The organism is Sphingopyxis sp. MWB1 (assembly GCF_000763945.1).
Lineage (GTDB): Bacteria > Pseudomonadota > Alphaproteobacteria > Sphingomonadales > Sphingomonadaceae > Sphingopyxis.
On the sequence record NZ_JQFJ01000002.1, the window covers coordinates 847,959 to 905,629 of the forward strand.

49 protein-coding genes and 1 tRNA gene (2 of these 50 cut by a window edge) are annotated in these 57,671 nt (G+C 63.3%); 26 read left to right on the top strand and 24 right to left on the bottom strand.

Features of this window, described 5'->3' with window-relative positions:
* A protein-coding gene (locus JV18_RS0104920; protein WP_033073643.1) for a pyridoxal phosphate-dependent aminotransferase crosses the window boundary here: on the bottom strand, window positions 1-294 show its beginning. 876 nt of this gene lie to the left of the window's left edge; the window shows 294 of its 1,170 coding nt (coding positions 1-294); it begins with the start codon at window positions 292-294; its stop codon lies off the left edge, out of view.
* A 147-nt stretch (window positions 295-441) separates the two neighbouring features.
* Here JV18_RS0104920 and JV18_RS0104925 point away from each other — a divergent pair, with 147 nt between their 5' ends.
* From JV18_RS0104925 to JV18_RS0104960, 8 genes are all read left to right on the top strand, one after another.
* On the top strand, window positions 442-2,748 hold the full coding sequence (locus JV18_RS0104925) for a bifunctional salicylyl-CoA 5-hydroxylase/oxidoreductase (protein WP_033073644.1): 2,307 nt from the start codon (window positions 442-444) through the stop codon (window positions 2,746-2,748).
* Window positions 2,749-2,751: 3 nt separating this feature from the next.
* Window positions 2,752-3,516: an SDR family NAD(P)-dependent oxidoreductase gene (locus JV18_RS0104930; RefSeq protein ID WP_033073645.1), complete on the top strand. Its 765-nt coding sequence runs from the start codon at window positions 2,752-2,754 to the stop codon at window positions 3,514-3,516.
* Window positions 3,513-4,010, top strand: a complete 498-nt coding sequence (locus tag JV18_RS0104935; protein ID WP_033073646.1) for a MarR family winged helix-turn-helix transcriptional regulator — start codon at window positions 3,513-3,515, stop codon at window positions 4,008-4,010. The genes JV18_RS0104930 and JV18_RS0104935 overlap by 4 nt, the downstream gene beginning before the upstream one ends.
* Window positions 4,007-4,816: an enoyl-CoA hydratase family protein gene (locus JV18_RS0104940; protein ID WP_033073647.1), complete on the top strand. Its 810-nt coding sequence runs from the start codon at window positions 4,007-4,009 to the stop codon at window positions 4,814-4,816. Before JV18_RS0104935 ends, JV18_RS0104940 begins: the two co-directional genes overlap by 4 nt.
* Window positions 4,816-5,982: an acyl-CoA dehydrogenase family protein gene (locus tag JV18_RS0104945; protein ID WP_033073648.1), complete on the top strand. Its 1,167-nt coding sequence runs from the start codon at window positions 4,816-4,818 to the stop codon at window positions 5,980-5,982. The genes JV18_RS0104940 and JV18_RS0104945 overlap by 1 nt, the downstream gene beginning before the upstream one ends.
* A gap of 31 nt (window positions 5,983-6,013) precedes the next feature.
* On the top strand, window positions 6,014-6,421 hold the full coding sequence (locus JV18_RS0104950) for a RidA family protein (RefSeq protein ID WP_033073649.1): 408 nt from the start codon (window positions 6,014-6,016) through the stop codon (window positions 6,419-6,421).
* 24 nt (window positions 6,422-6,445) lie between these two features.
* Window positions 6,446-7,621: an acyl-CoA dehydrogenase gene (locus JV18_RS0104955; protein WP_033073650.1), complete on the top strand. Its 1,176-nt coding sequence runs from the start codon at window positions 6,446-6,448 to the stop codon at window positions 7,619-7,621.
* A 91-nt stretch (window positions 7,622-7,712) separates the two neighbouring features.
* Window positions 7,713-7,788: transfer RNA gene (locus JV18_RS0104960), tRNA-Val, on the top strand.
* Window positions 7,789-7,822: 34 nt separating this feature from the next.
* Here JV18_RS0104960 and JV18_RS0104965 read toward each other — a convergent pair.
* Window positions 7,823-8,086: a hypothetical protein gene (locus JV18_RS0104965; RefSeq protein ID WP_033073651.1), complete on the bottom strand. Its 264-nt coding sequence runs from the start codon at window positions 8,084-8,086 to the stop codon at window positions 7,823-7,825.
* A gap of 31 nt (window positions 8,087-8,117) precedes the next feature.
* Complete coding sequence (gene acnA, locus JV18_RS0104970; protein ID WP_033073652.1) at window positions 8,118-10,793, bottom strand: aconitate hydratase AcnA; 2,676 nt, start codon at window positions 10,791-10,793, stop codon at window positions 8,118-8,120.
* Between the two features lie 562 nt (window positions 10,794-11,355).
* Here acnA and JV18_RS0104975 point away from each other — a divergent pair.
* Entirely contained in the window at window positions 11,356-11,835 is a 480-nt protein-coding gene (locus JV18_RS0104975) for a RidA family protein (RefSeq protein WP_081944683.1), read from the top strand.
* A gap of 80 nt (window positions 11,836-11,915) precedes the next feature.
* On the opposite strand, the gene JV18_RS0104980 is transcribed toward JV18_RS0104975, so the two are convergent.
* The 3 genes from JV18_RS0104980 to JV18_RS0104990 all read right to left on the bottom strand — a co-directional run bounded on the left by JV18_RS0104980 (window position 11,916) and on the right by JV18_RS0104990 (window position 15,973).
* On the bottom strand, window positions 11,916-13,049 hold the full coding sequence (locus JV18_RS0104980) for an HWE histidine kinase domain-containing protein (RefSeq protein ID WP_052071743.1): 1,134 nt from the start codon (window positions 13,047-13,049) through the stop codon (window positions 11,916-11,918).
* Between the two features lie 160 nt (window positions 13,050-13,209).
* Window positions 13,210-14,226, bottom strand: a complete 1,017-nt coding sequence (locus tag JV18_RS0104985) for a LacI family DNA-binding transcriptional regulator (protein ID WP_052071744.1) — start codon at window positions 14,224-14,226, stop codon at window positions 13,210-13,212.
* 64 nt (window positions 14,227-14,290) lie between these two features.
* Entirely contained in the window at window positions 14,291-15,973 is a 1,683-nt protein-coding gene (locus tag JV18_RS0104990) for a CHASE domain-containing protein (protein WP_033073654.1), read from the bottom strand.
* A 203-nt stretch (window positions 15,974-16,176) separates the two neighbouring features.
* Between JV18_RS0104990 and JV18_RS0104995 the strand changes: the two genes are divergently transcribed.
* Together JV18_RS0104995 and JV18_RS0105000 are read left to right on the top strand one after the other, a co-directional pair.
* Complete coding sequence (locus JV18_RS0104995; RefSeq protein ID WP_327195754.1) at window positions 16,177-16,839, top strand: glutathione S-transferase family protein; 663 nt, start codon at window positions 16,177-16,179, stop codon at window positions 16,837-16,839.
* Between the two features lie 78 nt (window positions 16,840-16,917).
* Entirely contained in the window at window positions 16,918-17,409 is a 492-nt protein-coding gene (locus JV18_RS0105000) for a hypothetical protein (protein ID WP_033073655.1), read from the top strand.
* Between the two features lie 28 nt (window positions 17,410-17,437).
* Here the strand turns inward: JV18_RS0105000 and JV18_RS0105005 are convergent, their stop codons facing one another.
* The 6 genes from JV18_RS0105005 to JV18_RS0105030 all read right to left on the bottom strand — a co-directional run bounded on the left by JV18_RS0105005 (window position 17,438) and on the right by JV18_RS0105030 (window position 23,699).
* Window positions 17,438-17,974, bottom strand: a complete 537-nt coding sequence (locus tag JV18_RS0105005; protein WP_033073656.1) for a J domain-containing protein — start codon at window positions 17,972-17,974, stop codon at window positions 17,438-17,440.
* A gap of 65 nt (window positions 17,975-18,039) precedes the next feature.
* Complete coding sequence (locus JV18_RS0105010; protein WP_033074964.1) at window positions 18,040-18,828, bottom strand: polyphosphate kinase 2 family protein; 789 nt, start codon at window positions 18,826-18,828, stop codon at window positions 18,040-18,042.
* Window positions 18,829-19,073: 245 nt separating this feature from the next.
* Window positions 19,074-19,967, bottom strand: a complete 894-nt coding sequence (locus JV18_RS0105015; RefSeq protein ID WP_052071745.1) for an alpha/beta fold hydrolase — start codon at window positions 19,965-19,967, stop codon at window positions 19,074-19,076.
* A 2-nt stretch (window positions 19,968-19,969) separates the two neighbouring features.
* Window positions 19,970-21,751, bottom strand: a complete 1,782-nt coding sequence (gene aspS / locus JV18_RS0105020) for an aspartate--tRNA ligase (protein ID WP_033073657.1) — start codon at window positions 21,749-21,751, stop codon at window positions 19,970-19,972.
* Between the two features lie 101 nt (window positions 21,752-21,852).
* Entirely contained in the window at window positions 21,853-23,373 is a 1,521-nt protein-coding gene (locus tag JV18_RS0105025) for an FAD-binding protein (RefSeq protein ID WP_033073658.1), read from the bottom strand.
* The gene (locus JV18_RS0105030; RefSeq protein ID WP_033073659.1) at window positions 23,373-23,699 is read right to left on the bottom strand and encodes a hypothetical protein; all 327 of its coding nucleotides are present in this window, start codon (window positions 23,697-23,699) and stop codon (window positions 23,373-23,375) included. The genes JV18_RS0105025 and JV18_RS0105030 overlap by 1 nt, the downstream gene beginning before the upstream one ends.
* Before the next feature lie 104 nt (window positions 23,700-23,803).
* Between JV18_RS0105030 and rnd the strand changes: the two genes are divergently transcribed.
* On the top strand, window positions 23,804-25,012 hold the full coding sequence (gene rnd, locus JV18_RS0105035) for a ribonuclease D (protein ID WP_033073660.1): 1,209 nt from the start codon (window positions 23,804-23,806) through the stop codon (window positions 25,010-25,012).
* 97 nt (window positions 25,013-25,109) lie between these two features.
* Here rnd and JV18_RS0105040 read toward each other — a convergent pair whose 3' ends face one another.
* Genes JV18_RS0105040 through JV18_RS0105055 form a run of 4 tightly spaced genes read right to left on the bottom strand, consistent with a single transcriptional unit; the run spans window position 25,110 to window position 30,806 of the window.
* Complete coding sequence (locus tag JV18_RS0105040) at window positions 25,110-26,642, bottom strand: Ppx/GppA family phosphatase (RefSeq protein ID WP_033073661.1); 1,533 nt, start codon at window positions 26,640-26,642, stop codon at window positions 25,110-25,112.
* On the bottom strand, window positions 26,605-28,821 hold the full coding sequence (locus JV18_RS0105045; RefSeq protein WP_033073662.1) for an RNA degradosome polyphosphate kinase: 2,217 nt from the start codon (window positions 28,819-28,821) through the stop codon (window positions 26,605-26,607). The genes JV18_RS0105040 and JV18_RS0105045 overlap by 38 nt, the downstream gene beginning before the upstream one ends.
* Before the next feature lie 6 nt (window positions 28,822-28,827).
* Window positions 28,828-29,490, bottom strand: coding sequence for an HdaA/DnaA family protein (locus JV18_RS0105050; protein WP_033073663.1), 663 nt, complete (start codon window positions 29,488-29,490; stop codon window positions 28,828-28,830).
* Window positions 29,490-30,806, bottom strand: coding sequence for a heavy-metal-associated domain-containing protein (locus JV18_RS0105055; protein WP_235302882.1), 1,317 nt, complete (start codon window positions 30,804-30,806; stop codon window positions 29,490-29,492). Before JV18_RS0105055 ends, JV18_RS0105050 begins: the two co-directional genes overlap by 1 nt.
* A gap of 85 nt (window positions 30,807-30,891) precedes the next feature.
* On the opposite strand from JV18_RS0105055, the gene purM reads away from it, so the two are divergent.
* From purM to cls, 3 genes are all read left to right on the top strand, one after another.
* The gene (purM, locus tag JV18_RS0105060; RefSeq protein ID WP_033073664.1) at window positions 30,892-31,998 is read left to right on the top strand and encodes a phosphoribosylformylglycinamidine cyclo-ligase; all 1,107 of its coding nucleotides are present in this window, start codon (window positions 30,892-30,894) and stop codon (window positions 31,996-31,998) included.
* Window positions 31,999-32,121: 123 nt separating this feature from the next.
* The gene (gene purN, locus JV18_RS0105065; protein WP_033074967.1) at window positions 32,122-33,072 is read left to right on the top strand and encodes a phosphoribosylglycinamide formyltransferase; all 951 of its coding nucleotides are present in this window, start codon (window positions 32,122-32,124) and stop codon (window positions 33,070-33,072) included.
* A gap of 54 nt (window positions 33,073-33,126) precedes the next feature.
* Window positions 33,127-34,572, top strand: a complete 1,446-nt coding sequence (cls, locus tag JV18_RS0105070) for a cardiolipin synthase (protein WP_200879070.1) — start codon at window positions 33,127-33,129, stop codon at window positions 34,570-34,572.
* A gap of 145 nt (window positions 34,573-34,717) precedes the next feature.
* Here the strand turns inward: cls and ndk are convergent, their stop codons facing one another.
* The 3 genes from ndk to JV18_RS0105085 all read right to left on the bottom strand — a co-directional run bounded on the left by ndk (window position 34,718) and on the right by JV18_RS0105085 (window position 37,300).
* The gene (ndk, locus tag JV18_RS0105075) at window positions 34,718-35,140 is read right to left on the bottom strand and encodes a nucleoside-diphosphate kinase (protein ID WP_033073665.1); all 423 of its coding nucleotides are present in this window, start codon (window positions 35,138-35,140) and stop codon (window positions 34,718-34,720) included.
* Window positions 35,141-35,246: 106 nt separating this feature from the next.
* Window positions 35,247-35,696, bottom strand: a complete 450-nt coding sequence (locus tag JV18_RS0105080; RefSeq protein WP_033073666.1) for a DNA polymerase III subunit chi — start codon at window positions 35,694-35,696, stop codon at window positions 35,247-35,249.
* Window positions 35,697-35,842: 146 nt separating this feature from the next.
* A complete protein-coding gene (locus tag JV18_RS0105085; protein WP_033073667.1) occupies window positions 35,843-37,300 on the bottom strand; it encodes a leucyl aminopeptidase in 1,458 nt (485 codons plus the stop codon).
* 134 nt (window positions 37,301-37,434) lie between these two features.
* Here JV18_RS0105085 and JV18_RS0105090 point away from each other — a divergent pair, with 134 nt between their 5' ends.
* The 4 genes from JV18_RS0105090 (at window position 37,435) to rsmA (ending at window position 43,084) form a co-directional block, all read left to right on the top strand.
* On the top strand, window positions 37,435-39,738 hold the full coding sequence (locus JV18_RS0105090) for an LPS-assembly protein LptD (protein WP_033073668.1): 2,304 nt from the start codon (window positions 37,435-37,437) through the stop codon (window positions 39,736-39,738).
* Between the two features lie 134 nt (window positions 39,739-39,872).
* A complete protein-coding gene (locus tag JV18_RS0105095; protein ID WP_052072069.1) occupies window positions 39,873-41,213 on the top strand; it encodes a peptidylprolyl isomerase in 1,341 nt (446 codons plus the stop codon).
* A complete protein-coding gene (gene pdxA / locus JV18_RS0105100; protein WP_033073670.1) occupies window positions 41,213-42,223 on the top strand; it encodes a 4-hydroxythreonine-4-phosphate dehydrogenase PdxA in 1,011 nt (336 codons plus the stop codon). Before JV18_RS0105095 ends, pdxA begins: the two co-directional genes overlap by 1 nt.
* Before the next feature lie 12 nt (window positions 42,224-42,235).
* Window positions 42,236-43,084 (top strand): 16S rRNA (adenine(1518)-N(6)/adenine(1519)-N(6))-dimethyltransferase RsmA, encoded by an 849-nt coding sequence (gene rsmA / locus JV18_RS0105105; RefSeq protein ID WP_033073671.1) that lies wholly within the window; start codon window positions 42,236-42,238, stop codon window positions 43,082-43,084.
* 21 nt (window positions 43,085-43,105) lie between these two features.
* Here rsmA and JV18_RS0105110 read toward each other — a convergent pair whose 3' ends face one another.
* The 4 genes from JV18_RS0105110 to JV18_RS0105125 all read right to left on the bottom strand — a co-directional run bounded on the left by JV18_RS0105110 (window position 43,106) and on the right by JV18_RS0105125 (window position 49,723).
* A complete protein-coding gene (locus tag JV18_RS0105110) occupies window positions 43,106-44,944 on the bottom strand; it encodes a DUF885 domain-containing protein (protein WP_235302886.1) in 1,839 nt (612 codons plus the stop codon).
* A 67-nt stretch (window positions 44,945-45,011) separates the two neighbouring features.
* The gene (locus JV18_RS0105115; RefSeq protein WP_033073673.1) at window positions 45,012-47,288 is read right to left on the bottom strand and encodes a TonB-dependent receptor; all 2,277 of its coding nucleotides are present in this window, start codon (window positions 47,286-47,288) and stop codon (window positions 45,012-45,014) included.
* Window positions 47,289-47,365: 77 nt separating this feature from the next.
* Complete coding sequence (locus JV18_RS0105120) at window positions 47,366-47,851, bottom strand: hypothetical protein (protein ID WP_033073674.1); 486 nt, start codon at window positions 47,849-47,851, stop codon at window positions 47,366-47,368.
* Between the two features lie 564 nt (window positions 47,852-48,415).
* Window positions 48,416-49,723 (bottom strand): amidohydrolase family protein, encoded by a 1,308-nt coding sequence (locus JV18_RS0105125; RefSeq protein ID WP_052071746.1) that lies wholly within the window; start codon window positions 49,721-49,723, stop codon window positions 48,416-48,418.
* Between the two features lie 300 nt (window positions 49,724-50,023).
* Between JV18_RS0105125 and JV18_RS0105130 the strand changes: the two genes are divergently transcribed.
* From JV18_RS0105130 to JV18_RS0105140, 3 genes are read left to right on the top strand one after another with little or no spacing between them, the layout of a single operon-like run.
* Complete coding sequence (locus JV18_RS0105130; RefSeq protein ID WP_235302888.1) at window positions 50,024-51,805, top strand: DUF885 domain-containing protein; 1,782 nt, start codon at window positions 50,024-50,026, stop codon at window positions 51,803-51,805.
* A 30-nt stretch (window positions 51,806-51,835) separates the two neighbouring features.
* Entirely contained in the window at window positions 51,836-52,087 is a 252-nt protein-coding gene (locus JV18_RS0105135) for a DUF3311 domain-containing protein (protein WP_052071747.1), read from the top strand.
* A complete protein-coding gene (locus JV18_RS0105140; RefSeq protein ID WP_033073677.1) occupies window positions 52,084-53,538 on the top strand; it encodes a sodium:solute symporter family protein in 1,455 nt (484 codons plus the stop codon). Before JV18_RS0105135 ends, JV18_RS0105140 begins: the two co-directional genes overlap by 4 nt.
* A 6-nt stretch (window positions 53,539-53,544) precedes the next feature.
* On the opposite strand, the gene JV18_RS0105145 is transcribed toward JV18_RS0105140, so the two are convergent.
* Complete coding sequence (locus JV18_RS0105145; RefSeq protein WP_033073678.1) at window positions 53,545-54,441, bottom strand: LysR family transcriptional regulator; 897 nt, start codon at window positions 54,439-54,441, stop codon at window positions 53,545-53,547.
* 151 nt (window positions 54,442-54,592) lie between these two features.
* On the opposite strand from JV18_RS0105145, the gene JV18_RS0105150 reads away from it, so the two are divergent.
* The 4 genes in view from JV18_RS0105150 to JV18_RS0105165 are tightly spaced (at most 5 nt apart) and all read left to right on the top strand, a layout consistent with a single transcriptional unit that may run on beyond the window.
* The gene (locus JV18_RS0105150; RefSeq protein WP_033073679.1) at window positions 54,593-55,513 is read left to right on the top strand and encodes a dihydrodipicolinate synthase family protein; all 921 of its coding nucleotides are present in this window, start codon (window positions 54,593-54,595) and stop codon (window positions 55,511-55,513) included.
* A 5-nt stretch (window positions 55,514-55,518) separates the two neighbouring features.
* Complete coding sequence (locus JV18_RS0105155; RefSeq protein WP_033073680.1) at window positions 55,519-56,694, top strand: NAD(P)/FAD-dependent oxidoreductase; 1,176 nt, start codon at window positions 55,519-55,521, stop codon at window positions 56,692-56,694.
* Window positions 56,691-56,975, top strand: a complete 285-nt coding sequence (locus tag JV18_RS0105160) for a (2Fe-2S)-binding protein (RefSeq protein WP_052071748.1) — start codon at window positions 56,691-56,693, stop codon at window positions 56,973-56,975. Before JV18_RS0105155 ends, JV18_RS0105160 begins: the two co-directional genes overlap by 4 nt.
* Window positions 56,968-57,671, top strand: the 5' portion of a protein-coding gene (locus JV18_RS0105165; protein ID WP_033073681.1) for an FAD/NAD(P)-dependent oxidoreductase. 679 nt of this gene lie beyond the right edge of the window; only the first 704 of its 1,383 coding nucleotides appear in the window; it begins with the start codon at window positions 56,968-56,970; its stop codon lies beyond the right edge, outside the window. The genes JV18_RS0105160 and JV18_RS0105165 overlap by 8 nt, the downstream gene beginning before the upstream one ends.

The following is a 57,671-nucleotide window of genomic DNA, read 5'->3' on the forward strand; positions in this document are numbered from 1 at the left end:
CCCGTTGGTGACGAGTATTTCATCCACGCCATAGTCGAGCCGGTTGAAGGCCGAGAGCTTTTTGGCCAGCGCCTCGCGAAACGAGAGGGTGCCACGAAAATCGCCATAATGAACGATGCCGGCATCGAGCGCCGCCTTGGTCGCGTCCTTGATATGGGCGGGCGTGTCCGCATGGGGGCGCCCGAATTCAAGGTGGATGAGATCGACGCCCTGCGCGTCGAGCTTTGCCGCCTCTTCATACATGCCGAAACTTTTCTTCGATCCGGTTGCCAGGCGGTCAGCGGGCCATTTCATCCATCTTCTCCTCGTCCGAGTCTTTCCTACATGTGAATAATTGCGTGATATACGATATTTCAAGCTTAAAATTTTAGGCTTGAAGCATCTGCTTTCACTCCATAGGATCGCGGGCCATAGAGTCGCAGACAGGATGGAGAGTGCCCCGTGAAGATCGCATGCGTGGGTGGCGGCCCGGCCGGCCTCTATTTCGCCATTTCAATGAAATTGCGCAATGCGGCGCACCAGATCGACGTGTTCGAGCGGAACCGCGCCGATGACACATTTGGCTGGGGCGTCGTCTTTTCCGACCAGACGGTCGAAAATCTGATGGCCAATGATCCGGTAAGCGGCGCGACGATCCGCGAGGAATTCGCCCATTGGGACGATATCGACGTGCATATTCATGGCGAGCGCATCCGCTCATCGGGCCATGGCTTCATCGGCATCGGGCGCAAAAGGCTGCTCGCCATCCTGCAGGAACGGGCGCGCGAATTGGGGATCGGCCTGCATTTCGAACAAGAAGTCAGCGCCAACCCTGCCGACTGGGCCGATTATGATCTGGTTATCGCCGCCGATGGCGCGAACAGCCGCATTCGCACCGCCCATGCCGAACATTTCGATGTCGATATTCAGATGCGGCGCAACAAATTCTTCTGGTTCGGGACGAAGCAGCAGTTCGACGCCTTCACCTTTGCCTTTGAAGAGACGGAAGCCGGCTGGGTGTGGGCCCATGCCTATCGCTTTGACGATGACCTTTCGACCTTCATCGTCGAGATGGAGCCGGAAACATGGGAGAAGCTGGGCCTCGACACGATGGACCAGCCCGAGGCGATTGCGCTGTGCCAGGATATTTTCGCCAAATATCTGAATGGCAATGAGCTTATGTCGAACGCCCGGCACTTGCCGGGGCCGCAGGCGTGGCTGAATTTCCGGCGGATCATCACCGGCCGCTGGTCTTATGACAAATTCATCCTGCTGGGCGATGCCGCGCATACCGCCCATTTTTCGATCGGATCGGGAACCAAGCTGGCGCTGGAAGATGCCATCAAGCTGGCCGAGGTGCTCAATCGTCCCCGGCTGGGCCGGGCGGCGGCGCTGGAGGAATATCAGGCCGAACGCAATATCGAGGTGTTGAAGCTGCAGAATAGCGCGCGCAATTCGACCGAATGGTTTGAGACGCTGCACCGCTACCTGCCCTTCCAGCCGATCCAGTTCGCTTATTCGCTGCTCACCCGGTCGCAGCGGGTCAGCCATGAAAATCTGCGGCTGCGCGACAAGGGCTGGCTCGAGGGGGTCGAGCGCTGGTTTCAGGCGCAGGCGCCCGGCGGGAAGACGCACGACGAGGCCGCGCCGCCCCTGTTCGCCCCCTATAAGCTGCGCGAGATGATGCTTGCCAATCGCATCGTTGTATCGCCCATGGCGATGTATTCGGCGAAGGACGGCACGCCCGATGATTTCCACCTCGTCCATTATGGCGCGCGGGCGCAGGGCGGCGCGGGGCTGGTTTATACCGAAATGACCTGTGTGTCGCCCGAAGCGCGCATCACCCCCGGATGCCCCGGCATGTATGCGCCGGACCATGCCGCGGCTTGGCGAAGGATCACCGATTTCGTTCATACCCACAGCCAGGCGAAAATCTGCCTGCAGCTCGGCCATTCGGGCGCCAAGGGATCGACCAAAATCGGCTGGGAAGGCATGGACGAACCGCTGGATGACGGCAATTGGCCGCTGATCGCCGCCTCTGACGTGCCGTGGAGCGCGAACAATCAGACCCCGCGCCCGATGACGCGGGAGGATATGGATATGGTGCGCGACCAATTTGTCGCCGCCACCCATATGGCGATTTACGCCGGGTTCGACATGATCGAAATGCACGCCGCGCACGGCTATCTCCTCTCCAGCTTTATCACCCCGCTGCTCAACCGCCGCAGCGACGAATATGGCGGAAGCCTCGAAAACCGGCTGCGTTTCCCGCTGGAAGTCTTTCGCGCGATGCGCGCCGCCTGGCCCGCCGACCGGCCGATGTCGGTGCGCATTTCGGCGAATGACTGGATGGGCGAGGCCGGGGTCACCCCCGATGAAGCGGTGCGGATCGCCGAAGCCTTTGAAGCGGCGGGCGCTGACCTGATCGACGTGTCGGCGGGGCAGACCTGGGCCGAGTGCAAGCCTGTTTATGGCCGCATGTTCCAGACGCCTTTTGCCGACCAGATTCGCAATGAAGCGCGGGTTTCGACGATGGCGGTGGGTAATATCTTTGAAACCGACCATGCCAATTCGATCCTCGCCGCGGGACGCGCCGATCTGGTCGCCATTGGCCGCCCGCATATGATCGACCCGATGTGGACGTTGCGCGCGGCGGCACAGCATGATTATCGCGGTGCCAATGTTCCGCCCAATTATCAGGCAGGAATGGCGCAGCTTGGCCGCAATCTGAAGCGCGCGGCCGAACAGGAAGCGGCGTTGAGGGGATAGGCCATGCAGCTCAAAAAATGCCATGCCGTGGTGACGGGGGGCGGATCGGGAATCGGCGCGGCCATTGCCTGTGCTCTGAGCGATGCGGGCGCCTCGGTCACGCTGGTCGGGCGTCGGCGCGCGGCGCTGGAAGCGGTCGCCGCGACGCTGAGCGGCCCCTTTCACCTCGCCCCCGCCGATGTGAGCGATCGCCCCTCGGTCGACGCCGCCTTTGCCGCCGCGCGCGAGGCGATGGGGCCGATCACCATATTGATCAACAATGCCGGGGTCGCCCCCAGCGGCCCTTTTGCCAAGGCGAGCCTCGACGACTGGCGCGCGGCGATGGGGGTCAATCTCGATGCGCTGTTCCATTGCTGTCAGGCGGCGCTGCCCGACCTGCTCGCCGCGGACGCGGGCCGCATCATCACCATTGCCTCGACCGCCGGGGTCAAGGGCTATGCCTATACCGCCCCCTATGTTGCGTCCAAACATGGCGCAGTGGGGCTGATGCGGGCGCTCGCCACCGAATATGCGACCACCGGCCTGACCGCCAACGCCGTCTGCCCCGGCTTTACCGATACCGATATCGTCGCGCACGCCGTCGATAATATTCAGGCGAAGACCGGCCGCAGCGCCCAAGAAGCGCGCGCCGAACTGGCGCGGTTCAACCCGCAGAAGCGGCTGATCGAACCCAAGGAAGTGGCCGAGACCGTGCTGTGGCTGTGTCAGGCATCAAGCCGGTCGATCACCGGACAGGCAATCATGGTCGCGGGCGGAGAAGTGATGTGAGCAAAGCCCCGGCGATACGCGAAAAGCATGACGGTGAACTCGACGAGCGCGGCAGCGTCAAATTATGGCTGCGCCTCCTGACCTGTGCGACGGTGATCGAGAAGCGGCTGAAGCGCGGCTTTGCCGATCAATATGACATCACCCTGCCCCGCTTTGACGTGATGGCGGCGCTCGACCGCAATCCGCAGGGCATGACCATGGGGCAATTGTCGCAGGCGCTGCTGGTTTCGAACGGCAATGTCACCGGCGTCGTCCAGACGCTGATGCGCGATCGCTATGTCAGCATCGCCCCCTCCCCCACCGATGGCCGCTCGTCGATCGTGCGGCTGTCGCAGGAGGGGCGCGAATGTTTCGCCGGGCTGGCCGAGGCGCATCATCGCTGGGTGGAGCAGATGCTGGGCGGGCTTTCCGCCGAAGAGCGCGCCGCGCTCTATGACCTGCTCGGGTCGCTCAAACATTCCCTTGCCACCGATCATCAGGAGGAAAAGATATGAACCCCCAGGATTTTGCTCCGGCACATTTCGGCTGGCATTTCGATGCGGGCGTCGCAACGGTTACGCTGAACCGGCCCGAGCGCAAAAACCCCCTCACCTTTGAAAGCTATGCCGAACTGCGCGACATGTTTCGCGCGCTCGTCTATGCAAAGGATGTGAAGGTGGTGATCGTCACCGGCGCCGGCGGCAATTTCTCCTCCGGCGGCGATGTGCACGAAATTATTGGCCCGCTCACCAAAATGGCGATGCCCGAACTGCTCGATTTCACGCGGATGACCGGCGATCTGGTCAAGGCGATGCGCGCCTGTCCGCAGCCGGTCATTGCCGCCATCGACGGCATTTGCGTCGGCGCGGGCGCGATCATGGCGATGGCGTCGGATCTGCGGATCGCCACCCCTGCGGCCAAGACCGCCTTTCTGTTCACCCGCGTCGGGCTGGCGGGATGCGATATGGGCGCCTGCGCCATCCTGCCGCGCATCATCGGTCAGGGCCGCGCGTCGGACCTTCTTTATACCGGCCGTATGATGAGCGCCGAGGAAGGCGAACGCTGGGGCTTTCACAACCGTATCGTCGAGGGCGATGCGCTGATGGACGAGGCGATCAAGCTGGCACGCACGCTCGCCGCCGGCCCCACTTTCGCCCATGGCATCACCAAAACCCAGCTCAGCACCGAATGGGCCGTAAGCGTAGACACAGCGATAGAAATGGAAGCCCAGGCCCAAGCCATCTGCATGGCGACGCAGGATTTCCGCCGCGCGTTCGAAGCCTTTGCCGCCAAGCGCAATCCGGAATTTGAGGGCAACTGATGACCGACAAAAGCTTTCTCGACTGGCCTTTCCTCGATGATAGCCACCGCCGCCTTGCCGCCGAGCTTGATGATTGGTGCACCGCGTATGTCAGCGACAGCCATTCGGACGATGTCGATGGCGATTGCCGCGCGCTGGTGCGGGCGCTGGGTGAGGCTGGCTGGCTGCGCTATTGCGTTCCTGCGGCTTATGGCGGGGTGCATGAGGCGCTCGATATCCGCTCGCTGGCGCTGATCCGCGAGACGCTGGCGCGCCATTCGGGCCTCGCCGATTTTGCCTTTGCCATGCAGGGGCTGGGATCGGGAACGATCAGCCTGTTCGGCACCGAGGCGCAGAAGCAGGCCTATCTGCCCGAGGTCGCAGCGGGACGGAAAATCGCGGCCTTTGCGCTGACCGAACCTGCATCGGGATCCGACGTCGCGTCGATGGAGACGACCGCCACGCGCACCGCCGGGGGCTTTGTCGTCAATGGCGCCAAAACCTATATCTCCAATGGCGGCATCGCCGATTATTATGTGCTGTTCGCGCGTACCGGCGAAGCGCCGGGGGCCAAGGGCGTTTCCGCCTTCATCGTCGATGCCGACACGCCGGGTCTGACAGTGACCGAGCGCATTGCAGTCATCGCGCCGCATCCGCTCGCGACGCTGGATTTTACCGACATGGCGTTGCCACAAAGCGCGTTGCTGGGTGAGGCGGCGCGGGGGTTCGCGCAGGCGATGGCGACACTCGACATTTTCCGGACCACTGTGGGGGCTGCCGCGCTGGGCTTTGCGCGCCGCGCGCTCGATGAGGCGACAGCGCGGGCAAAAACCCGGCGACTGGGCGATGGCACCCTCGCCGATAATGCGGTCACCCAGTCGAAGCTCGCCGAGATGGTCCTCGACGTCGATACATCGGCGTTGCTCATCTATCGCGCCGGCTGGCTGCGCGATGTGCGCGGGACACGCAACACACGCGAAGCCGCGCTCGCCAAGCTGCATGCGACCGACAGCGCGCAGGCGGTAATCGACAAGGCGGTGCAGATGTTTGGCGGGCTGGGCGTCACCGTCGGCACCCCCGTCGAGGCGCTTTATCGCGAGGTGCGCGCGCTGCGTATCTATGAAGGCGCGTCGGAGGTGCAGAAAATCGTGATCGCGCGCCAGCATCTGGCTGAGGCCGCCCGCTGAATTTTCATCGGCCCTTGAACAAGGAAAAGACATGACCGTTCACCCCGCCCTGCTTCCCCCCGGATGGCCGCGCCCGCGCGGCTATGCCAATGCCATCATGGCGAGCGGCCGCACCATCTATACCGCCGGGGTCGTCGGCTGGGATGCCGAGGAAAAATTCCCCTGCACCGACCTTGCAGGCCAGTTCCGTCAGGTCGTCGAGAATACGCTGGCCATATTGGCCGAAGGCGGCGCAGGGCCAGAACATATTGCGCGCATGACCTGGTATATCACCAGCCGCGCCGAATATCTGGACAGCCTGCCCGAGATTGGCGCCATTTATCGCGAGTTGATCGGCAAGAATTTCCCGGCCATGGCGGTTGTCGAAGTCACCGCGCTGGTCGAAGCCGAAGCCAAGATCGAGATTGAAACCATCGCGGTTGTCCCCGAAGCAGCCTGATAACCGACATAAAGGATTGATCCCATGCAGAGTTTCGACTGGGCCGACCCCTTCCGCCTCGACGCGCAGCTTGAAGATGATGAGCGGATGATCCGCGACACGGCGCGCGCCTATGCCCAGGACAAGCTGGCGCCGCGCGTCATCGACGCCTTTGCCCAGGAACATACCGACCCCGCCATTTTCGCCGAAATGGGCGAGCTTGGCCTGCTCGGCCCCACCATTCCCGAAGCCTATGGCGGCGTGGGCGCTTCCTATGTCGCCTATGGGCTGGTTGCGCGCGAGGTTGAGCGCATCGATTCCGGCTATCGGTCGATGATGAGCGTTCAGTCGAGCCTCGTCATGTATCCCATCCACGCTTTTGGCAGCGAAGAGCAGAAGCAACGCTATCTGCCCAAGCTGGCGCGCGGCGAATGGATCGGCTGTTTCGGGCTGACCGAACCTGATGCGGGGTCCGACCCCGGCGGCATGCGCACGCGGGCGACCAAAACCGACGGCGGCTATCGCCTGAACGGGGCCAAGACCTGGATTTCCAACTCACCCATCGCCGACGTCTTTGTCATCTGGGCCAAGTCCGACGCGCATGACGGCGCGATCCGTGGCTTTGTGCTCGAAAAGGGCATGAAAGGCCTGTCGGCGCCCAAGATCGAAGGCAAGCTGAGCCTGCGCGCCTCCATCACCGGCATGGTGGTAATGGAAGATGTCGAAGTGCCCGAAAGCGCGTTGCTGCCCGACGTGTCGGGACTGAAAGGCCCCTTTTCTTGCCTCAACCGCGCGCGTTACGGGATCAGCTGGGGCGCGATGGGCGCGGCGGAATTCTGCTTTCACGCCGCGCGCCAATATGGGCTGGAGCGCTACCAGTTCGAACGTCCGCTGGCCGCGACACAGTTGTTCCAGAAAAAGCTCGCCGATATGGAAACCGACATCGCCCTGGGGCTGCAGGCGAGCCTGCGCGTCGGGCGCTTGATCGACAGCGGCGAATTTGCGCCCGAGATGATCTCGATCGTCAAGCGTAACAATGTCGGCAAGGCGCTCGATATCGCGCGCATGGCCCGCGACATGCATGGCGGCAATGGCATCAGCGGCGAATATCAGGTGATCCGCCATGCGATGAATCTGGAAACGGTGAACACCTATGAAGGCACGCATGATGTTCATGCGTTGATCCTGGGCCGCGCGATTACGGGGATTGCGGCCTTCTGATCGGATGGGGCGCGGGGGGAATGGCGGGAAGCGCCCTCCCCCCTCTTGCCAGCGCGCTCAAGCTGTGGCAGGGGCGCGCTTCCCCAATCGGGGGCGCTTAGCTCAGTTGGTAGAGCATCTCGTTTACACCGAGAGGGTCGGCGGTTCGAGCCCGTCAGCGCCCACCATCTTTCCCCTCACGATAATGGCGGAGAGCGCGCCTTAGCGTTGCTCGTTGCGTTCGATCGCCTCGAGAACGCGCGCCGCTTCGCTCGGGGTTATCCGCCATTGTTCGCACAGGAGCGCCTGTGCCTCGTCCCATTCACCGCGGCGGAGCATCCCGCGAATAATATCTTCGTCTATTTCCCGGCGCAGCGGAGGCCGGCGAAACGGGGGCAGCATGTCCACCCCCGCCCGTTGCCGCAAATAGCCTGCCAGCAAGAAACCGCATATCAGGCCGAGGACGAAAAAGATTATTGCTCCCATCGTCCCCGTCCCCTTTTCCTATGCTGCTTCCTTATGCAGCGAGTTTGCGCAGCACATAATGCAGAATGCCGCCGTTCATATAATATTCGACCTCGTTCGCCGTGTCGATGCGGCAAAGCGTGTCGAAGCTGAAGGTCGAGCCATCGGGGCGGGTGACCTCGACCGTCACCGTCTGGCGCGGCTTGAGATCGGCGACGCCGCGGATCGTGAACTGGTCGTCGCCGGTGAGGCCCAGCGTTTCGCGCGTGTCGCCGTTCGTGAATTGGAGCGGCAGCACGCCCATGCCGACGAGGTTCGAGCGGTGGATACGCTCGAAGCTCTCGACGATCACCGCGCGGACGCCGAGCAGGTTTGTGCCCTTGGCTGCCCAGTCGCGCGACGAGCCGGTGCCATATTCCTTGCCCGCGACGACTACGAGCGGGGTGCCGTCGGCCTTGTGGCGCATCGCGACGTCGTAGATCGGCAGGACTTCGTCGCCGTAGCGCGACATGCCGCCTTCGATGCCGGGGACCATTTCGTTTTTGATGCGGATGTTGGCGAAGGTGCCGCGCATCATGACTTCGTGGTGGCCGCGGCGGGCGCCGTAGCTGTTGAAGTCGGCCTTGCTAACCTGATGTTCCATAAGCCATTTTCCGGCCGGGCTGTCCGCCTTGATGCTGCCCGCCGGAGAGATGTGGTCGGTCGTGATGCTGTCACCCAGGATCGCGAGCGGTTTCGCGTTCACGATGTCGCCGACCGGCGCGGGGGTCATTTCCATGCCCTCGAAATAGGGCGGGTTCGCGACATAGGTCGAGCCCGCGCGCCACTGATAGGTGTCCGACCCCTCGACATTGATCTTCTGCCAATGCTCGTCGCCCTTGTAGACATGGGCGTAGCGGCCGAGGAACATGTCGCGGTCGACCGCGCCGGCGATGGTGTCGGCCACTTCCTGGTTGGTCGGCCAGATGTCGGCGAGGAACACGTCCTTGCCGTCCTTGTCCTGCCCGATCGGGGTGGTGGTGAAATCCTCGGTCACCGTGCCCTTGAGCGCATAGGCGACGACGAGCGGCGGCGAGGCCAGGAAGTTCGCGCGCACGTCGGGCGACACGCGGCCTTCGAAGTTGCGGTTGCCCGAGAGGACCGAGGCAGCGACGATGTCGTTGCCGTTGATCGCGGCCGAAATCGGCTCGGCAAGCGGCCCCGAATTGCCGATGCAGGTCGTGCAACCATAGCCGACGAGGTTGTAGCCGACGGCGTCGAGATGCGCCTGAAGCCCCGATTTGACGAGATAGTCGGTGACGACCTGCGACCCCGGCGCGAGGCTGGTCTTGACCCACGGCTTGGGCTTCATCCCGCGCTCGTTCGCCTTTTTCGCGACGAGTCCCGCGGCGATCATCACGCCGGGGTTCGAGGTGTTGGTGCAGCTGGTGATCGCGGCGATGACAACGTCGCCGTCGCCAATGTCATGATCCTTGCCCTCGACCGCAACGCGCGCGGGCTTGTCCTTGCCGTACAGTTTCTTGAGGTCGGCGTTGAACACATCGTCGACTTCGGTGAGGACGACCTTGTCCTGCGGCCGCTTCGGCCCCGCAAGGCTGGGCACGACGCTGCCCATGTCGAGCTCGAGCGTGTCGGTGAAGACGGGGTCGGGCATGTCGGCCGACAGCCACAGCCCCTGCGCCTTGGCATAGGCTTCGACCAGCGCGAGATTTTCGTCGCTGCGCCCGGTGAGGCGCATGTAATCGAGCGTCTTGTCGTCGATGCCGAAAAAGCCGCAGGTCGCGCCATATTCGGGCGCCATATTGGCAAGCGTCGCGCGGTCGGCGAGGCTGAGGGTCGAGAGGCCCGGCCCGAAATATTCGACGAAGCGCCCGACGACGCCCTTGGCGCGCAGCATCTGCGTCGCGGTGAGCACGAGGTCGGTCGCGGTGACGCCTTCCTTCAATTGCCCCGTCAGCTTGAAGCCGACAACTTCGGGGATGAGCATCGACACGGGCTGGCCGAGCATCGCGGCCTCTGCCTCGATCCCGCCGACGCCCCAGCCGAGCACGCCCAGCCCGTTGATCATCGTCGTGTGGCTGTCGGTGCCGACGCAGGTGTCGGGATAGACAACCATTTCGCCCGAGCGATCCTCGCTCGACCACACCGCCTGCGCGATATGTTCAAGGTTGACCTGGTGGCAGATGCCGGTGCCCGGGGGGACCGCCTTGAAATTGTCGAGGCTTTTCGACCCCCATTTCAGAAAGTCATAGCGTTCGCCGTTGCGATAATATTCGATCTCGACATTCTGTTCGAACGCCTTGGGATGGCCGAATTCGTCGACCATGACGCTGTGGTCGATGACGAGGTGGACGGGGACGAGCGGGTTGATCTTTGACGTGTCGCCGCCAAGCTTCGCAATCGCATCGCGCATCGCGGCGAGATCGACGACGCAGGGAACGCCGGTGAAATCCTGAAGCAGCACGCGCGCGGGGCGATACTGGATCTCGCGGTTCGAGCGCGGGTCCTTTTGCCAGTCGACAATCGCCTGCACATCGTCGGTCGACACGGTGAAGCCGTCATCTTCGAAACGCAGCAGATTTTCGAGCAGCACTTTCATCGAAAAGGGCAGACGCGAGACATCGCCAAGCTTCGCCGCCGCCTTGTCGAGCGAATAATAGGCATATTTCTTGCCGCCGACGTCGAGCGTCGAACGGGTGCCAAGCGTGTCCTTGCCAGTGGTGGTCATGTGCAGTTCCCTTTTCGGGCGCGGCGGGGAATGACCCTCCTGCCCGATCCGAGAGAGCGGGGCGGCGGAGAGTCGCGCGCGCGGTTAATGTTGGCGACGCCTTACGCCGAGGGGCAGGAAATGCAAGGGGGCGGGGGTGGATTGATCCGTGCGGCGGGCGGGGAATGGCGCGGGGGTGGGTGCGCCGGCGCGGCGTTCGGGGATTGCGTTTATTGTCATACGAGACCACGATAGAGAGCCGCGTCGTTTCAAACCGTCCGCCCGGATGGTGATCCGGCCCGCTGGCGGCCGGCCCCGGATCAAGTCGATAGATATCCCCCGTGTACAGACGGCGTAGCGCTACCCTCTGGCCCCCGGCTTTGCCGGGGCACAAGCAATTCCTCGGAATGGGATAATCGCCGAAGATGTCCAGAGTGACGATGGGAGAGCAGCCGTGAATAACCGAAAGGACCCGGTTTTGCAGGGGAGTTGATTGCATAGCTAATCCTTCCTTGGGGGACGCTTGCGGACCGGTGGCGGCCATGTCACGCCTTGTCGCCGGACAGGTAGAAGGAGATGAGGGATGGACAGGGTCATGGGAGCGGCGAGCATCGCCTTGCTAGTGGGATTGACTGGCGGAGCAGCGAGCGCAACCCAGCCGGGTGACAATAGGTCAAAACAGACGCTGATGGCGGAACACCCCGAGGCGCGCGCCTTTCAGGAGCGGTTGGGCTATTCCGATGCGGTGATTGCGGGCGACACCATCTATCTGTCGGGAGTGGTGGCTGGGCCCGGCCCCGGAGAAGAGACGCTGGAGCCGGGATTTGAACGCGCCTTTGCCCAAATGGGCGCCACGCTGGCGCGGGCGGGGGCAAGCTGGGCCGATGTTGTCGATATCACCAGCTTTCACACTGACTTACCGGGAACGATGGATGCGCTGATCGCGGTGAAGAACCGCCATGTCAAAGCCCCCTTCCCTGCCTGGACCGCCATTGGCGTATCGACGCTTTATGCGCCGACGGCGCTGGTCGAAATAAAGCTGGTGGCGCGGCGGGCCAAATGAGGAGCTGAATGGTCGAACGCCGCAACGCGCGCGAGGGGGTGGTGCAGCAAGGTCGGCGCAGGAGCCCCCCCCCGGGGCCCTTAGTGCGTCATGCGGCCCAGCCGCTCGCTCCAGGGCGCGGTGATGCTGCAACTGAGCCCCTGAGGGTCATAATGGAGCACCGCGAGGCCGTCGAAGGCCGACACGCTTTTCGAAATGGTGCGCTGACCAAAGCCCTGATGGCTGGGCGCAGTGACGGGCGGGCCATCCATTTCGCGCCAGTGGAAGCGAAACTCCTTTGCCTCGCTGTCGGGAACCGTCCATTCGATGCGAAGCTTGCCGCCATTTTGCGAAAGCGCGCCATATTTTGCGGCATTGGTCGCAAGTTCATGCACTGCAAGCGCCAGCGCCATCGCGGCAGGCTCGCTAAGCCGGACGGGCGGGCCGTCGATCGCGATATCATGGTCGATCGCATAGGGAGCGAGCGTATCGGCGAGTAATTCGCTCAGTTCGGTATCCTTGCGCTCGACCGCGCGGACATGCGCTTTTGCCAGCGCGGCGAGGCGCGCGTCGAACACATCGCGAAAGGCCGTGGGTTCGGGGTGCGAACGCATCGTGGCATAAACAAGCGCGCCCACCGTGCTGAGAAAATTGCGGACGCGATGCTGAAATTCGCCGACCATCAATTGCTGCTGCTGATAAAGCTGGCGATAGGCGAGGATCGCGCCGCACAGTCCGGCATAAAGATGCGCCAGATCGCGCTGCGCCGGGGCGAGCGGTTGCCCCGCATCATAGGTGATGACGAGTGTGCCGAGAACCAGCGCCTCGCGGTTGGCGGCAGGGATGGAAATCAGCGCCTCCATCCCATGCGCGAGCGACAAAGCTTTCCAGATATCGGCGAAACGATCGTCCTCGCGCACATCGTCGCAATCGACCGTGCGCCCTTCATAAACGGCAAGCGCGCAGGAGCCGGGCCGGTCGATTACCGCTATGCCCTTTAGCGCTTCGCCATAAGCGGGATCGAGCGAGGGGAAAATCGCTTCTTCGAAAATAAGGCGTGCCCGGTCGAGGATGGTGATCCCGACAACCGCGCCCGGAAACGCCCGTTCGGTAAGCTGGCAAAAGCCCATCAGAATCGCCGAAGGGTCATCGCCATGCGCCATTTGTTCGCAGGCGGCGCTTTGCGCATCATATATCAACACCATCATCTCCGCAGCAAAGCGCAGAGCAGGCATGATCCCCAACGCTCCGGCAAAATCTGCCAGCGCCTTTCTAGCATGACATGGCGCGCGAACGAAACGCGCAGCCCCTGTGAAAAGCCGGGATGGGGCGAATGGTGGGCCTATCGGGTTCGGCCGTGTGGCGCGCGCGTGCGGGGAGCCGGGTCCGGCGCGATCAGGCAGTGCCGCGCACCGCGAGGCGCACGGGAATGCGCGTGCCGGTACGGGTGTGGGCGTCATCCTCCAGCGCCATGGCAACCAGCGCCTCGCCCGCGGCGTCGAGATCGGGTTCGAGCGTGGTGAGCGCGGGATCGGCGAGCGTGCCCGCGCGAATGCCGTCAAAACCGATCAGCGCCACATCCTGCGGCACGCGGCAGCCCATTTCCTTCACCCCCTGAAGCACGCCGAGCGCGAGCATGTCGCTCGCCGCGAAAATCGCGTCGATATCGGGATGGTCGGCGAGAAGCTGGCGCGCGGCGGCGACGCCCTGTGCGTGGCGGTCAGACGCTGCCGGGGGCGCGACGATGTGCGGGGTGATGCCATGGGGGGCGAGCGCGGCGGCAAAGGCATCGCGGCGCTCGTCAAACTGGCGCTGGGGGGATTTTTGCGGGCCAATGAAGGCGATATTGCGCCGACCGGACGCGAGGAGGTGTTCAGCGGCAAGCCGCGCGCCGCCTTCATTGTCGCTGCGCATCCAGCGGAAGGGTTCGCCGGGGCTCCCCCAACAGACGAAATCGAGACCTGAAGCCTGCGCCTCGCCAAAATAATCCCATGCCGCGCGATTGCTGGTGGTGCCGATGACGATCATGGCATCGGCCAGGCCGGAGGCGACGAAATCAGCGCGAAAATTCGCCTCGCTTTCCTGAAAGCTGACGAGCAGGTTGAACCCGCGCGCCGAGGTCGCGGCGGCGATGCTGCCCAGAAGCGCGAAGTAGAAGGGGTTGATCGCGCTGCGATCCTCGCCCGGGCGGCAGATGGTGACGAGCGCGATCGTCTCGCTGCTTTTGAGCCGCAGGCTGGAGGCGTGGCGATCGACGACATAGCCCATTTCGCGCGCGGCGGCGGTGACGCGGGCGCGAGTTTCGGCATTGACGCCGGGGCTGCCGCGCAGCGCGCGCGACACGGTCGATTGCGATACGCCCGCGCGTTCGGCAACGTCAAAGGATGTCGGGCGCAGCGGCCGGGCGGTCATGGCAGTCTCTCTCCCCTTTCCTGCCGTCTCTTGCGCCGCGCCGCCGGCTTGTCAATCGGGCGCCTTAATCGGATGAAAGGGGAGCGGGCGCCTGTTCGCGCCAGCGGATGACGACACGCAGGCAATGATCAACCGCACTGCGCTGCCATTCGCCCTTGAGCTGGCGCTCGATCAGCGAACGAATGAACTGGGTGCCAAAGCTTTCCCGGCTGCAATCGGGGGTATGGGGAAGGTCGCTTTCAGTCCAGTTGAAAAGCACTTCCTCCCCTTCACGACGCCAGTCGATCGCAAGCTGTCCCTTGCCCGCCAAGGCGCCATATTTGATGCTGTTCGTCACCAGTTCGTGGATGGCGAGCGCAATCGCCTGCGCCCCGTCATCGTCGAGGCGCACCGCCGGGCCATCGACCGCGGCAAGCTGATCGGCGCTGACCCCGGCCAGTTCCAGTTCGCGGTGAACGATGGCGCCCAGTTCCACCCGATCCACGACGCCGCTGACGAGCATTTGCTTTGCATCGGACAGGGCACGCAGCCGCCCGTCGAAGCGCACCTCAAAATCTTCCAGATCCTTGGCTTCGCGCAAGGTGATGCGGGCGAGCGCGCCGATGCGGGCGAAGGCGTTTTTCATGCGATGCGCCATTTCGCCCATCATCAGCTCGCGATCTTCGGCGTGACGAGCCTTTTCCTCCGCGAGCGCCTGAAAGGCGCCTAGGCGGCGTTGCTGGACGCGGTGCAACTTGGTCGCAAGCAGCGCGAGCGCAATGCCGAAAAGCAAAATGGCGAGCGGGCGCCCCAGCCTCTCCTGAAAACGGCCATAGGACAGGCGCATGGTCCATTGATGATCGGCGATGCGGATGCGCTTTTCCTGGGCGTCCCAGCCGAGTTTGCCATGAGCGAAGACGCGCTGGGCCTTTGGCCCCTCGCCCGCGTAAATCTCGATGCCGTGAAGCCGGGACAATTGGCTCCCTAAGGCTGCGGTCATCAAGTCGCCGACCCGGAAGGGTGCATAAACAAAACCTTCGATCGGGCGCACGCCTTTGGCAGTGGCAACGACCCCGGCGCCCTCTGGCTCCCCTGCTCTCTCCGGGCCTAGCGGCGAAGCCATAACGCCGGCGGAGGCGGGCAGCACATTAGCATAGACGGGCAGATAAATAAGGAAACCCGGGTGAGGCCGTTCGCCTTCCTGTTCCTGCACCAGCTGGACAATGCCCGTGGCGGCGGCATTGCCCGTCTGCCACGCCCGGCGCATCGCCTCGCGCCGGACCGGTTCGCTATACATGTCATAGCCGAGCGCGGCGCGGTTGCGGGCAGTGGGCGGTTCGAGAAGGACGATAGGAAAGCCGATCGGCTGGCCGGTTTCGGGCCAAACCCGAATATCCTCTCCATAATTTTCGCGCAGCCGTGCCTCGGCAGCGGCGGGGGTACCCCGGCGCATCGCCAGCGCAATCCCGACCCCCTGCATTCCCGGCGCGCGCACCTGCGGTTGAAGTGCGGCAAGATAGGCGCGAATGCCGGGGCCGCTGGTTTCCATGTCCGACTGGTAAAGCGCCCGCACCCCTTCGAGCACCGCAAGTTGATCGCGCAGACGGGTGTTCACCTGCATCGCCAGCCGGTCGGCCTGTTCTTCTTCATCTCGCTGATTATAGATGAAACTGGCCGTCGCGGTTGCCAGTGTCGCGAGCAGGATCAACAGGCCCACAAAGCGGACGAGCAGACCCAAAAGCCGATCAGCCCACAAATTTCGTCCCATTGCGCTCGTCCTGCTCCCCGGTTGATACCATAGCGCGTTCCGCGCCCGCCGGGCGGCCCATTCCATATGCGCTGGGGACAAGTGATGCCCGTGTCAATGCTTATGCGCCGAAGTGCAGGAGCGTCGGGCAGGGCCCGAAGAAAAACATATAAATAGTTGCATGTCGCAACCCTTTTTCTATGGTCGACGCATCATCAAGGGAGGTGTTGCGCGTGATTATCTATGGGTCGATCCTGTCGCCGTTCGTGCGGAAATTACTGGCTTATCTGGGCGAAAAGAATATCGCGTTCGAGCTGAAGGGCGTCGGCATTGGCGATCCCGATCCGGGATTTCGCGCCGCGTCGCCGCTCGGCAAAATGCCCGCGATGGAGGATGATGGATTTACCCTCGCTGATTCCAGCGCCATCATCCATTATCTGGAGGCCAAATATCCCGAGCCCGCCCTGATCCCCGCCGACCCGCAAGAGCGCGGGCAGGTCATCTGGTGGGATGAATTTGGCGACACCGTTTTTGCCCTTTGTTCAGGCAAGATGTTCTTCAACCGCGTCGTCGCGCCCAAATTTCTGAACCGCAAAGGCGATGCCGCCATGGCTGACCAGGCCGAGCGCGAGGAATTGCCCAAATTGCTCGATTATCTGGAAAGCGCCCTGCCCGCGTCGGGCTTTCTGGTCGGCGACCGGCTGACGTTGGCCGATCTGGCGGTGGCATCGCCGTTGATGAATTTTCGCCATTGCGGCGCGCGGATCGATCCCGCCGTTCACCCCAAGATCGCCGCCTGGAGCGAAGCGATATTGGCGCGCCCTAGCCTTGCGCCCTGGGTCGAAAAGGAAGAGCGGATGATGAAAAAGGGCATGGGCGAGGCTTGACGCCAGGCATTTGAAAGGCTGAGCGATTTTGGCGGAAGGGAGCGATGGACGCTCCCCTTCCGATGGAGCCTTCACGTCTTGAAATACCGTTATCCCTTGCCGCTTTATCATAGCTGGCCGCTGCGCGAGCGCGCGGGGCATTTTGCGCTGGGGCATCTCCACGACGCCGGGACGGAAACCGGCGACCGCGCGGCGCCGCTGCCCGGCGGGCCGTCCCCTGGTAATGAGAACAGCCCTCTGCCCCCCGGCGTGGGCCAATGGCATTGCCGCCTGTCCGACAATAAGCTGAGCTGGTCGCCCACCGTTTTCGACCAGTTCGGGGTTCCGCGCGGCGCGGCGCTGAAACGTGAGGACATTGTTGCCCTTTATGCCGAACCGTCGCGCGCGGCGATGGAGCGGCTGCGCGCCCATGCGATTTCGCACCGGCGGGGTTTTACCATCGACGTCGAAATCCGGCCCGACCGCGCGCAGTCGCACTGGATCCGCCTGATCGCCGCGCCGCAATGCGCCGATGGCCGGATCGTGGGGCTGCATGGGCTGAAAATATTATTGCCGCCGAAGAAGGACTGACGCACCGCCGCTTTACAGGGGAAACGGCTTAAGCGGGTTTCCAGGTCCGGCGTTCCTCGGCCTGTTTCAGCACTTCGAACGCGGCCTGTCCCGCTGCGAAGCGCTTGGCCGCTTCTTCATCGCCCGGCTTCACATCGGGATGGCATTCCTTGGCGAGATTGCGCCAAGCCTTTTTCGCCGCCTCAAAATCGGCATCGGGTTCCAGGTCGAGTACATCGAGGGCGCGCATTTCATCGGCGCTGCGGGTGCCGTCGCCCGATCCGCCCCATGTATAATGTTGCGCCTTGGCATAGCTGCGCGCGCCGCGTGCTTCCTCGGCGGCGCGAGCGGCGGCATCTTCCTCGCTCAGCCCTGCAAAATAGTCCCAGCCGCGATTATATTCGGCGGCATGGGTTTCGCAGAAATACCAGCGTTCAGGGCTGTTGGGCGATTTGGGCGCGGGACAATTGCCCGGCTCATGGCAGCCATGGCGGTCGCACAGGCGCACCTGCTGCGCCTCGCGCCCCGCACCATAGGGGCGCCAGCGGGGAAAACCCCAGTCGTCGGATCGTCTTGCGCGGCTCATTGCGCCCCATGTAGCGAGGGATGAGCGCAAATACTAGGCGGGGTCTGGCCCGAAAAGGGCGTTTGTCACCCCTTCTTCGGCTTGTAGCCGAAAGCCTGTTTCGCCAGTTTTTCCACTTCGGGATCGAGATCGGGCGGAGTCATCGGCACAGCCTTTTCCAGCACATCGGCAATATGGGTCAGTGCGGCGATGCGCGCGGCCTTTTTGTTATTGCCGTCGATCACCTTCCATGGCGCCCAGCGCGTGTCGGTCTGGTCGAACATATCCTGCATCGCGGCGAGATAATCGTCGCGGCGCGCGCGGTTGCGATAATCCTCCGCCCCCGTTTTCCAGCGTTTCCACGGGTCGTCGAGCCGGTCGGCGAAGCGCTTGTCCTGTTCGTCTTGCGTTACATGCATGAAAAGCTTGATCAAATTCGTCTGCGAGCCGGTAAGCTGGGCTTCGAATTCATTGATCTCGTCATAGCCCTTGCGCCATTCGGCCTCGCTTGCAAAGCCTTCGACCCGCTCGACCAGGACGCGGCCATACCAGCTGCGATCAAAGATGGAGATTTCGCGATAGCCCGGCAGGCGTTTCCAGAAACGCCAGAGGAAATGGCGCGCCTTTTCCTCATCGGTCGGCGCGCTGATCGGCCAGACTTCGAAAAAGCGGGGATCAAGCTCGGCCGTCAGGCGGCGGATCGCCCCGCCCTTGCCCGCCGCGTCCCAGCCTTCGAACAGGATGACGCTGCGCTGACGGTGGATAATATGCGCGCCCTGAATGCGCTGAAGCCGGTCCTGCAGGGCCGCAAGATCGTCGCGATAGTCGCCATCATATTTGGCGCCGGTTTCATAATCGGAAAGGGATATGCTCATATCAACGCCCATCTAACGCAGATTTTGGCGGCGAGCCAGGTTTCGCCGCCCTGCCCCCTTGTCGCACAGGGGGCTTAAGAGGGCGTTAGGAGATATCCGCAGGGCGTCATGGCGAACGCGGCGCAGCCCGGTGAAGCAATCTCCAGCGGGCGGCCTGCCGCACAGATAGCGGGAGGTTGCGGCCTCCCCGGAGCAAGTCCGGGCTCCTCGCAATGGCAGGCACGGAGCTTGGAGAGGGCAGAGGGCTAATCGCCGATCACGTCCGCCGGAGCGCCTGCTTCCGCAATGACGACCGCGAGGCGTTCGGGGGCCTCCATGGGAATGAAATGACTGTGCTCGGCCCATTGTTCGTCGCGCACCGCGTTCAATTCCGCGCCGAGGCCGGGCCAGGTAGGGCTGACCGAAAAGTCGAGCGCATTGGCGCGCTCGCCGCTGCGCGCGCGGATCACGCTGACGGGGGCGCTGATGCGGCCCAGCCATTCATAGGGATTGCGGTGCAGCGCATTTTGATAGACCGACGCTTCCAGCCGGGGCGGACAGGCCAGTTCCCACCCCTCGCCATCGGCAGCCGGAAGCAGGCCGTGGCGGCAATAATCGGCGAGGATGTCGGGCTGCCACGCGCTGTAGGGCAAGCGCTTGCCGAGGTGCGCCGCCATCGCCTGCCAATCGGTCCAGCGCGCGCGGCGGCGGGCGACGGGATGGTCATCATCGGCGATGGGGTCGCTCGCCGCGGCTTCATACATGGCGCGCGGCATGATCACCGGATCGACGAGGATCAGATGGACGAAAGCGGCGGGCCGCTCCGCCGCGAGGCGCGTGAGGATAAGGCCGCCCATGCTGTGGCCGCAACCGACCCAGCGCTGACCGGGAAAATGATCGAGCAAGGGCAGGAGCGCGTCGCCGCTCGCGCCCCAGTCGGCGAGGGTGTCCGGGCGATAGCTGCGCCCGTGGCCGCGATGATCGGGCGCGACAATATGGGTGCCCGCCGGCAGCGCGGCAGCGACCCGGTCCCAGACGCGCGCGTGAAAGCCGGTCGCGTGGAGAAGCAGCACCGAGGGGGCATCGGACCGGGTGCCCCATTCGAACCAGCAGATATCGCCCGCAGGTGTGGCAAGGCGATGTTCGCGCGGGCCGCTCACGCTCAATTTTTCGGACCGTCGACCAGCCGGATGCGAAGTTCCTTGAGCTGCTGATCGCTGACCGGCGCAGGCGCGCCCATCATCAGGTCTTCGGCCTTCTGGTTCATCGGGAAGACCACGACCTCGCGAATATTGGGCTCGTCGGCGAGCAACATGACGATGCGGTCGACACCCGGCGCCGATCCGCCGTGCGGCGGCGCGCCATATTTGAAGGCGTTGATCATGCCGCTGAAATTCGCATCGACTTCGGCCTGGCTGTAGCCCGCGATTTCGAACGCCTTGTACATGATGTCCGGGCGATGATTCCGGATCGCGCCCGACGACAGCTCGACGCCGTTGCAGACGATGTCGTACTGCCACGCGAGAATGTCGAGCGGGTCTTTGGTTTCCAGCGCCTCCAGCTCGCCCTGCGGCATCGAGAAGGGGTTGTGCGAAAAGTCGATCTTGCCCGTTTCCTCGTCGCGCTCGAACATCGGAAAATCGACGATCCAGCAGAGCTCGAACTTGTTCTGGTCAATGAGCTCAAGCTGTTCGGCGACGCGCGTGCGCGCAAGGCCTGCAAGCTTTGCCGCGACAGCTTCCTTGCCCGCAGCAAAGAACAGCCCGTCGTCGGGGCCGAGGCCGAGTTCGGCGGCGAGCGCGTCCATCTTTTCCGGGCCATGGTTCTTGGCGATGGGGCCGCCCCACTCGCCGCCCTTGCGCGTCGCATAGCCAAGGCCCGCAAAGCCTTCGCCCTGCGCCCAGCTGTTCATATCGTCGAAGAATTTGCGGCTCTTCTCGGCCGTCCCCGGCGCGGGGATCGCGCGCACGACGTCGCCCGCCGCGACGATGTCGGCGAAGCGGCCAAAGCCCGACCCGGTGAAATGCGCCGAGACGTCGCTGATGATGATGGGGTTGCGAAGGTCGGGCTTGTCATTGCCATATTTCAGCATCGATTCGCGGTAGGGGATGCGCGGGAACGACCCGGCGGGCGTCACCGACTTGCCGTTCGCAAATTCCTCGAACACGCCCGCGAGTACGGGTTCGATGGCGTTGAACACATCATCCTGCGTGACGAAGCTCATCTCGAAATCGAGCTGGTAGAATTCGCCGGGCGAGCGGTCGGCGCGCGCATCCTCGTCGCGGAAACAGGGCGCAATCTGGAAATAGCGGTCGAAACCCGCGACCATCAGCAATTGCTTGAACATCTGCGGCGCCTGCGGCAGCGCATAAAATTTGCCGGGGTGGACGCGGCTGGGCACCAGATAATCGCGCGCGCCCTCGGGCGAGGAAGCGGTGAGGATCGGCGTCTGATATTCCACAAATCCCTGTTCGGTCATGCGGCGGCGCAGGCTCGCGATGACGTTCGAACGCAGCAGGATGTTCTTGTGCAGCCGCTCGCGGCGCAGGTCGAGGAAGCGGTACTTCAGGCGAATATCCTCGGGATATTCCTGTTCACCCGCGACGGGCAGCGGCAGTTCGGCGGCGGCCGACTGCACCGACACTTCGCGCGCGCGCACTTCGATCTCACCCGTGGGCAAGTTCACATTCACTGTTTCCGCCGAACGGGCGACGACATCGCCGGTCACCGTCACCACGCTTTCGGCGCGCAGCCCGTCGAGGATGGCAAAGGCCGGATCGCTCGAATCCGCGACAATCTGGGTCAGCCCATAATGGTCGCGCAGATCGACGAAGAGCAGGCCGCCATGGTCGCGCTTGCGATGGACCCAGCCCGAGATGCGGACATTCTGACCGACGTCCTGGCTGCGAAGCTGGCCGCAATGATGGGTGCGATAGGCGTGCATGATGGCGTCTTTCAAATGACTGGATGGGGGCGCGGACAAAATGCGCCGATATGGCCGCGCCTAAGCCAGCTTGCGGGCCGGTTTGTCAAGGGGCGCGGGGCCTAACCGTCGGTCAGGCCCAGCCCGTCGAGAACCGCGCTGCCGAATAGGGCGCGGTGTGCGGGATCGGGGAGCAGCCGGTCGCGCGCGGCGCGCCAGCGGCGGTAATCCTCCCCATAATCGGTGCACACGCGGGCAGCATCGAGCTGGCAGCTTTTTCCCCAATGGCGGGTGAAGGCGATCCCCTCCGCATCGAGCAGATCGACGACCCGGGCATAGGCTTCTGCCGTGCGCGCGCTGCGCGGACCGTCGAAATCGATTACCGCATTGTCGGGAAAGCGCGCGGGCGCGAGGAGCCCCTGCGCTTGTTTCATAAAGCGCAGCGTCACCACCGTCGAACCGCCATGGCGGGCATAGGCCGCGCAGATGAGTTCGAAGGCATAGGCCAGATCGGCGCGGTCGATGGTCACCGAGGCGTTGAACAAATTGGCGAGCGGGCGGTGTGTATCCAGCCCCTCCCCCCAACTGCCATAGACCGGCGGGTCATCGACGTCGGGCCCGGCGGCATAGCCGAGCCGCATCGCATATTGGAGCAGCGCGCCGCGCGCCCACGGATAATCGTCGAGCAATCCCCCCAGCAGGCTGAGCGCGTCATAGCCCGCACCCAATTCGCCCGCCGTTGCGCGCGGATAATCGGCCCGCCAAGGTTCGGCATAGAGGAAGCGCAGCATCGCAGGGCGCGTGAAAGGCTTGTAGGGATTGACGATCATCTGCACGAAGGCGGGATCGCGGTCGAGCGCATAGGTCGCCGAAAAACGGCGGAAGTCGCCCGCCGCGAGCCAGTCGAGCGCGGCGCGCTCCACCCGGCGCAGATTCTGGATCGGGCGGACCAGGAATTTGGGCACGCTGTCCACCACCATCGCGGTTACAACGCCGAGTGCGCCGACGCCCAGCTGCGCGGCGGCGAAAATCTCGTCATCGCGCAGCGCCGTCGACCCTGTGGCGGCGATGAAGGCGTCGTTCATCACCCCCGCCGCCGGCTCGATCCAATAAATGCCGCCCGGTGTGACAAGCTGAACCGCGCGCAAATGGTCCTGAATACCGCCACGTTCCACCATCGAGCCATGGGTTCCGGTGGCGCAGGCGCCGGCGAAAGTCTGGCCATTGCCCGCGCCGCTGGTCCAGAGCGAACGGCCCTGTCCTTCGAGCTTGTCCGAAACTTCATCGACGAGCGCGCCGCACTCCACGAGCATTAGCGCAGCGGGATCGGCGCCGCTGCCTGGGCGAAGATCGTCCGGCCTGATGCGAAAACAGCGGTTGAAACGCCGCGTGTGGAGCAGCCATGCATCGGAGGCGATATTGATGTTCGAGGGCGACCAGCCAGCGCCGAGCGGACGCACGCGGCGCCCCTCCCCCAGCGCAGCGTTCAGCCAGTCCTGCACATCGCGCGCCGCCGCCGCCAGTTCATCGCGGCCGCGTTCTGCATCGCCGCTGCGCAACGCGAAACGCGGCGCGCGTTCGGCAGTACCGGTGCCATGATAATTGGTCCAGCGCTCCGCCCCGCCCAGATCGACAATCGGCATCAGGCATCCCCCAGCGGAAAAATGCCCGCATGGGCGCGCCACGCGACCGTCACCGGACGCAGAAAGCCGAAAGTGGCGATGCTGACGAGTATTTGCCGCCGAGTCGCAAAAACGCGCACGTCGCACAGCCCATGATCGGCCTCTGGCGTCAGAAAGGGTTGTTTCGCCTGCGACGCGAATCCCCACCCTTTTAGCGTGACCACCATATATTCTTCGTCGAGCGGCCTTGGGTTGGCGATCGATATGAAAATATCGGCCTGTCCCGCAGCATATTGCCCGACCAGCAACGCGCCAAACAGCGCCGCCAGCACCCAAGCGATTGTCATCTTTACCCCCTTCGTTTTCCCCGCCGGTATTCCGGCCCCCTGCGACCCGAAGAGTGCGGACAATTTTTCTGCCCGTCACGGTCAACTAGCTGTATAGGCGCGCTATGCAAGTCCATCCGCTTATCGAAACCAGCGCGGCGCTCGCCGAATTTTGTGACCTGATCAAGGACAGCGATTTTATCGCCGTCGATACCGAGTTCATGCGGGAAAACACCTTCTGGCCCGAGCTCTGCTTGATCCAGGTCGCCGATGCCCATCACGCCGCCGCCATCGACCCGATGGTCGATGGCATCGACCTCTCCCCCCTGCTCGACCTGATCGTGGATAATGAAAATATACTGAAGGTCTTTCACGCCGGGGGGCAGGATGTCGAGATCATCTTCAACCTGACCGGCAAGACGCCGCAGCCAATTTTCGACACGCAGGTCGGGCAGATGGCGCTGGGTCAGGCCGAACAGGTGGGATATTCCAATCTGGTCGATAGCTGGCTGGGGGTGCAGCTCGACAAGGGCGCGCGCTTTACCGACTGGAGCCGCCGCCCGCTCGATAAACGGCAGATCGATTATGCCATTGGCGATGTGACGTATCTGGCAAAAATTTTTCCGATGATGCTGAAAAAGCTGGTCAAGACCGGACGCGGCCATTGGCTGGACGAGGAAATGGAAAAGCTTGCCGACCCCGCCGGATATAATCTCGACCCCGAAAAAATGTGGCAGCGGATCAAGATCCCGTCGCGCAAACCTGACGTACTCGGGCGGCTGAAGGCGCTGGCGGCATGGCGCGAGCGCGAGGCGCGTAACAAGAATTTGCCGCGCGGGCGCATCGTCAAGGATGAAACGCTGGCCGATCTGGCCGCGCATCCGCCGAAGAATCAGGATGCTCTGGGCCGGGTGCGCGGCCTGTCGGCCACCTGGAAAAGCAATGACATCGGCGGGCGGCTGATCGACGCCCTGTCGGATGCCAAACCGTTGGCGAAGGAAGATATGCCCGAACGATCATCGCGCGGGCCTGGGCTGGGCAAGGAAGGGACGCTGGTCGCCGACCTGCTCAAACTGCTTCTGAAAATTCGCTCGCGCGAACTGAATGTCGCGGCACGGCTGATCGCGCGCAGCGATGATCTGGAGGCGCTGGCCGCCGGACGGCGCGAGGATATTCCGATGCTGCGCGGTTGGCGCCATGAAGTGTTTGGCGCGGCGGCGCTCGATCTGGTCGAGGGACGCGTTGGTTTTGCTGTGAAGCATGGCAAGCTGGTGATGAGCCGCATTGAGGTCGAGGCGGACGACGACAGCGAGGGCGCGGCGGCGGCGGACTAAGCGTTTTTCTTCGCTTGCTGATCCCGAGGTGTGTCTTGACTTCGCTCGACACGAACGGGATCAGGGCCGCCTCCCCGGCTGTCTCTTTGAAACCGGCCTAGAGCAAAACCATCTCCGGCTTGGCACCCAGCGACAGGGCAAGCGCGCGCAGGCGGCGTTCGACCGATTCGCCCGCCAGATGATGCCAGCCCGGATCGAGGCTGAGGCGCAGCCTTTCTCCCGCCAGCATCAGTGAGGTCGCGCGCAGGGGCGCCTCGATCCCGCCGCTCAGCCGCTGCGCGAGGCGGATGGCGAGGCCCCATTGCCGCGCTGGCACCAGCCGATCATCGCTGACAAGCGCCGACATATCGGGAAAATCGGCGTCGGGCCCGCCGAAACCCGCGTGGAGCGCGCGCGCAAGCAGCACCCGCCCCGCTATATCAACGCCGCGCCAATTGCCGTGGAGGCCGATCTCCATCCCGCGTTCGGCGCGAAAATCGGGATTGGCGGACCAGGCCACGTCGCTGAGCAGACTGGCCGCAAGGCGAATGCGACTGTCGCCCGGCACTTCATGCGCGAATATCGGCGCAATCCAGTCAGCGATAGCGCGGCCATGGGGAGCGAAACGCGCAAGGCGCCTTCCCTCGAATTCAGCGGCGACGATCAGCGGGTCCTGCGCCTTCACTTCGGGTTCGAGCGTCTGATAGAGCAGGCCTTCGCGAAGGCCCGAAGAGGACACCGTCATATCGGGCACGTCGATGATATTGACCAGCGCCGCGAGCAGCGCCGCCGCGTCGGGCAGGGTCGCGGCGCGGTTCGACGCCATGCCGGGAATCGCCTTTAGCTCGTCATAGCTCAGCCTTTTGGTCGCGCGCACGAGGCGGCGCACCGCCGCGCGCGGAATGCGATGCTGATCGAGCACGGCCAGCGGCGAACGGGTGAGTTCGAGATCAAGCCGCGCGAGCGCACGCCATGAGCCGCCGACGAGATACAGCGGACGCCCCAGGAGATTGCCGGGCCAGCCCGCCGTCTTGAGCATTTTGCGTATGGTGCGTTCGAACATCTGCTGACCGCCGCCGCGAAGTGCGGGAAGGCGCAGCACGCCCAGCGGGAAGGAAGCGCAGCGCCCAACCTCCCCATTCGCCACCTCGGCCAGTTCGAGGCTGCCGCCGCCAAGGTCGATGGCGATGCCATGGGCGTCGGGAATGCCCGACAAAATGCCGCAGCCAGCCGCCTCCGCCTCTTCGGCGCCCGAAAGCAGGCGGATTTTCAGCCCCGCCTCCGCTGCCCCGGCGATGAAGTCGGGGCCATTTTCGGCATCGCGCACCGCAGCGGTCGCGACGCATTGCAGGTCCTTCACCTCCATCTGCCGCGCGAGCAGCGCATAGCGGCGCAGCGCAACAAGGCCGCGTTCGGCATCGGCATCGGCAATGCGGCCATCGACCGCCAGGCCGCGACCGAGGCCCGCCGCAACCTTTTCGTTGAAAATCACCGCAGGCGCCCGCGCGGGGCCTTCATAAACAACAAGGCGAACCGAATTGGACCCGATGTCGATCACCGCCGAGCGGCGAACCGACGTCTTCAAATCTGTTTTTGACCCCAAAATCCCTGTCTCAATCTTCGTTATGGTGGAACGCCAATGTCGGCACATCCTGTCGCCGGTGCAGCGCGGTGCCGCGCCCTGACAGCGATGGGTTGGTCATGAAATAATGATGAAGGTTAAAAGGCTTGTCCCCCGGATGGACGCGCAAATAGGTGCCATCAGGCTGCAACGTCCAGCTTTGTTCATTGTCGATAAGATTGGCAACCAGCACTTGATCGAGAATCTGGTCGTGAACGGTCGGATTTTCGATGGGTATCATATATTCGACGCGCCGGTCGAAATTGCGCGGCATCCAGTCAGCGCTGGAAATATAAAGCTTTGCCCCCCGATGCGGAAGCGGCGCGCCATTGGCAAAGGCCCACACCCGGCTATGCTCCAGGAAGCGGCCCACCGCCGATTTGACGTTGATCGTTTCAGAGAGGCCAGGAACACCGGGACGCAGGCAGCAGATACCGCGCACCATCAATTCGATGGGCACGCCCGCCCGGCTCGCTTCATATAATTTGTCGATGATGTCGGGATCGACGAGGCTGTTCATCTTCGCCCAGACCCCCGACGCCCCGCCGGAGCGCGCGGCTGCGATTTCGGCGTCGATGAGCCTGGACAGATGCGCACGCATGTTGAGCGGCGACATGGTGATCATATCGAGCCGTTCAGGCTCCACATAGCCGGTGATATAGTTGAACAATTGCGCGGCATCGCGGCCCGCGCGCGGGTCGGCGGTAAAGAAGCTGAGGTCGGTATAGATGCGCGCGGTGACGGGGTGATAATTGCCCGTGCCAAAGTGGCAATAGCTGCGATAGCCCTGCCCTTCACGCCGGATCACCATCGAGATTTTGGCGTGGGTTTTCCACTCGATAAAGCCATAGACGACCTGGACCCCCGCGCGTTCGAGCTGATTGGCCCAGAGGAGATTCTGTTCCTCGTCAAAGCGTGCCTTGAGTTCGACCACAGCGGTCACCGACTTGCCTGCCTCCGCCGCCTCGATCAGCGCGCGGATCACCGGCGACTGATTGCCCGCGCGGTAGAGGGTCTGCTTGATCGCAACCACATCGGGGTCCGCCGCCGCCTGACGCAGGAAAGAGAGGACGACGTCGAAGCTTTCATAAGGGTGGTGAACGAGAATATCCTTGCTGCGGATCGCAGCAAAGCAATCGCCGCCATGTTCACGGATGCGCTCCGGAAAGCGCGGCGAAAAGGCGGGGAATTTAAGGTCCGGCCGGTCGACATCGACCAGTGCCGAGAGAGCCGCGAGGCCGACAAAGCCGTCGATCTTGGCAACGATGGCTTCATGCCCCTGAATATCGGCGTTGAGAACCGCGGCAAGCTCGCCCGGCATGTCGGCGCCAAGCTCCAGCAGGATGACCCGCCCCCGGCGGCGACGGCGGATCGCGGTGCGGAACAGGCGGACGAGATCCTCCGCCTCTTCCTCCAGTTCGATATCGCTGTCGCGGATAATGCGAAACACCCCGCGCGCGCGGATGCGATAGCCGGGGAAAAGCGTGTCGCCGAAAATTTCGACGAGATATTCGATGGGGACAAAGCCAGCCGTTTCCCCCGGAACCGGGACGAAACGCGCGAGCGAAGACGGGATGACGACCAGTTCGCGGATCGTTTCCCCGCTGCCGATGCGTTCGAGGTCGAAAATCACCCCCAACCCGCGATTGGGAATGAAGGGAAAGGGATGCGCAGGGTCGAGCACCTGCGGCGTCAGGATCGGAAAAATCTGCTCGATAAAATATCTATGCAGCGCGCGGCGGAGGCGTTCGGTGTCCGAGCCTTCACCATAGACCTTGATCCCCTGTTCGGCGAGCAGGCGGTTAAGCAACTGCCATTCGCTTTGCTGTTCGTCGACGAGGCGGTTCACCTCTGCCTCGATTTCCGCAAGCTGTTGCCCCGGCGAACGGCCATCGGCAGAGGGATCGTCGATGCCCTGAAGCTGCTGCCCCTTCAGCCCGGCGACGCGCACCATGAAAAATTCGTCGAGATTGCTGCCCGAAATCGACAGAAAGCGCAGCCGTTCAAGCAAGGGATGCGCGGGGTTGCACGCTTCCTCCATCACCCGCCGGTTAAAGGCGAGCCAGCTGAGTTCGCGATTGAAGAAGCGATCGGGACCAAAAGCGGCGACGCCGCCATCCCTGTCGTTATCCCCGCTACCGTCCCGCCCCCCGTTCCGATCAGGGTCTACATCATTGTCCGCGTGAAGGGGGCTGCCACCTGTCGCCATATCGCCTCATCCTGTCGTTTGGGGGCGGTCATTCCGCTCCGCCACATCATTGTCGATCAGCCCTTGTGACAACAATGTTTCACGCGTGAGACGAATACCGAGGCGTTTGCCTTGAGCGAGCGCCGCCCGGTCGAGCGCGGCGACAATGCGGTGGATCATCGCATAGCTGCGTTCCATGCGCGGCACGATATAGGCGGCGACATCGGGTGAGAGCATCATGCCGCGCCGCGCGAACAAAGCCTCGATCAAATCGCGGGCGAGGGCGTCGTCAGGCTCGCCTATGGTGAATATCGGGACGGTCGAAAGCCGCGAGGCAAGGTCGGGAAGCGCGACATTCCATGCGCTGGGCGGCGCATCGGCGATGATCAGCAAGGGCCGGTCGCTTGCCTGCGCCGCGTTCCAGGCGTGGAACATATCCTCTTCCGAAACGCTCTGCGGTCCATCGATCACCCGCCCGCCGGTATCGCGCACGAACATCCGGCCCATCAGGCTGCGCCCCGATCCCGGCGGGCCGACGAGAACGGCGGTGCGGACGGGCCAGCTTTCGACGCGATGAAGCTGGTGCACGGCATCGGCGTTGCTGGGGCCAAGGATCAGCGGGATATCGGCGCGCTCGCCATCCTCCCAATCGAGGGGCAGCGCGATCTGTCCAGTTGCGGCGCCGGACATCAGCGGCTGATCCTGAGCTGCCCGCCGCCTTCCTGCACCTTGAAGCCGCGCGCGGCGAGCGCTGCCCTCAGCGCAGCAATATCGCCATTATAGGTGACACTCAGCACCGAAGTGCCGCCGAGCGCGAGGCTGGTGGTCGAAGCGGAGCGCACGCCCGCAATGCCCGCCACCGCGCGTTCGGTCGCCGAAACCGATTCGACATCGGGTGAGGCATATTGGACGGCGAAGCTTTGCACACTCGGCGCGGGCGCCGCGCTGTCGCCGCCATTGGCGTCATCGTCACTGCGCGAACCGCTGGCGCTATCGCTGCTTTCGCCGCCACTATTTTCGGACGTCGTTTCTTCGGGCAGCTCCTCCGCCTGCACCGGCTCCTCGAGCACCAGATAGCGGTCGGTCTTGAGCAGCCCGTCGGCGAGCGCGCGGGCGTAAATGGCGTCCATGCGCGCCACCGCCTTTTGCATCATGTCGGGCAGCGCCGCCGGGGTCGGCGCCGTCATGGTAAAGCTGTCGACATAGCCATTGTCGGGGCCGAAGCGCGCGGTGAAATAGCCCTTCACCGGCCCGCCGGGATAGCTATATTCGACGCGCGCCATCGGGATTAGCACATCGGCGGCGCCATATTGATCGAGGATCACGCGCCACCAGATGCGCCCGCGCCGCCCGATCTGCCCCGGATTGAGGAGCAAGGTGTCCGGCCCGGTGCCCGCGGTGCGAACATAGTCGATCGCGCTTTGCCCGGTGTTAAACTCGGCCCAGGCGCGCTGCCACGCGCTGCGCTGTTCGAACACCTGCTGAATGCCGCCGACGGAATAGACGGGGATGACGAGCAGGGGCGGCGAGCGCAGTGTCCGCCCGCTGACCCCCAAAATCTGTCCGGCGCGCACGCGGTCGAACTGCACCCCCAGCGTCGCGACATAGCGGCGGGGTCCGATCTGTTCCTTTTCAACAATGATCGCCGTGACGATACCGTCGAGCACCGAATCGGAAAGGCGCGGTCCGTCGCGCCCGTTGATCTTGCGGTAAAGCTGTGCCCAGCCCTTGCGTTGGGCTTCGCGCCAGCCGGTTTCTCTCGCTTCCTCTGCGTTTTTGCCGGTGGCGTCGATGGTGATGCCCGTGGCCATGAAATCGCCGCTGCTGTTGATCGGGGTGATTCCCCGGTTGCCGCGCGCAATCTGTCCTTCGACCACGCCGATCGCGACAACCCCCAGAAAAAGGGCGAAAAGCCCGATCCAGCGCGGATCGCGCAGCATATGGAGGGGGGCGAAAAATCGCGAAAGCGAGGGCGCCGGGGCGCGAAGGGAAGCGGTGACGTTCATCTCTTCTCTATGCTCTGCCCAAAAGCGCGGCTCGGGACAAGGAAATCATGGCAATTACGCGCCAGAAGCGTTAGTCGCGCGTGCCATGGATTCCAAGCATAACCAACCCGCCCCCTACACTTATGCCCAGGCCGGGGTCTCGATTGATGCCGGCAATGCGCTGGTCCGTGCCATTGCCCCGCTCGCCCGTGCGACGCGCCGCCCCGGCGCCGATGCCGATCTGGGCGGCTTTGGCGGATTTTTCGACCTGAAAGCCGCCGGGTTCAACGATCCCCTGCTGGTCGCGGCCAATGACGGCGTCGGCACCAAGCTGAAACTCGCCATCGAATCGGGGCAGCATGACGGGGTCGGCATCGACCTCGTCGCGATGTGCGCCAACGATCTGATCGTGCAGGGCGCCGAGCCGCTCTTCTTCCTCGACTATTATGCCACGGCGAAGCTGGACAATGATGTCGCCACCGCCGTAGTCGCAAGCATTGCCGAAGGGTGCAAGCAGGCCGGATGCGCGCTGATCGGCGGCGAAACCGCTGAAATGCCCGGCATGTATGCCGAGGGCGATTATGACCTCGCCGGTTTCTGCGTCGGCGCGGTCGAGCGCGACGCAGTGCTGACCGCCGACAAGGTGGCGGCAGGCGATGTGATATTGGGGCTGGCCTCGTCGGGCGTGCATTCGAACGGCTTTTCGCTCGTCCGCCGCCTTGCCGCCGACAAGGGCTGGAAACTCGACCGCCCCGCCCTGTTCGACCAGAATATATTGCTGATCGACGCGCTGATGGCGCCGACGCGCATCTATGTGAAAAGCCTGCTGCCGCTGGTCAAAGGCGGCAAGATTCACGCGCTGGCCCACATCACCGGCGGTGGCCTCCTTGAAAATATTCCGCGCATTTTGCCGAAAACGCTGCACGCCCATGTCGATGCCGATGCCTGGGAACAGCCGCGCCTGATGGCCTTCCTGCAGGCACAGGGGAATATCGAGCCCGAAGAAATGGCGCGCACCTTCAACTGCGGGATCGGCATGGCGGTGGTCGTCGCCGAAAGCGATGTTGCCGAAGTGACGGCGGCGCTGGAAGCTGCGGGTGAGACCGTCCACCGCATCGGCCATATCGCCGAGGGCGAAAAGGGCTGCACGGTGACCGGCAGCGCGGAAACATGGAGCGCACGGGGCGGGTGGAGCGCGGCGCATCAGGGATAGTCTCTTCGTCACCCTGAACTTGTTTCAGGGTCCATGGTCCGCCGTCGCCTGCGACGCTGCGCCGAACGAAAGAGCAGACCATGGATGCTGAAACAAGTTCAGCATGACGACAGGGGAGCGGTGATGAAAAAGGCCAAAGTCGCTGTTCTGATTTCGGGCGCGGGCACCAATATGGCGGCGCTGCTCTATGCGGCAAAGGCCGCCGACTGCCGCTATGAGCTGGTGCTGGTTGCGAGTAATGACCCCGAAGCGCCGGGGCTGGAGATTGCGCGCGCTGAAGGCGTGGCAACATGGGCGCGCTCGCACAAGGGAATGAACCGCGACGCCTTTGACGCGCTGGTCGATGAGCAATTGCGCGCGGCCGGCGCCGAATATGTCGCGCTGGCGGGCTATATGCGGATTTTGTCCGATGACTTCGTCGCCCGCTGGGAAGGGCGGATGCTCAATATCCATCCGAGCCTGCTGCCGCTTTACAAGGGACTGAACACCCACGCACAGGCTATTGAAAATGGCGATGAATTTGGCGGATGCAGCGTGCATGTCGTCACCCCCGAACTGGATGATGGGCCGGTTCTCGCCCAGACGCCGGTGGCGATTGTTCCGGGCGATACGGCGGACAGCCTCGCCGCGCGGGTGCGTTTTGCCGAGCATCAGCTTTATCCCCGGGCGCTCGCTGCCTTTGTCGCGCGCGAACGCTCGCCCGATTATCTGCGCGCACGGGTGCGCGAAATCGCCATGGCGATGCCCGAAGCCGATGAAGTCACCTCGCACGGCATGCCCTGTTTCGGGATCATCAAGGGCAAGAAATTCGCCTATTTCACCGAGGATCATCACGGCGACGGCAAAATCGCCCTGCTCGTCAAGATCAGCGGCGCCGACGAACAGGCGGGGCTGATCGAAATGGACAGCGAGCGCTATTATCGCCCCGCCTATTTCGGCGACGGGTGGATTGGTATCCGACTGGACCTGGGCGATACCGACTGGGACGCAATTGGCGAATGGATTCGCAAAAGCTGGCTGGCAATCGCGCCCAAAAAGCTCGCCGGGCTGATGGCGGTCGCCGACGATTTTTGATCGTGAGGCACCGCCTGCCATTGGCGGCGGCGCCGAAATAGGCGACAAGAGGGGGTGACACTGAACCTCGCCCTGTTGCTGTCGATCCTGTCCTTTGCGATCTATATCGCTGTCATCGGGCGAGTGCTGCTGCGCCCGCAGCGCGAACCTGCGTCGCGCATCGCCTGGCTGATCGCCATAATCGCCGTGCCGCTGGTCGGGGTGATCGCCTATCTGCTGCTCGGCGAAGCGCGGGTCAGCCGTTCGCGGCGGGAACGCTACCGGGCGATCGAAGAACATCTGCCCCACCCCGGCGGCGCCGATGACGTGCGCGCCCGGCTGCGCGGCGCGCCCTATGCCGGGGCCTTTGCGCTCGCCGAAACCGTCAATCAATTGCCCCCGACCGATGGCAACCGCGCCATTCTGCCCCCCGACAGCAACAGCGCCATCGCGATGATGGTTGCTGATATCGACGCAGCGCGAGCGACGGTGCATCTGGGATTTTATATCTGGCTGGCCGACCATAATGGGCTGGCGGTCAAGGACGCGCTGATCCGCGCGGCACAGCGGGGGGTGAAGGTGCGGGTGCTGGCCGATGCGCTGGGCGCGCGGCGTTTCATCCGCTCGTCCCACTGGGGCGAGATGCGCGAGGCCGGGGTCGATGCGCGCGTCGCCCTGCCGATTGGCGGACTGATCTGGACGCTGATCCGCGGGCGCTTTGACCTTCGCAATCACCGCAAGCAGCTCATCATCGACAATCGCATCGCCTGGTGCGGCAGCCAGAATCTGGCCGACCCCGAATTTCGCGTGAAGGCGCGCTATGCCCCCTGGGTCGATATCATGACCCGCTGGGCAGGCCCGGCGGCGCAGGCGTGCCAGTTCGTTTTTGCCGCCGATTGGGAAAGCGAGCATGGCGATTGCATCGATGCGCTGCTGCGCCCCGAAGCCGCGCCGCCGCGCGTCGCCGAGCCGGGGATCATGGCGCAGGTAATCGCGACCGGTCCCAACCTGCCCTACCCCGCCATGCCCGCCTGTTTCAGCATGTTGATCCATTCGGCCCAGCGCGAGCTGATCATCACCACCCCCTATTTCGTGCCAGACGAGCAGATATTATTCGCGCTGCATAATGCCGCGCGCCGCGGGGTGGAAACGACGCTTATCCTGCCCGCGCGCAATGACAGCCGGATCGTCGCCGGGGTCAGCCGCAGCTATTATGCCGATATGCTGAGCGCGGGCGTGCGCCTTTATGAATATCGCCCCGGCCTGCTCCACGCCAAGACGATCAGCGTCGATGGCGAGGTGGCGCTGATCGGATCGGCGAACCTCGACCGGCGCAGTTTCGAGCTGAATTTCGAGAATAATATCCTGCTGGCCGACCGCGATTTCACCGCTGAAATTCGCGTGCGCCAGCTCAGCTATCTAGCGGAATCCCAGGCGGTGAGCGAAGAAAATGTCACCCAGACGGGGATTGCCCGGCGGATATGGCGCAACCTGCTCGCGATGCTGAGTCCGCTGCTTTAAGTCAGAAAAAAGCCGCCGGAGTGATCCGGCGGCTTTTTTTTTTCGGTCGCTCCCTGCTCCGCTTCGCTCTTGTGCCGTGAGGCAGAGTCAAACGGGCGCTGGAGATTGCTTCGCCCGGCTGCGCCGGGCTCGCAATGACGTCCTGTTATCCGACGATTTCTTCGGGCTTGAAGAAGAAGGCGATTTCGATCGCGGCATTTTCGTCGCTGTCCGAACCATGGACCGAATTTGCTTCGATGCTCTCGGCAAAGCTCTTGCGGATCGTGCCTTCGGCGGCGTCGGCGGGGTTGGTGGCGCCCATGATGTCGCGGTTGCGCTTCACGGCGTCTTCGCCTTCCAGCACCTGGACGACGACGGGGCCGCTGATCATGAAGTCAACCAGTTCGCCGAAAAAGGGGCGTTCCTTGTGGACCGCGTAAAAGCCTTCGGCCTGTTCGCGGGTCATGTGGATGCGCTTGGACGCAACGACGCGCAGGCCGGCTTCTTCGAGCATCTTGGTAACCGCACCGGTCAGGTTGCGGCGGGTGGCGTCGGGCTTGATAATCGAAAAGGTGCGGGTGACCGCCATGGGAAAGCTCCTGCTGGGAATATTGTTGTGCGCGCGCCTCTAGCGGCGCTTTTGCGCGGCGGCAAGAAAAGACGCGGCCCAAACGGAAGCGTGGGTTCCGCGCGGCCTAAGGCCCCTCGGCCCAGCGGCCCTGATCATCCTGTTTCCAGAAATGCCGCTCGACCGTGTCGAGATTGCCAAGCTGGCGCCATGTCGCGCGGGCGTCGTCGATGCGGGCATCGTCGAAGAGGAGGAAGGCGCGGGTAAAATCCAGCGCGCCCTCGCGCCATTCGCCATCGGCAAGCGCGACGAGCCGCGCGCCATTGGCAGGCGGCATGTCGAGCGCGCCCGCGATCAGGATCGGCTCGATCGCTTCATCGGGCGTGCCCGCCGCGCCATGCGGTAGGAAGCTCGCGGGTTGGTGCGCCCAGAGCGCAGCGTCAATCGCTTGCCGCTGCATCGCCGAGGCAGCGACGATCAGCAGACGGTCGCCCTGCCCCAAAATGCGCGCGGCGAGCAGCGGCAGCACATGTTCGACCGGGTCGCGTGACAGGCGATAGAAATCGACGCGGGCCATGGCCTTATCCGCCCCCTGTCATCGGGCCCCCCATTGCGACCCCGGATTTGATCCGGGGGCATCCATCACCCGCCCGCAACCTCTTTCAAGGTCGATGGCGGGGGATTGCCGCGTCGCTTCGCTCCTCGCAAGGGTGCCGGTTGCCGTCACCCTTCGAAATTGTCGGCGATGAAACGGTCGAGCAGGCGGACGCCATAGCCGGTCGCGCCCTTGGCATAGGTTGGCCCTTCCTTGTCGTGCCACGCCATGCCCGCAATATCGAGATGCGCCCATTGGACGCCCTTGTCGACGAAGCGCTGAAGGAATTGCGCCGCGGTGATCGAGCCGCCCTCGCGCGGGCCGATATTCTTCATATCGGCAATCGAGCTGTCGATCAGCTTGTCATAAGCGGGCGAGAGCGGGAAGCGCCACAGCCGGTCGTTGCTGGCGGTGCCCGCGTCGAGAAGCTTCGCCGCCAGACCATCGTCATTGGCGAACAGCCCCGCATATTCATGGCCGAGCGAAATGACCATCGCGCCGGTCAGCGTCGCGAGATCGACGATGACCTTGGGCGAATAGGTTTTTTGGGCCCAGGTGATGGCGTCGCACAGCACCAGACGCCCCTCGGCGTCGGTGTTCAGTACCTCGACCGTCTGCCCCGACATGGTGGTGACGATGTCGCCGGGGCGCTGGGCATTGCCGTCGGGCATATTTTCAACAAGGCCGAGGATGCCGACGACATTGGCCTTTGCCTTGCGGCCCGCAATCGCCTTCATCGCGCCCGCGACGGCGCCCGCGCCGCCCATGTCCCATTTCATCATGTCCATGCCCGCGCCGGGCTTCAGGCTGATGCCGCCGGTGTCGAAGGTCACGCCCTTGCCGATGAAAACGACGGGGGCGTCATCCGCCTTGCCGCCGTTCCAGCGCATGGCGAGCAGGCGCGGCGGGCGCACCGACCCTTGTGCAACGCCCAGCAGCGCGCCCATGCCGAGCGCCTGCATCTGCTTTTCGTCGAGCACTTCGATTTCGACGCCGAGGTCAGCCAGATGGCGGCAGCGTTCGACGAAGCTTTCGGGATAGAGGATATTGGGCGGTTCGGCGACGAGGGTCTGGGTCAGGGCCACCCCTTCAGCGACGGCTTCCTGCGCCGCCCAGCGATCCGACAAATCGCCCGACCCGGAGGCGATCACCAGCGTCTTGAGGCTGGGGCGCGCCGTTTCGGGAAGGCGGGTGCGATAGGTGTCGAGCCGCCAGTTGCGCAGCCGCGCGCCCATGGCAAAGGCGAGCACATCATCTTCATCGCTGTCGCCTGCGCTGGCGAAATCGACCGCCGCGCTGACGGCGCCGCTGGTCTGGAGCCGCGCAGTGACCGCAGCGCCGCCGCGTTCAAGGTCATGGACGCTGCCTTCGCCGATACCAACGAGAATGAGGCGCTTTGCTGCATCGCCATCGAGCGCGGTGGTTTCGGCGATGGTGCCCGCCGCACCGTCGAAACGGGCCTGATCGGCCGCCGCCTTGAGCAATGGCGCATGCGCTCCGCCAATCCCGGCCAGGCCGCTCTTGCGCACCGGAAAGACGACAACATCGGCAGATGCTTCGATTTGCGCGACAAACTGAATGTCCATTGACTGACTTTCTTAAGCGATGATTGATTGAAACATGCGGGACCGATAGGGGTTTCGGCCGCGAGTTGCAAAAAAACAATAGCAGCGTAACGGTCTGTGTGAACGGCCATGATGAATGGGACAAAGTTAGGGATATGAACGGAGCTTTGTTCCGAAAAAGCGGTGGAATCCGGATTTTCTGGCTGGCAACGGCCAGCGGAGCCGCGCTCGCCGCCTGCCCCGCGCTGGCTCAGGAGCAGGGCGATTCGCCTTTTCCCGAAGCAGAAACGGAAGCGCCTGACCTGCAGACGCCATCCCTGCCCCCCGCACGCGGCGATGCGCCCGAACCGCAGAGCGACGAAGAGGTCGCCTTTGCCGCCGACGATCTGAATTATGACAGCGGACAAGGCGTTGTCATGGCCCAGGGCAATGTCGAGATGAACCGCGACGCCATCATGCTGCGCGCGGACAAGGTGACATGGAACAGGGAGACGGGCGAAGTCGTCGCCGAGGGCGATGTGGCGATCCGCAACCCCGAAGGCGATACCGCCTATGGCGAGCGGATCGAACTGACCGACAGTTTGCGCGACGGGGTGATTTCCAATCTGCTCGTCGTATTGGAAAATGGCGCACGGATGGCGGCCGTCAAGGGTGAGCGGTTCGAAAATGGCGATATTGCGCTGGAAAATGCGGCCTATACGCCCTGCCCCGTTACCGACCCCGAAGGGTGCCCGAAAAATCCCAGTTGGCAAATTCGCGCCGTGCGGGTCCTGTATGACCGCGACAAGAACAAGATCAGATACAAGGGCGCGCGGGTCGAGGTGTTCGGCCTGCCGCTGATCCCGCTGCCCGGCCTTAGCCACCCGGCCAATCGCGATGCCGGAAGCGGCCTGCTGGTACCCGAGGTGCGGATCGACCGCACCAATGGCTTTGAAATCGCGGTGCCCTATTATCTGCGCCTCGCGCCCGATCGCGACATGACGATTACGCCGCATATCTATACCAATGCCGCGCCGATGCTGGAGGGCGAGTTTCGCGCGCTGACCGATATCGGATCGTTCCGCATCAACGGCTATGCGACCTATAGCTCGGTCGTGCCCCTCTCGGGGCCGGAAATCGACCGGCGCAATGATTTTCGCGGCTATCTGGAAAGCGCGGGCAAATTCCAGTTCGATCCGCGCTGGAGCCTGACCTATTCGGGGCGTATCGCCACCGACCGCACCTTTATGCGCCGTTACGACATCAGCCGCGACGACCGGATGCGCTCGACCTTTGAGCTGGAGCGGATTGGCGGGCAAAGCTATTTGTCGATTGCCGGCTGGGCGACACAGACGCTGCGCCGCAATGATGAACAGGGGCAACAACCCATCGCGCTGCCCATCATCGATTATCGTCAGCGGCTCAACGACCCGTGGTTGGGCGGGCAGTTCGAGCTGCAGCTCAACACCCTGATGATCGGGCGCACCGCGGGGCAGGATACGCAGCGCGGTTTCGCAGGCGCACGCTGGGATTTGCGCGGGATGACCGGCATGGGTCAGGAGGTCACTTTCACGGCGCTGGTGCGCGGCGATGTATATCACAGCGACGAGAATCTGTTGACGGAAGTCCCCGGCTATCGCGGAAAATCGGGATGGCAAGCGCGCGGCATTGCCGCGGTTGCCGCCGATATGCGCTGGCCCTTTATCGGCGAATTTGCCGGGGGCACGCAAACGCTGACACCGCGCATCCAGTTTGTCGCAACGCCGCCGCTCAAGAATATCGACATCCCCAATGAGGATTCACGCGCCTTTGACCTGGAGGACAGCAATCTTTTCGCGATCAACCGCTTCAACGGTTATGACCGGTTCGAAGATGGCGCACGGGTCACCTATGGCGTCGAGTGGAATTACAACCGCCCCGGCTTTTCCATCGCGAGCAGCCTGGGGCAAAGCTATCGCCTGTCCGAAAAGCCGACGCTTTTCCCCGATGGCACCGGGCTGACCGATCGTGTGTCGGATATCGTAGGCCGCACCACGGTGGCCTATAAGGATTTTCTGCGCCTTTCGCACCGCTTCCGGCTCGACAAGGATAATCTGGCGGTGCGCCGTAATGAGCTGGACGCCACTGTCGGCAATCGCTCCACCTATGCGATGATCGGCTATTCGCGGCTCAATCGCGATATTGTGCTGCTCGGTGAGGATTTGCAGGACCGCGAGGAGATACGTGCAGGCGGCCGCGTCGCCTTTGCCCGCAACTGGTCGCTATTTGGGTCGGCGGTGGCGGATTTGACCGGCCAGGCCGATGACCCGGGAAGCGAGGCCGATGGTTTCGAACCGATTCGCCACCGCCTGGGGGTAGCCTATGACGATGATTGCCTGTCGCTGGCGGTTACCTGGCGGCGCGATTATATCGACACGGGCGATGCGCGGCGGGGCAACAGCTTTTCCTTCCGCGTCGCTTTCCGAAACCTGGGTTTCTGATCCGGACCGCTCAGCCTTTGTTCAGCCTTGCCCCGCTAGGGGACAGGAAGGCAAGGAGCGACGCACGGTTTCGCTGGACCATCAGGCGTTTCCACTGATACGGAGCGTCCCCTATCTCGCAAAACAGGATGATGATGACCAAATTCTCGACCCTGATCGGATTGGCCGCCCTCGCAGGGGCGGGCGCCGCACCCGTCGTGGCCCAGACCGTTTCCGACGACGAGGTGCCGACCACCAGCCTCAACATTCCCGGCAATGTCCAGCTGTTCGGCCAGCAAAAGGCGAATGTCTATCGCCCCTCGGCAAAGGTGAATGGCGAGATCATCACCGCAACCGATATTGAACAGCGCATGGCGCTGATCCGTATCGCCAACGGCGACGTCGAGCTGCCCCCCGAAGAGGCACAGCGGCTGCGCCAGCAGGTTTTCAGCAATCTGATTGACGAAAAATTGCAGATTCAGGAAGCCAAGGCGGCGGACATCGCGATAGACGAGCGATTGATCGACGAACAATTCGCCCGGCTGGCCACACGTTTTCGTCAGACGCCAGACCAGTTCAGCGAATATCTGAAAAGCAAGGGGTCGTCCGCCGCCGCTGTGAAGCAGCAGATTCGCGGGGAATTTGCCTGGGACCGCCTGCTGTCGCGTAATATTCAATCGACCACCAATGTGTCGAGCGAGGAAGTCGAATCGGTCGTTCAGCGGATGAACGAAGCCAAAGGGCAGAATGAATTTCACTTGGGCGAGATCTATCTGTCGGCAACCCCCGAAAATGCCGCAGCGGTTATGGAAAATGCCCGGAAGATCATTCAGGCGCTGCAGGCGGGCGGCAGCTTTGCCGCCTATGCCCGGCAATTTTCCGAAGCCTCCACCGCCGTGGTCGGCGGCGACCTTGGCTGGGTCAAGGCGGGGCAATTGCCGCCCTCCATGGCCGAAGCCGCCCAGCAGATGCAGGCCGGACAGCTGGTCGGCCCCCTTGAGGTGCCGGGCGGCATTTCGATCCTGTTGATGATCGACCGGCGTCAGGTGCTGACCGCCGACCCGCGCGATGCGGTATTGAGCCTCAAGCAATTGTCGCTCGACTTCCCGGCGGGGACGAGCCGCGCGCGCGCTTCTGAACTCGCCAGCAAATTTGCCGAGGAAACGCGGCAGATCGCCGGATGCGGCGCAGCAGACGATGTGGCGCGCAAACTGGGTGCAAATGTCGTGTCGCGCGACAATATCGCCATGCGCCAGCTTCCCGCCCCGCTACAGGCCACGCTCGTCGATCTGCAGATCGGCCAGACGACCCAGCCCTTTGGCGCCGCCGAGGAAGGGATTAGCGTGCTGGTCCTGTGCGGCCGCGACATGCCGCAAACCGCCACCGCCCCCAATATTCAGGAGATTGAAAATCGCCTGCTGGAGGAAAAGGTCAACAAGCGCGCCCAGCGCTATCTGCGCGATTTGCGCCGGGACGCCGTGATCGAATATAGCTGATGCCGCATCGCAACCCCATTGCGGTTACCATGGGCGACCCGGCCGGTGTGGGGCCGGAAATGACCGCCCGCGCCTGGGAAGCGCGCAGCGAGCATGGGCTTGCCCCCTTTGTCGCCATTGGCGACGCCGCCGCCATTGCCGCCGTATGGAAGGGTCCTGTCGCCCGCGTCAGCGACATGGACGAGGTTCCGTCGGCCTTTGCCGAAGCGCTGCCGGTGTGGCATCTGGAGGATAGCGGCCCGCTGACCCCCGGCGAGCCAACCCCGGCGGGCGCAACCTGTGCGCTTCATGCGCTGGAAACGGGGATTGGACTGACCCGGACGCAGGCGAGTTCCGCGCTGGTCACGGGGCCGGTGTCGAAACATGCGCTGCAAAGCATAGGCTATACCCACCCCGGCCAGACCGAATTTATCGCCGAACGCTGCGGTGTGATGGCGAGCAACGCGGTGATGATGCTGGCAGGGCCAAGCCTGCGCGTTGTGCCGCTGACCGTGCATATCCCCCTTGCCGAGGTGCCGACGCGGCTGACCAGCGAATTGATCGTGTCGCGCGCGCGCGTCGTATCGCGGGGCTTGCGCCGCGATTTCGGGGTCGCAAAGCCGCGGCTGGCGATTGCGGGGGTTAACCCCCATGCCGGCGAAAGCGGGCGGCTGGGCGATGAAGAAGCGCGGATCATCCTGCCCGCGCTGGAACAGCTTGCTGCCGACGGCATAAGCGTCGACGGGCCGATCGCGGCGGATGCGATGTTCGCGCCCGCTATTCGCGAACAATATGACGCCTTGCTGTGCTCCTATCATGATCAGGCGCTGGCGCCCTTCAAGGCGCTGCATTTCCACGATGGCGTCAATCTGACGCTGGGCCTGCCGATCATCCGCACATCGCCCGACCATGGCACCGCGTTCAATATCGCCGGGCGCGGGCAGGCCGATCCGGGACCGACCATCGCCGCCATCCGCATGGCCGCCAGCCTTGCCGCCAGCCGCGAACATAACTGCGCGCCCGCGCAATAGGCGGTGACGGCCATGGGGACGCCTTCGCTGCCACCGCTGCGCGAAACGGTGCGCGCACATGGCTTGGTCGCCAGCAAGGCGCTGGGACAGAATTTCCTGTTCGACGAACAATTGCTGGACCGTATCGCGGCGCTCCCGGGCGATTTGCAGGACGCTACGGTCTTCGAGGTGGGGCCCGGCCCCGGCGGGCTGACGCGCGCCTTGCTGCGGGCGGGTGCACGGGTGATCGCGGTCGAGCGCGACGAACGCTGCCTGCCGCTGCTCGGCGAATTGTCAGAGGCCTTTGGCGGGCGGCTGACGGTGGTGTCGGACGATGCGATGCGCGTCGATGTCGATGCGCTGACCGGCGGCGCACCTTATCATATCGTCGCCAACCTGCCCTATAATGTCGGCACCGCGCTGTTCACCCGCTGGCTGGAACCGCCAGCCTGGCCGCCGCGCTGGCAATCGCTGACCCTGATGTTCCAGCAGGAAGTCGCCGAACGCATCGCCGCGCGCGTCGGCACATCGGCTTATGGCCGATTGAGCGTGCTCGCCCAGTGGCGCGCCGAGGCGAAGGTTGCGATGAAAGTCCATCGCTCCGCCTTCACTCCGCCGCCCAAGGTCATGTCAGCCATCGTCCGCCTGACCCCCGGCGAACAACCCGAGGGCGTCGATCCCGCGACCCTGTCACGCCTCACCGAAAAGGGATTTGGCCAGCGCCGCAAGATGCTGCGCCAAAGCCTCAAAAGCATTTCCGGCGCCAGCGAGGCCATGGCCGCGCTCAATATCGACCCCACCCGCCGCGCCGAAACGGTCAGCGTGGAGGAATGGGTGGCACTGGCGCGGTGTCTATCACGCGGACGCCCGGACAAGGGATAAACTCCTTGGCTGGCGCGTGCTCTAGCTTGCCGCCCATTGATCGACCGTTTGATCGAGAACCGACATGGGCATCGGCCCAGCCGTCAGCACCAGATCATGAAAGGCGCGCACGTCAAAGCCCGCGCCTTTGGTGCGGCGCGCTCTTTCGCGTGCCGCATATATGGCATTGGCGCCGACCTTGAAGCTGCAAGCCTGACCCGGATAGACGGCGTAGCGCGTGACCTCCCGGTCGGTGGCGTCGGGCTGCTCGCCGGCATTTTCCACCATCCATGCGACCGCTTTGGCCTTTGACCAGCGATGATGATGCAGCCCCGTGTCCACCACGATGCGCGCGGCGCGGAACAGTTCGGACTGGAGATAGCCGATGCGGGCAAAGGGATCGCCTTCATTGGCGCCCAGTTCGTCCGCCACCTGCTGCGCATAAAGCGCCCATCCTTCGGTATAGGAGGAAAAACGCACGATACGCCGGAAGAGCGGTAGCGCGGGCGCTTCGGACAGAACGCTATATTGGAAATGGTGCCCCGGAACGCCCTCATGATGCGTCAGGGTGGGCAGTCGCCAGGTTACATGCTCGCCCGGATTTTTGAGGTTGAGCGAATAGACCCCCGGCTCACCCGGCGCCCCTTCGGAATAAAAGGCGCCGGGCGCTCCCGCCTCGATCGCCGCCGGGATGCGGCGGACGACGAGCGGCTTGACCTTGGTGATGCCGAACGCGCCGGGCAGAAGCGCGGTGATTGCCTCAATCTGCTCGCGCGCCAACGACAACAGCTTTTCGCGGCCCACGTCATCGTCCGACACACGGAAACGCGGATCGCGGTTGAGCGCGCCCACCCGCTGCATCACGCTTCCCTGGCTGAGCCCTTGGGCCTTCAACAATTGGTCGATTTCTGCGGTCAGGGCGCGGCATTGCTCCTGCCCGATACGATGCAATTCAGCGGGAGGCGTATCAATGGTCGTATTTGCGCGCACCGCCGCCGCATAATAGGCCTCCCCATCGGGAAGTTTCCATACCCCTGCGCGGTCGTCCGCCAGCGGCAAAAGCGCCTCCAGCGCCGCCACCTGCCGGCTGAGGGCGGGGCGGATTTCGGCGGCAAAAATAGCTTTGGCCTGCGCGGTCGGATCGCCCAGGTTTTTCGCGGCGATGCGGCGCAGGGCTGGCGCGATCAACGCCGAGCCCACTGGATCGCTGTCACGCAATCCTTTAATCTGGGCAAGGGTCCGGTGAATCACGAAATCGGGGGGAATGACCCCCAGCCCCGCATCATGGCGGATGCGCTCGCTTTCCTGATCCAGCGCGACGGCCAGCGCCGACAGGCGCCGCAGCCACGCTTCCACATCGGCGCGTGTCTCTATGGGGTGGCGGCTGCCGATAAAATCAGGAAGCCAATAATAGGCCCCGTTCATCTGGCTGACGACATAGGGGCTGGGCCGCAAGTTGCCGTCGACATAGCCATAGCGCCCCAGCAGATCGTCGAGCGTCTGATAGACATAACGGGCAACGGCATGATCCTGCGCCGCGCGCGGCGAAAGCATCGCGGCGTCAATCTGCTGCAACTCGTGCAACGCCATCCGGATCGCCTTGCGATCTTCGGCGCGGGCGGCAAGCGAGCGATCGTCAAGCCGGGCACGAAGCGCGGCGTGGGCGCCGGTATCGAAATCGAGGCTGGTGGCTTCTTCGGGCGAGCGCCGCAAATAGGCTTCGCTGTGCCGTTGCAGCATCGCCGCCAGCCGTGCGTCGCTGCCCCCCTCCGCTGCGCGCAAGGAAGCCGGCACAAAGCCCGACAACCCGGTCGCCGCCGCCGCCCCCACAAAGCCTCGCCGGTCGATCATCGGGTCACCCTCTCGCTTCATTCCGGCCATCTTCTGCCGAGCCTTCACGCATAACGCCAAGGGGGCGGCCCATTGGACCGCCCCCGGCTCTCCGCCATCAGAATTTATAACCGATGCTGGCCCCGAAGACGCGGTAGGATGGTTCCACCTGCACCCCGCTGTAAAAGGCCTTTTCATAGGCATTGGCGTAATATTTCTCATCAAAGAGATTTTCGACGAAGACGACCGCGCGCAGCCGCTCATCCTCGACCCCCAGCCGCAAATTCACATTATGATAGGATGGGCTGCGGAAAGGTTCGCCCGCCACATTCTTGTAGAGATAATAATAGGGGTTCGAAATCATCGCATCGCGATAATTCCATTCCGCGCGCACAAAGGCTTCGAACTCGTCGCCAAGCGGCAGCGTATATTGGGTTTGTGCACCCAGCGTCCATTCGGGCGCATTGGTGAGCTGTTCGCCGGAAATGTCGATGACATTGCCGTCGATCAGCGCGTTGGGATATTCCTTATATTTGGATTTGTTGAAGCCGACATTGCCGCCGAGCGTCCAATGATCCGTCAGGCGCGCATCAAAGCTGGCTTCCATCCCATAGCTTTCCGCCGAGGCAGCGTTGGCGATGCCGCTGACGCCGCGCAGCAGCCCGGTCACCGGGTCAATATATTGGAACCGGATGGTCTGCTGCACATCCTTCCAATCCATATAAAAGCCGGTGACATCGACGCGCAGGCGGCGATCGAACAGGTCGAACTTCGTCCCCAGCTCGTAATTCCACAGCGTTTCGGGCTTGAACTCATTGGTCAGCGCCGCGCTGTTGCTCGTCTGCGTGCCCCCTGATTTAAACCCGCGCGAGGCGGTCGCGAAAATCATCCAGTCGCGATTGGGCTTGTACGTCAGCGTGAACTTGGGGGAGATATCCTCAAAATCCGCGACCCGGTCATTCTCGCCCGTGATCACCGTGTTCGAGCTGGTCTGCGACACATTCGTCACTTTTTCCCACGAATAACGCAGCCCCGCTGTCGCCGACAATTGCTCGGTGAAATTGAGCGTGCCTTGGGCAAAAATGGCGAAATAGCGGCTGGTGCTGACCCCTTCGGCGCCCGTTACCTCATATCCATCGCAATTGCCGCCCGTGCCGGCGGGGCAGAGCGGGCTGTCCGCGCCGTGGAAGGTGGTCTGGTCGCTAACGCCCTTGTCCTTGCCAAGCGAGGCGCCGAGGCTCCAATCCAGAAACTGGGTGCCGGTCGATTGAAGCCGCAACTCGCCGCTCGTGGATTCACGCCGCAGTTTCAGATCTTCATAGAAGAAGTCGCGGCTGCCGCCATCGACATCGCCATAGTTAAAGACATCGGACGACAAATGGCCGCCCACCGCCGTCAGGGCAACAGGGCCGAAATCCCAGACAGCGCGCGTGCTGAAATATTCAAACTTGCTGCCGACGCGCTGCTTACGATTGAAGTTTACCCGCGTGTCATTCTCGGGATAAAAGCCGACGCCATCGGGATCGGCGATCAATCCTGCCGTGCCACCATAATAAACCGACGCCCAGGTGCGCGTGACGAAGCCGGTGGGCACACCGTTGCGCATCCCCACTTCTTCATCCGAATAATTATAGGCGAAATCCCAGGTCAGATTATCGAGCGGGGTAAAGCGCGCCTGGATACGACCGGTATAATATTCGCTGTCATTCCCGCCGCCGATGGGATTGATATTCTTGATATGACCGTCGGATTTTTCAATCTGGCCCGACGCGCGCACCGCAAGCAGGCCGCTCACCACGGGGATATTGATCACCCCTTGCGCGCGCTTCGTATCATAGCTGCTGTAGCCAAGCTCGATTTCGCCCTCAAAGGCATCGACCGGCTTTTTGGTGATGACGTTGATCGCGCCGCCGACCGCGTTGCGCCCGAAATAAGTGCCCTGGGGCCCACGCAGCACCTCGATCCGTTCCAGATCGACAATCTGCGGATTGCTGGTGCCCGCCGCGACGTTGAATTCGTCGACATAAAAGGCGTAGCTCGACTGGCGGACATCGGCATAGGGATTGAGCTGGTTCGAAATACCCCGGATGGCGAGATCCTTGCGGTCGCGCGAACCGTTCGACTGAAAGCTGACATTGGGAGTCAGCGCGAAATAATCGTCGACGCTCTGCACATTCTGATCTTTGATCGTCTCGGCCGTGAGCGCGGTGATGGCGATCGGTACGTCCTGCAGGCTCTGTTCCCGGCGCTGCGCAGTGACGACGATTTCGCTTCCGCCGCGGGAAGCGCCCGCCTGCTGCGCGTGGGCAGGCGCTACGATCAGCCCGGCCGCCATGGCCGCCGTCGCTACGCCCGCGGTAAAATTGGCGCCCCTGTTCTTTTTGCATAATTTCATGTCAAAACCCCCTCTGTGGCCCGGAACCATGCCCCGACCATGGTTTGTCCTCTTCCCTCGCCGTCCTAATCAGACGGTCATTTTGTCCAGCATTGCGGATCGAGCGGCCCCTTTGCGGGGTCGAGTTCGCTGCGAACAAGAATGATGGATGAAATTTTGCCATGATCGAGTTCGGCATGGCCGGCGGCAAGCGAGCAGCCGAGCTGTCCGTCGCGGCGCGAACGGATCACATGATAGGTGTAGATGCGCTCGCTCTGTTCAAAAACCTGCTTGAACGGCACGACAATCTCGACATCGCCGCCGCCCGCCTGGATGCGCTGAAAGTGGGTCGCCCACTGATCGACCCCGTTGATCACCGTCTTGCCTTCGAGAACCAGCGTGGCATCCGGGGTGAAAAAGCGCGAGAAATTATCCGCGGTGTAGGCACCCGGCGTCTTGAACGCCTCGTTCCACCAGAGGAACATTTGCGAGAGTATATCGTCGGAGGGCTGCTCCTGCGCGGCGACGGGAGCCGAAAGGCCAAGGGCTGCGACAGCACAGGCAAGCGTCAGTAATTTTTTCACCAAGAGACTCCCTTTTGATATTTTGTTTCGCGGGCGGCTCTGTGACCGCTTTGTTGCAACCAATGTCCGTCACTTCCTTTGTTGTTGCAACAACATTACAAACGAACCTTTGTTGCATTGAACGCAAACTAGAGAAAGCGTCGCGCGAGGGAGAATGAGCCTGCAAATCGGACCGCTACGGCCTTCATCTGCCCCTCTCCAAAACTTTCCCTTATTTTTCCGCTCTCTAGTTTCGTTCCGCTTGAAAGGCCGATGCACGGTCCGCCCCCGGCAGCATGAGGGGGGCCAGTCCAGACCCCGCCCGCCAAGCCCCCAGCCCTTGCGTCTTGCCTGCTTCGCTCAACGGTAAGGGGCGCCGAGAATCAGTCAATATTCATATGATTCGGGACGCTTGATAGAGGTGGAGCCATTCAGGGGAGAAGCTTGCTTCCACCATTTCGCGCTGAGCATATGAAAAAGGGGCGCCCCTCGGGACGCCCCTTTCAAGAGAGCCGCATCGTTAACGGCCGAAGGAAATGATCGCGGCTCCCTTTCGTGCGAGAGTCCGCGTCGATGCGTTTCTTCCTAGCGCGTTATGGTTTCAGGATGACTGTCGTTGCGATAGATCGCCCCGCCCTTCATCACGAAATCGAGCGTGCGCAGCGCCGAAATGTCGGCAAGAGGATTGGCCGATACCGCAACGATGTCGGCATAATATCCCGGCACCACACGACCCACCTGCTTGTCGAGCGCCATCATCCTTGCGGGCTGGATCGTCGCCGCCTGCAACGCCTGAAGCGGAGTCATGCCGGCTTTTTGATAGAGCTCGGCTTCATGCACCGTGGCGGTGGTGCCGCTGTTTGGCTCGAAAGGGAATTGGTCGGTGCCAAGCGCGACGTTAACGCCCATTTTGATCGCCTTTTGCAGCACGGCCCAATGATCCTGGCCTGTCGAGGCGACCCGTTCCAGATACCATTCGGGTGAACCGATCTTGCGATAAAATTCATGGGCGCCCTGCTGGCTGACGACGATGGTGGGGACGAGCCACGTGCCCTGCGCCTTCATCTTGGCCAGCACTTCGTCATTCAGATGATAGCCATGCTCGAAACAGTCGATCCCGAATTTCAGCGCCTGCATCGCGGCTTCGGACGAGCCATTATGCGCGGTCACTTTCACCCCGTTGCGATGCGCGACCTCCAGCACGGTCGACAATTCCGCATCGGTCATCGGCGCGGCAGAGATGGCGCCATGCGTATCCGAAATCCCGCCCGATATGGCGATCTTGATCCAGCTTGCTCCGCGCTTTATCTGTTCGCGCACCACCTTGCTGAATTCTGCGGGGCCATCCGCCTCCAGGGAGCCATGCCCGCCGGTGGGGACGATCAATTCGCCTGCCGATTCGATCCGGGGTCCGACCGCCTGCCCCTTTGCAATGGCGCGCTTCAGCATGAAATCCAGCCCGCGATCCTCCGCCGTCAGGCGAACGGTGGTCACCCCGGCGAGCAGCGAGCGGCGCGCATTTTCGGCCATCCGCAATATCTGCTCGCCATCTTTCTCGTTGATCAGTTCGGCCCCGGCAGCACCGGGAAGCTTGAGCCCGAAATGAACGTGCATGTTCATCAGGCCGGGGATCAGCCATTTGCCCTCCATGGGCACACGGGTCGCATCGGCGGGAACCGCCACCGAAGCGGCAGGCCCAGCCGCGACAATATGTTCGCCGCGCACCAGCACCACGGCATTGGGCACGGTGGCGCCCGTGTCGATATTGACCAAGGTGCCGCCGACCAGCGCGGTCGTGGCGGCGCCATCGACCGTCTGCGCGGCCGCCGTGGTCGTGAATAAAAATGCCATTGCGGCGGCGAATACGCGCCTTGTCAGCGATGCTGTCATCATGTGCCTTTCCCTGATTGCTGGCCCCAGACTGCGGCAATGGACGGATAAAACAATGCAGTAGTGCCGTGAAGTTTGTTGCGTTCGTCGCAACACAAACCGCAAAATTGCTACAATATAAGCAATGAAAATGACGGATTCGTGCGAATTTGGTGCGACGGCGTTGTATTATCGTGCCCGCGCCCGCTTTGCCTGCCCTGTTGCATTCTGTCGATATCGCGACACGATAAAGTCATAAACCAGTCCAGCGGGGGCGGAATGACGGACGGACACCATCAGGGGGCAATCTCACGGCGCAGCGCTATGGGTATGTTGGGGGCCGGCAGCCTTATTGCCTGGCCCGCCACGACCCGCGCCGCTCTTTCGTCGGCGGACGCCCGACAGGCGCTCTATGCCTTGCTCAAACAAAGCGCCGCTCAGGACGCCGCGCTTGATCCCCTGCGCGCCGCCCGGCGAGGCGGCGGCGCGGCAAGCGCCCCGCTTTTCGTCGATCCGCTGGGCGAGGAATATGCTCGCGCGCTGCAGTCGGGCAAGGAAGGGGAGCTCGGCGCGCTCGCGCGGATCGACCGCGACGCGCTCACCGCCATCGACCGCATTGCTTATGATGTGCTCCATTATAAGGCGCGCCAGACGCTCGACCTTTTCGACAGCGGCCTCTTCGCCGTTCAGCGCCGGGCCGCGCTCAATCCCTCTTTCGGATTGCATGTCGAATTTCCCGACTTTCTGTCGAGCGGCGCGGCGCCCTTTGAAACGGTGGGGGATTATCGCGATGCGCTGACGCGCATGACCGGTTTTGCCGATCATATGGTCATGACCATCACGCGGCTGCGCGAAGGTTTGGCGAGCGGGCACGTTCAGCCGCGCATCGTCGTGGACAATATACTGGCACAAGTCGATGCGATGCTGGCGCTGCGGACGGAGGACAGCCCCTTTTGGGCCGGGGTCAATCGCATTCCGGACAGCTTTTCGCCCGCCGATGTGCAGTGGATCAAAACATCCTTTCGCACCATGGTCGAGGAACGCCTTTATCCGGCCTATCGCAGCTGGGCCGATTTTCTGCGGCAGGAATATTATCCTCACGCCACCGACGCGCCGGGGCTGTGGGCGATGAAGGATGGCGACGCCCTTTATGGCTGGGCTCTGGCGCGGCACACCACCACCCGCCGCAGCGCCGAGGACATCCATGCGCTGGGCCTGCAGGAAGTGGCCCGGATTCGGAGCGAGATGGAGCGCGTCAAGGGCGAGACCGGCTTTTCAGGCGATCTCAAGGCGTTCTTCGACTTTATTCGCACCGATCCCAGATTTTACTATCGCACGCCGGAGGAATTGCTGGCGCGCTTCAAGGCGATTGAAGCGAAAATCTGGCCCGCGATTCCGCGCCTGTTTCATGACCGCCCGCGCGCGCCGTTCGAAGTGCGGCCGCTGCCCGCACTGGGGGATCAGCGCGGCACCGGCTATTATCGCCCCGGCCCGCCCGATGGCGTGTCCCCCGGCATCCTCTTCTTCAACATGTCGATGCTGGACACCCGCCCGATCCCGACGCTGGAAACGCTCACCCTGCACGAAGGGATTCCGGGGCATCATTTCCAGCTCACCCTGGCCATCGAAAATGAGGATCTGCCCGACCTGCTGCGCCATGGGCAGGCCACCGCCTATTCCGAAGGCTGGGGGCTTTATGCCGAATCCCTCGGCCCCGAACTGGGGCTGTTCACCGACCCCTTCCAGATGTTCGGCCATCTCGACATGGAAATGCTGCGCGCCATCAGGCTGGTCGTCGATACCGGCCTACACGCCAAGCAGTGGAGCCGCGAACGCGCGATTGACTATATGCTGGACAACAGTTCGATGGCGCGGCGCGACGTGGTGGTCGAAATTGACCGCTATATTGCTTATCCGGGGCAGGCCTGCGCCTACAAGCTGGGCGAACTCAAGATAAAGGAATTGCGCGAGCGTGCCCGCGCCAGCCTGGGCGCGGCGTTCGATATCCGCGACTATCATCGCCAGGTGCTGAACAGCGGCGCGCTGCCGCTCGACGTGCTGGAGGCGAAAATCGACGCCTGGATTGCCGCTGGCGGCGGTGCCTGACATGCCCCTTCCCTCCTGCAAGGACATTGGATGACTTCGCAAAGTTCGCCCGTATCGCGGCGCCACCGGTGGTTGCTGCTCATTCCCTTTCTATGGCAGATCGGCGGTGTTCCGCTCGTCAATGATGTCGCGTGGCGTCCCTTCTCGCTGCCCTTTCCGATGGCCTGGCAAATGGCGGGGATCATCGTGACATCGGTCGTTATCGCCTATATTTTCTCCATTGATCGCAAGCATCCGGAATTTCCCGACACCAAAGCACCCGCCGAGGGAGTCGAGCAATGATTCTGGCGCTTACTCTCGCTGTCGTGCTCGGCACCATGGTCGGCGCGCTTTTATCGGCGCGCCGACAAGCGCGCGCTACCAGCATGACCGAATGGGCGGTCGGCGGACGCCGCTTTGGCATTTTAATCTTCTGGTTCCTCAATGCCGGGGAAATTTACACGACCTTCGCGGTATTGGGCATTTCGGGCTTTGCATGGGCGCATGGCGCCCCGGCCTACCTGGCCTTCACCTCCGTCTCGCTGTCCGCCGCCATCGGCTATTGGCTGATGCCCTGCATCTGGAATGCCGGGCGGCAATATGGGCTGGTGACGCAAGCCGATTTTTTCGCCGCCCATTATCGCGCGACATGGCTGGGCGTCGTCGTTGGGGTCGCAGGAATTGCGGCGTTGATCGTCTATGTCCAGATCCAGATCGTCGCGCTCAGCCTGATCCTGCGCATGACCGTGGGGCCGGAGATATCCGTATCGGCGGCGGCCATATTGGCGGCAGCGATCATGCTGGCCTTTGTCTATATCTCGGGCCTGCGTTCGGCCGCCTTTGCCGCCGGGGTCAAGGATGTGCTGATGGTGCTGATCGTCGTCGGTTTGTGCCTCACCGTTGCCTCCAAGGTTGGCGCGGCCTCGATGCTCGACGTTTATCGCATGGCGCAGGACCAGTTTCCCGGCATCGGCCGCTTGCCCGGATTACAGCCGGGCGCCGGGCTTTCGACCATCTGGCTGATGACCGCCGCACTGAACGTCGCGCTGGGGAACTGGATCTTGCCGCATTTGTTCCAGCTCTGTTTTTCGGCGGGAAGCGAAGCGACAATCCGCCGCAACGCCATTTGGCAGCCGATCTATTCGCTGTCCTATTTTTTCATCATCCTCCTGGGCTTTGCCGCCCTGCTTGCGGGGACGCAGCCCGAAGGGGGCGACACCAATGCCGTCCTGTTGCAATTTGTTTCCGACCGCTATCCCGCCTGGGCCGTCGGAATTTTTGCGGGAACCGCCTGTTTGCTGGCGCTGGTGCCGGGATCGGTGCTCCTGCTGACCGCAGGATCGATCTTCAGCCGCAACATCCTGCTTCCGCTGCGCCCCACCTTGTCGGACCGGCAGAGCCTGCTCGCCTCGCGCCTGTCGATGATCGCCTTTGCGGCCATTGCCGTATGGCTGACGCTGGGCGGATCGCGTTCGCTGGTGGAGATCGGCCTGTCGGCCTATGCCGCCATCGGCATGTTGGCGCCGGGCGTCTATTTCGCCTTCATCTGGAAGCGCGCCCATGCCGCGGGCATTTTCGCCGGCATTGTCGCGGGCTATCTGGCGCTGCTTCTGCCGCAGGCGCAGCAGCTTTGGGACCATATGCTGCCCCACTGGGACCATGGGCTCGTGGCGATGATGGTCAATGCCGCCGTCGCAGCGCTCGTCTGCCTCGCGACCACCCGTCCCGCCCGTCCAGCCGTCCAGGCCGCCTGACGCCGATCAGGCCCAGCTTTTGAGCTTCGCTTCCAGCAGGCTCATCAGACGGGCCGGGGCACCCTCCAGCTGTCGGCCCAGCCGGTGGATCAGGCTGACCGTGCTATGTTCAATGGCATCGTCGAGCAGGGGCCGCGCGACCAGGCTCCCCTCCTCCAGTTCGGCCAGCGCCGAAATGCGCGGCAATACGGTGAGCGCGCGGCCCGCTTTCGCGATTTCGCGCATCATCTGGATGGAGGTCGTCACGAGCCGGGGTTCCAGCCAGACCTGCGCGCGCCGCTCGGCATGGTTGAGCGTGCCGCGAATGCGAAAGCCCGGGGGCGGCAGACAGAGGTCGAAACGCGCCAGATCGGCAATGGTCAGCGCCTCCATCTCCGCTGCGGGGTGCGAAGGCGCGCACAGGATCAGCAAGGGCTGCGCCACCGCGCTGCGCGTGCGTATCTTGGGCTCGCTGGTGGTGTGGAGGATCATGCCGATATGCGCTTCATCGTCGAGCACCATGCGGATGATATCGGCGGTAGGACTGCTCGTCACCGTAATGGCGATGCCGGGATTGCGCCGCTGAAACCCCTCGATCAGGGCGGTGAAAGGCGGGCCGAAAAAGCCCTCGCCAATCGCCAGATCGACGCGCCCGCTCTTTACCTCGCGCAATTCCTGAATGCGCGTCATCAAGGCTTCGCGGTCGGCAAGCTGGTTCTTGTGATATTCAAAGGCGAGTTGCCCCGCCTCGGTCAGCCGGATCGAGCGGCGCCCCCTTTCAATGAGCGCAATGCCCATTTCGGCCTCCAACTGCGCGATCTGCCGGCTGATCGAGGAAACGGCGACCCCGATTTTGTCGCTGGCAAGCCGCATCGAACCCAGATTGGCGGCTTCGTAAAAATATTGCAGTGCATTGTCCCACATGGGCGTCGCTCTCCCCTCACTGCCGAGCAGAATGGCGAGTGTTGCGAAAATCGCAACTAATTTCGTCTTTTGATGCCCTTGCCGCGAATGCACCTTGGCTTATCGGGACAGGCCGCACTGCCAAAATCCTGTCCAAGGGGGAGCCAAGTTGATGAACAAGCGAACGCGCGCCGAATGGAAAGGCTATATTCCGGCCATTACGACGCCCTTCGACGCCGATCGCGCGCTGGACCTGTCTGCCCTTGGGCGTCTCCTCGAATGGCTGCACAGCGAAGGCATGCACGGGCTGTTGCTGGCCGGGACGACGGGTGAATGGCCCGGCATGTCGAACGATGAGCGCAAGGCGCTGTTTTCAGCCGCAGGCAACCAGCTCAAGGGAAAGATCCCGCTGCTTGCCGGGTGCAACGCCTATACGGCGCATCAGGTGCTCGCCCTCGCCGATCATGCCGCCGACAGCGGATTCGACGGCATTGTCGTCACCCCGCCGCCCTATTACCGGCCCTCGCCCGACGAGATACATGGATTTTACGCTGAAATATCGGCGGGGTCGCGCCTTCCCATCTGCGTTTACAACTGGCCGCCAGGCACGGGCATCGACATGCCGCTCGCCCTGCTGGAGCGCCTCGCCGCGCTCGACAATGTCGTTGCGATCAAACAATCGACCAGCGATTTGCGCCGCTTTGTCGACACTTTCTTTGCGCTGAAAGAGAAGGTGCTGATTTTCGGCCATTCGATGGACGAACATGGGCTGGCGCTGCTCGAAGCGCGCGGCGGCGACGGGACGATGGGCGCAGGTGCTGTGCTGGGCCGCACCCACCCCGATTTTTACAATCATCTGTGGAAGGGCGATATCGCCGCCGCGCGCGAATGCGGGCGCCGCGACCGGGTGATCCTCGATCAATGGTATACGCCCGAACTGGTCGGCCGTTTCGGCTCGGGGCCCGCCATATTGAAGGCCGCGCTGAACGTGCAGGGCCTGCCCGGCGGCCACGTCCGCCCACCCTTGCGCGACGTATCGCGTGAAGATGTCGAGAAAATCAGGGAGACATTGGTGTCGCTGGGGCGCATCTAGCGAATATGGACAAGCGGGATGTCGCGATTATCGGCGGGGGGCTGATCGGCTGCGCAAGCGCCTGGCACCTCGCGCGGCAGGGGGCGTCGGTCACCTTGCTCGAAGCCGGAGACGTCAACAGCGGCGCCTCCGGGCAAAATGCCGGGTCGCTGCATTTTCAGATTGAACGCCGTTTTCTGGAAAATGGCGATGCGCTTGCACGGCAGGCCGCCGCGATCGTTGCGCTCAACCGGGCAGCGGTAACCGACTGGCGCGGCATCGAAAAAGCGCTGCCAGACGATCTGCACCTTTCCATGAAGGGCGGGCTGATGGTCGCCGAAACCCCGCAAGAGGTGGCCCTGCTCGAACGCAAGGCGGCGTGGGAACAGGCGCAGGGACTTTCCGTCCAAACGCTCGACGGGGCCGAGGCGCGGGACATCGCGCCCTATTTGTCCCCCTCCATCCTCGCCGCCAATTTCGCCCTCGACGAAGGCCATGCCGACCCGCGCGCGCTCACCCCGGCGCTGGCCGCCGCCGCGCGCGCCGAAGGGGCGGAGATCCGCACCCATGCGCGGGTTGAGCACATCGCGCGGAGCGGCGGCCGCTTTATCGTGCAGGGGCCCGACCTGCGGGTCACGGCGGATCAGTTGCTGGTCGCCGGCGGGGCATGGAGCGCCAACATATGCGCGCGCGCCAATATCCACATGCCGCTTTACCCGGTCGCCTTGCTGATGAATGCGACCGAGCGCACGTCTCCGTTGCTTCCCCATCTGATCCAGCATGTCGGGCGGCGCCTGTCGTTGAAACAGACCTATGCCGGCAATATATTGATTGGCGGCGGCTGGCCCTCGCGGCTGGCGCAGGCGCCCGATGGCGGCTTTGATCTTGATGCCAGACCCGAAATCATCGCCGCCTCGCTCCGCGCCAATGTCAAAACCGCCATCGACGTCATCCCCGTCCTGTCGCGCCTGAATCTGCTGCGCAGTTGGACCGGGGTCACCGCCATTTCCGCCGACCAATTGCCTATCGTGGGCGAAGTGCCGCGCCTCCCGGGCCTATGGGTTGCGGCAGGCGGCTCGGCCTTTACGCTGGGCCTGACCTTTGCGCGCCTGCTGGCCGGGGCCATGACCGGAAAGCCGTCGCCGGAACTCGATATCCTGTCCCCGGCTCGGTTCGAACATCTGAACGGATTTATGGGATGAAAGCGCGCCGCATCACCTCTGGCACCCGCCGGGGCCCGAAAATCTCCATTCGCGTCGATGGCGAAGCCATCGCCTGTCATGCCGGCGAAACCGTCGCGGCAGCCATGCTCGCTGCCGGGATGAGCCGCTTTCGGCGGGACCGGGCCGGGACGGCGCGGGGGCTGCTTTGCAACATGGGGGTGTGCAGCGAATGCCATGTCACCTTGGGCGCGACCGGACGCCGGGTCCGCGCCTGCCTGATCGAGGTAACCGACGGACTGGATATTCGCCGCGATGACTGAAGAGCAGCGCTTCGATCTGCTGATCATCGGCGGCGGGCCGGCGGGACAAGCGGCCGCGCTGACGCTCAGCGGACGCGGATTGCGGATCGGCGTCCTCGACGAACAACCGCGCCCCGGCGGCCAGATTTTGCGCCAGCCGCCGCCGGAATTCCGTGTCGAAAACTGGCTCCCCGACCCCGGTTATGATCCGCTCAAGCGGCAGCTTGCCGATTTTGAAGGCTGTGACGACATAGAATGGCTGGGCGGCCATTCGGTCGTGGGTCTTCAGCCCAACTCGCTGCTGGCAGACGGTCCGGATGGGCTGCGGCAACTGGCCGCCCCGGCCATATTGATCGCGACCGGGGCGCAGGATCTGGCGGTGCCCCTCCCCGGCTGGACCCGGCCGGGGGTCTATTCCGCCGGCGCGATCCAGGCCTTTATCAAAAGCCAGCAATTGCTCACGGGCGAGCGCATAATGCTGGCCGGGACACATCCTTTGCAACTGGTGATCGCGCGGCAGGTTGTCGCGGCGGGCGGCACGGTCGCGGGGGTCTTTTTCGCCCAGCCGCGCGAACAGATGCGCCGGATGCTCCTGCGCCGCCCGCTGACGGCCTTGTCCCGCCTCTCCGATCTCTTGACCGCCCGCAAAGCCGAGCGGGAGCTACAGAAAGCGGGCGTACCGCTTCATTATGGGGTGGGACTCCATGCCTTTGAAGG

Excerpts from the sequence above, each read along its gene's own strand:
- JV18_RS0104930 (WP_033073645.1), top strand. The coding sequence starts at position 2,752 with ATGCAGCTCAAAAAATGCCATGCCGTGGTGACGGGGGGCGGATCGGGA.
- JV18_RS0104940 (WP_033073647.1), top strand. The coding sequence starts at position 4,007 with ATGAACCCCCAGGATTTTGCTCCGGCACATTTCGGCTGGCATTTCGAT.
- JV18_RS0104945 (WP_033073648.1), top strand. The coding sequence starts at position 4,816 with ATGACCGACAAAAGCTTTCTCGACTGGCCTTTCCTCGATGATAGCCAC.
- JV18_RS0104950 (WP_033073649.1), top strand. The coding sequence starts at position 6,014 with ATGACCGTTCACCCCGCCCTGCTTCCCCCCGGATGGCCGCGCCCGCGC.
- JV18_RS0104955 (WP_033073650.1), top strand. The coding sequence starts at position 6,446 with ATGCAGAGTTTCGACTGGGCCGACCCCTTCCGCCTCGACGCGCAGCTT.
- JV18_RS0104965 (WP_033073651.1), bottom strand. The coding sequence starts at position 8,086 with ATGGGAGCAATAATCTTTTTCGTCCTCGGCCTGATATGCGGTTTCTTG.
- acnA (WP_033073652.1), bottom strand. The coding sequence starts at position 10,793 with ATGACCACCACTGGCAAGGACACGCTTGGCACCCGTTCGACGCTCGAC.
- JV18_RS0104975 (WP_081944683.1), top strand. The coding sequence starts at position 11,356 with ATGGACAGGGTCATGGGAGCGGCGAGCATCGCCTTGCTAGTGGGATTG.
- JV18_RS0104980 (WP_052071743.1), bottom strand. The coding sequence starts at position 13,049 with ATGCCTGCTCTGCGCTTTGCTGCGGAGATGATGGTGTTGATATATGAT.
- JV18_RS0104985 (WP_052071744.1), bottom strand. The coding sequence starts at position 14,226 with ATGACCGCCCGGCCGCTGCGCCCGACATCCTTTGACGTTGCCGAACGC.
- JV18_RS0104990 (WP_033073654.1), bottom strand. The coding sequence starts at position 15,973 with ATGGGACGAAATTTGTGGGCTGATCGGCTTTTGGGTCTGCTCGTCCGC.
- JV18_RS0105005 (WP_033073656.1), bottom strand. The coding sequence starts at position 17,974 with ATGAGCCGCGCAAGACGATCCGACGACTGGGGTTTTCCCCGCTGGCGC.
- JV18_RS0105010 (WP_033074964.1), bottom strand. The coding sequence starts at position 18,828 with ATGAGCATATCCCTTTCCGATTATGAAACCGGCGCCAAATATGATGGC.
- aspS (WP_033073657.1), bottom strand. The coding sequence starts at position 21,751 with ATGCACGCCTATCGCACCCATCATTGCGGCCAGCTTCGCAGCCAGGAC.
- JV18_RS0105025 (WP_033073658.1), bottom strand. The coding sequence starts at position 23,373 with ATGCCGATTGTCGATCTGGGCGGGGCGGAGCGCTGGACCAATTATCAT.
- JV18_RS0105030 (WP_033073659.1), bottom strand. The coding sequence starts at position 23,699 with ATGACAATCGCTTGGGTGCTGGCGGCGCTGTTTGGCGCGTTGCTGGTC.
- rnd (WP_033073660.1), top strand. The coding sequence starts at position 23,804 with ATGCAAGTCCATCCGCTTATCGAAACCAGCGCGGCGCTCGCCGAATTT.
- JV18_RS0105040 (WP_033073661.1), bottom strand. The coding sequence starts at position 26,642 with ATGTGCCGACATTGGCGTTCCACCATAACGAAGATTGAGACAGGGATT.
- JV18_RS0105045 (WP_033073662.1), bottom strand. The coding sequence starts at position 28,821 with ATGGCGACAGGTGGCAGCCCCCTTCACGCGGACAATGATGTAGACCCT.
- JV18_RS0105050 (WP_033073663.1), bottom strand. The coding sequence starts at position 29,490 with ATGTCCGGCGCCGCAACTGGACAGATCGCGCTGCCCCTCGATTGGGAG.
- JV18_RS0105055 (WP_235302882.1), bottom strand. The coding sequence starts at position 30,806 with ATGAACGTCACCGCTTCCCTTCGCGCCCCGGCGCCCTCGCTTTCGCGA.
- purM (WP_033073664.1), top strand. The coding sequence starts at position 30,892 with ATGGATTCCAAGCATAACCAACCCGCCCCCTACACTTATGCCCAGGCC.
- purN (WP_033074967.1), top strand. The coding sequence starts at position 32,122 with ATGAAAAAGGCCAAAGTCGCTGTTCTGATTTCGGGCGCGGGCACCAAT.
- ndk (WP_033073665.1), bottom strand. The coding sequence starts at position 35,140 with ATGGCGGTCACCCGCACCTTTTCGATTATCAAGCCCGACGCCACCCGC.
- JV18_RS0105080 (WP_033073666.1), bottom strand. The coding sequence starts at position 35,696 with ATGGCCCGCGTCGATTTCTATCGCCTGTCACGCGACCCGGTCGAACAT.
- JV18_RS0105085 (WP_033073667.1), bottom strand. The coding sequence starts at position 37,300 with ATGGACATTCAGTTTGTCGCGCAAATCGAAGCATCTGCCGATGTTGTC.
- JV18_RS0105090 (WP_033073668.1), top strand. The coding sequence starts at position 37,435 with ATGAACGGAGCTTTGTTCCGAAAAAGCGGTGGAATCCGGATTTTCTGG.
- JV18_RS0105095 (WP_052072069.1), top strand. The coding sequence starts at position 39,873 with ATGACCAAATTCTCGACCCTGATCGGATTGGCCGCCCTCGCAGGGGCG.
- pdxA (WP_033073670.1), top strand. The coding sequence starts at position 41,213 with ATGCCGCATCGCAACCCCATTGCGGTTACCATGGGCGACCCGGCCGGT.
- rsmA (WP_033073671.1), top strand. The coding sequence starts at position 42,236 with ATGGGGACGCCTTCGCTGCCACCGCTGCGCGAAACGGTGCGCGCACAT.
- JV18_RS0105110 (WP_235302886.1), bottom strand. The coding sequence starts at position 44,944 with ATGGCCGGAATGAAGCGAGAGGGTGACCCGATGATCGACCGGCGAGGC.
- JV18_RS0105115 (WP_033073673.1), bottom strand. The coding sequence starts at position 47,288 with ATGAAATTATGCAAAAAGAACAGGGGCGCCAATTTTACCGCGGGCGTA.
- JV18_RS0105125 (WP_052071746.1), bottom strand. The coding sequence starts at position 49,723 with ATGATGACAGCATCGCTGACAAGGCGCGTATTCGCCGCCGCAATGGCA.
- JV18_RS0105130 (WP_235302888.1), top strand. The coding sequence starts at position 50,024 with ATGGGTATGTTGGGGGCCGGCAGCCTTATTGCCTGGCCCGCCACGACC.
- JV18_RS0105135 (WP_052071747.1), top strand. The coding sequence starts at position 51,836 with ATGACTTCGCAAAGTTCGCCCGTATCGCGGCGCCACCGGTGGTTGCTG.
- JV18_RS0105140 (WP_033073677.1), top strand. The coding sequence starts at position 52,084 with ATGATTCTGGCGCTTACTCTCGCTGTCGTGCTCGGCACCATGGTCGGC.
- JV18_RS0105145 (WP_033073678.1), bottom strand. The coding sequence starts at position 54,441 with ATGTGGGACAATGCACTGCAATATTTTTACGAAGCCGCCAATCTGGGT.
- JV18_RS0105150 (WP_033073679.1), top strand. The coding sequence starts at position 54,593 with ATGAACAAGCGAACGCGCGCCGAATGGAAAGGCTATATTCCGGCCATT.
- JV18_RS0105155 (WP_033073680.1), top strand. The coding sequence starts at position 55,519 with ATGGACAAGCGGGATGTCGCGATTATCGGCGGGGGGCTGATCGGCTGC.
- JV18_RS0105160 (WP_052071748.1), top strand. The coding sequence starts at position 56,691 with ATGAAAGCGCGCCGCATCACCTCTGGCACCCGCCGGGGCCCGAAAATC.